General features: G+C 72.0%; 44 protein-coding genes and 1 riboswitch. Of the genes, 21 read left to right on the top strand and 23 right to left on the bottom strand.

Annotated features, from left to right (window positions below):
* Positions 1-118: 118 nt before the first annotated feature.
* The 3 genes from ABZ948_RS34310 to ABZ948_RS34300 all read left to right on the top strand — a co-directional run bounded on the left by ABZ948_RS34310 (position 119) and on the right by ABZ948_RS34300 (position 3,285).
* Positions 119-2,713 carry a helicase-associated domain-containing protein gene (locus ABZ948_RS34310; protein WP_359766261.1) on the top strand — a complete coding sequence of 865 codons (2,595 nt, stop codon included), beginning with the start codon at positions 119-121 and terminating at the stop codon, positions 2,711-2,713.
* A gap of 178 nt (positions 2,714-2,891) precedes the next feature.
* Positions 2,892-3,023, top strand: a complete 132-nt coding sequence (locus ABZ948_RS34305) for a hypothetical protein (RefSeq protein WP_279628436.1) — start codon at positions 2,892-2,894, stop codon at positions 3,021-3,023.
* Positions 3,024-3,096: 73 nt separating this feature from the next.
* Positions 3,097-3,285, top strand: a complete 189-nt coding sequence (locus ABZ948_RS34300; RefSeq protein ID WP_359766259.1) for a hypothetical protein — start codon at positions 3,097-3,099, stop codon at positions 3,283-3,285.
* On the opposite strand, the gene istB is transcribed toward ABZ948_RS34300, so the two are convergent.
* The gene (gene istB / locus ABZ948_RS34295) at positions 3,263-4,489 is read right to left on the bottom strand and encodes an IS21-like element helper ATPase IstB (RefSeq protein WP_359766257.1); all 1,227 of its coding nucleotides are present in this window, start codon (positions 4,487-4,489) and stop codon (positions 3,263-3,265) included. The two genes, ABZ948_RS34300 and istB, sit on opposite strands and share 23 nt — an antisense overlap.
* A gap of 175 nt (positions 4,490-4,664) precedes the next feature.
* Here istB and ABZ948_RS34290 point away from each other — a divergent pair, with 175 nt between their 5' ends.
* The gene (locus tag ABZ948_RS34290) at positions 4,665-6,308 is read left to right on the top strand and encodes a DNA repair helicase XPB (protein ID WP_359766255.1); all 1,644 of its coding nucleotides are present in this window, start codon (positions 4,665-4,667) and stop codon (positions 6,306-6,308) included.
* Positions 6,309-6,323: 15 nt separating this feature from the next.
* On the opposite strand, the gene ABZ948_RS34285 is transcribed toward ABZ948_RS34290, so the two are convergent.
* Complete coding sequence (locus tag ABZ948_RS34285) at positions 6,324-6,515, bottom strand: hypothetical protein (RefSeq protein ID WP_114253764.1); 192 nt, start codon at positions 6,513-6,515, stop codon at positions 6,324-6,326.
* 273 nt (positions 6,516-6,788) lie between these two features.
* Here ABZ948_RS34285 and ABZ948_RS34280 point away from each other — a divergent pair, with 273 nt between their 5' ends.
* A complete protein-coding gene (locus ABZ948_RS34280; protein ID WP_359766252.1) occupies positions 6,789-8,828 on the top strand; it encodes a HelD family protein in 2,040 nt (679 codons plus the stop codon).
* 13 nt (positions 8,829-8,841) lie between these two features.
* On the opposite strand, the gene ABZ948_RS34275 is transcribed toward ABZ948_RS34280, so the two are convergent.
* The gene (locus ABZ948_RS34275) at positions 8,842-9,534 is read right to left on the bottom strand and encodes a copper homeostasis protein CutC (RefSeq protein WP_359766250.1); all 693 of its coding nucleotides are present in this window, start codon (positions 9,532-9,534) and stop codon (positions 8,842-8,844) included.
* A 105-nt stretch (positions 9,535-9,639) separates the two neighbouring features.
* The gene (locus tag ABZ948_RS34270) at positions 9,640-10,320 is read right to left on the bottom strand and encodes a maleylpyruvate isomerase family mycothiol-dependent enzyme (RefSeq protein ID WP_359766249.1); all 681 of its coding nucleotides are present in this window, start codon (positions 10,318-10,320) and stop codon (positions 9,640-9,642) included.
* 47 nt (positions 10,321-10,367) lie between these two features.
* On the opposite strand from ABZ948_RS34270, the gene ABZ948_RS34265 reads away from it, so the two are divergent.
* Together ABZ948_RS34265 and ABZ948_RS34260 are read left to right on the top strand one after the other, a co-directional pair.
* Positions 10,368-11,012 carry an HD domain-containing protein gene (locus tag ABZ948_RS34265; RefSeq protein WP_359766247.1) on the top strand — a complete coding sequence of 215 codons (645 nt, stop codon included), beginning with the start codon at positions 10,368-10,370 and terminating at the stop codon, positions 11,010-11,012.
* A 103-nt stretch (positions 11,013-11,115) separates the two neighbouring features.
* A complete protein-coding gene (locus tag ABZ948_RS34260; protein ID WP_359766265.1) occupies positions 11,116-12,171 on the top strand; it encodes a GNAT family N-acetyltransferase in 1,056 nt (351 codons plus the stop codon).
* Between the two features lie 36 nt (positions 12,172-12,207).
* Here the strand turns inward: ABZ948_RS34260 and ABZ948_RS34255 are convergent, their stop codons facing one another.
* Both ABZ948_RS34255 and ABZ948_RS34250 read right to left on the bottom strand, forming a co-directional pair.
* Complete coding sequence (locus ABZ948_RS34255) at positions 12,208-12,495, bottom strand: DUF4031 domain-containing protein (protein WP_359766245.1); 288 nt, start codon at positions 12,493-12,495, stop codon at positions 12,208-12,210.
* A gap of 7 nt (positions 12,496-12,502) precedes the next feature.
* Positions 12,503-12,886 (bottom strand): DUF8819 family protein, encoded by a 384-nt coding sequence (locus ABZ948_RS34250; protein ID WP_359766243.1) that lies wholly within the window; start codon positions 12,884-12,886, stop codon positions 12,503-12,505.
* A 55-nt stretch (positions 12,887-12,941) separates the two neighbouring features.
* Between ABZ948_RS34250 and ABZ948_RS34245 the strand changes: the two genes are divergently transcribed.
* Entirely contained in the window at positions 12,942-13,877 is a 936-nt protein-coding gene (locus ABZ948_RS34245) for a MurR/RpiR family transcriptional regulator (protein WP_359766241.1), read from the top strand.
* A 46-nt stretch (positions 13,878-13,923) separates the two neighbouring features.
* A complete protein-coding gene (murQ, locus tag ABZ948_RS34240; protein ID WP_359766239.1) occupies positions 13,924-14,859 on the top strand; it encodes an N-acetylmuramic acid 6-phosphate etherase in 936 nt (311 codons plus the stop codon).
* Between the two features lie 9 nt (positions 14,860-14,868).
* Here the strand turns inward: murQ and ABZ948_RS34235 are convergent, their stop codons facing one another.
* From ABZ948_RS34235 to ABZ948_RS34205, 7 genes are all read right to left on the bottom strand, one after another.
* The gene (locus ABZ948_RS34235) at positions 14,869-15,378 is read right to left on the bottom strand and encodes a DUF6624 domain-containing protein (protein WP_359766237.1); all 510 of its coding nucleotides are present in this window, start codon (positions 15,376-15,378) and stop codon (positions 14,869-14,871) included.
* A gap of 24 nt (positions 15,379-15,402) precedes the next feature.
* Positions 15,403-16,161: a class I SAM-dependent methyltransferase gene (locus ABZ948_RS34230; RefSeq protein ID WP_359766235.1), complete on the bottom strand. Its 759-nt coding sequence runs from the start codon at positions 16,159-16,161 to the stop codon at positions 15,403-15,405.
* 3 nt (positions 16,162-16,164) lie between these two features.
* Positions 16,165-16,710 (bottom strand): hypothetical protein, encoded by a 546-nt coding sequence (locus ABZ948_RS34225; RefSeq protein WP_359766233.1) that lies wholly within the window; start codon positions 16,708-16,710, stop codon positions 16,165-16,167.
* Positions 16,707-17,714, bottom strand: a complete 1,008-nt coding sequence (locus ABZ948_RS34220) for an alpha/beta fold hydrolase (protein WP_359766231.1) — start codon at positions 17,712-17,714, stop codon at positions 16,707-16,709. The genes ABZ948_RS34225 and ABZ948_RS34220 overlap by 4 nt, the downstream gene beginning before the upstream one ends.
* Positions 17,711-18,574 carry an HTTM domain-containing protein gene (locus ABZ948_RS34215; protein ID WP_359766229.1) on the bottom strand — a complete coding sequence of 288 codons (864 nt, stop codon included), beginning with the start codon at positions 18,572-18,574 and terminating at the stop codon, positions 17,711-17,713. The genes ABZ948_RS34220 and ABZ948_RS34215 overlap by 4 nt, the downstream gene beginning before the upstream one ends.
* Positions 18,575-18,677: 103 nt before the next feature.
* Positions 18,678-18,842, bottom strand: coding sequence for a hypothetical protein (locus tag ABZ948_RS34210; protein WP_359766227.1), 165 nt, complete (start codon positions 18,840-18,842; stop codon positions 18,678-18,680).
* Between the two features lie 361 nt (positions 18,843-19,203).
* Positions 19,204-19,452, bottom strand: coding sequence for a hypothetical protein (locus tag ABZ948_RS34205; protein ID WP_359766225.1), 249 nt, complete (start codon positions 19,450-19,452; stop codon positions 19,204-19,206).
* A gap of 114 nt (positions 19,453-19,566) precedes the next feature.
* Here ABZ948_RS34205 and ABZ948_RS34200 point away from each other — a divergent pair, with 114 nt between their 5' ends.
* The 4 genes from ABZ948_RS34200 (at position 19,567) to ABZ948_RS34185 (ending at position 22,234) form a co-directional block, all read left to right on the top strand.
* Positions 19,567-20,406, top strand: a complete 840-nt coding sequence (locus ABZ948_RS34200; protein WP_359766223.1) for a helix-turn-helix domain-containing protein — start codon at positions 19,567-19,569, stop codon at positions 20,404-20,406.
* Positions 20,390-20,587, top strand: a complete 198-nt coding sequence (locus tag ABZ948_RS34195) for a DUF397 domain-containing protein (protein ID WP_359766222.1) — start codon at positions 20,390-20,392, stop codon at positions 20,585-20,587. Before ABZ948_RS34200 ends, ABZ948_RS34195 begins: the two co-directional genes overlap by 17 nt.
* 248 nt (positions 20,588-20,835) lie before the next feature.
* Complete coding sequence (locus ABZ948_RS34190; RefSeq protein ID WP_359766220.1) at positions 20,836-21,711, top strand: hypothetical protein; 876 nt, start codon at positions 20,836-20,838, stop codon at positions 21,709-21,711.
* The gene (locus ABZ948_RS34185; RefSeq protein WP_359766218.1) at positions 21,659-22,234 is read left to right on the top strand and encodes a hypothetical protein; all 576 of its coding nucleotides are present in this window, start codon (positions 21,659-21,661) and stop codon (positions 22,232-22,234) included. The genes ABZ948_RS34190 and ABZ948_RS34185 overlap by 53 nt, the downstream gene beginning before the upstream one ends.
* 4 nt (positions 22,235-22,238) lie before the next feature.
* Here ABZ948_RS34185 and ABZ948_RS34180 read toward each other — a convergent pair whose 3' ends face one another.
* The 6 genes from ABZ948_RS34180 to thrC all read right to left on the bottom strand — a co-directional run bounded on the left by ABZ948_RS34180 (position 22,239) and on the right by thrC (position 29,439).
* Positions 22,239-23,795, bottom strand: coding sequence for a carboxylesterase/lipase family protein (locus ABZ948_RS34180; RefSeq protein ID WP_359766217.1), 1,557 nt, complete (start codon positions 23,793-23,795; stop codon positions 22,239-22,241).
* A gap of 85 nt (positions 23,796-23,880) precedes the next feature.
* Positions 23,881-25,002: an NADH:flavin oxidoreductase gene (locus ABZ948_RS34175; protein ID WP_359766215.1), complete on the bottom strand. Its 1,122-nt coding sequence runs from the start codon at positions 25,000-25,002 to the stop codon at positions 23,881-23,883.
* Between the two features lie 180 nt (positions 25,003-25,182).
* Positions 25,183-26,805, bottom strand: coding sequence for a chaperonin GroEL (groL, locus tag ABZ948_RS34170; protein WP_033312255.1), 1,623 nt, complete (start codon positions 26,803-26,805; stop codon positions 25,183-25,185).
* Between the two features lie 329 nt (positions 26,806-27,134).
* Positions 27,135-27,338: a cold-shock protein gene (locus ABZ948_RS34165; RefSeq protein WP_003986833.1), complete on the bottom strand. Its 204-nt coding sequence runs from the start codon at positions 27,336-27,338 to the stop codon at positions 27,135-27,137.
* 447 nt (positions 27,339-27,785) lie between these two features.
* Positions 27,786-28,061 (bottom strand): ubiquitin-like small modifier protein 1, encoded by a 276-nt coding sequence (locus tag ABZ948_RS34160; protein ID WP_010035955.1) that lies wholly within the window; start codon positions 28,059-28,061, stop codon positions 27,786-27,788.
* 91 nt (positions 28,062-28,152) lie between these two features.
* A complete protein-coding gene (thrC, locus tag ABZ948_RS34155; RefSeq protein ID WP_359766212.1) occupies positions 28,153-29,439 on the bottom strand; it encodes a threonine synthase in 1,287 nt (428 codons plus the stop codon).
* 18 nt (positions 29,440-29,457) lie between these two features.
* A riboswitch (SAM riboswitch) is annotated at positions 29,458-29,613 on the bottom strand.
* Between the two features lie 155 nt (positions 29,614-29,768).
* Here thrC and ABZ948_RS34150 point away from each other — a divergent pair.
* The 3 genes from ABZ948_RS34150 to otsB all read left to right on the top strand — a co-directional run bounded on the left by ABZ948_RS34150 (position 29,769) and on the right by otsB (position 33,014).
* Positions 29,769-30,713, top strand: a complete 945-nt coding sequence (locus ABZ948_RS34150) for a glucosyl-3-phosphoglycerate synthase (protein ID WP_359766210.1) — start codon at positions 29,769-29,771, stop codon at positions 30,711-30,713.
* Positions 30,714-30,786: 73 nt separating this feature from the next.
* Complete coding sequence (locus ABZ948_RS34145) at positions 30,787-32,175, top strand: alpha,alpha-trehalose-phosphate synthase (UDP-forming) (protein ID WP_359766208.1); 1,389 nt, start codon at positions 30,787-30,789, stop codon at positions 32,173-32,175.
* A complete protein-coding gene (gene otsB / locus ABZ948_RS34140; protein ID WP_359766207.1) occupies positions 32,172-33,014 on the top strand; it encodes a trehalose-phosphatase in 843 nt (280 codons plus the stop codon). Before ABZ948_RS34145 ends, otsB begins: the two co-directional genes overlap by 4 nt.
* Positions 33,015-33,130: 116 nt before the next feature.
* On the opposite strand, the gene ABZ948_RS34135 is transcribed toward otsB, so the two are convergent.
* Both ABZ948_RS34135 and ABZ948_RS34130 read right to left on the bottom strand, forming a co-directional pair.
* On the bottom strand, positions 33,131-33,376 hold the full coding sequence (locus ABZ948_RS34135) for a DUF3263 domain-containing protein (RefSeq protein ID WP_359766205.1): 246 nt from the start codon (positions 33,374-33,376) through the stop codon (positions 33,131-33,133).
* A gap of 35 nt (positions 33,377-33,411) precedes the next feature.
* Positions 33,412-34,665, bottom strand: coding sequence for an ABC transporter substrate-binding protein (locus tag ABZ948_RS34130; RefSeq protein WP_359766203.1), 1,254 nt, complete (start codon positions 34,663-34,665; stop codon positions 33,412-33,414).
* Between the two features lie 133 nt (positions 34,666-34,798).
* Here ABZ948_RS34130 and ABZ948_RS34125 point away from each other — a divergent pair, with 133 nt between their 5' ends.
* The 3 genes from ABZ948_RS34125 to ABZ948_RS34115 all read left to right on the top strand — a co-directional run bounded on the left by ABZ948_RS34125 (position 34,799) and on the right by ABZ948_RS34115 (position 38,003).
* Positions 34,799-35,740, top strand: coding sequence for an ROK family protein (locus ABZ948_RS34125; RefSeq protein ID WP_359766201.1), 942 nt, complete (start codon positions 34,799-34,801; stop codon positions 35,738-35,740).
* Positions 35,740-36,951: an N-acetylglucosamine-6-phosphate deacetylase gene (gene nagA / locus ABZ948_RS34120; protein WP_359766199.1), complete on the top strand. Its 1,212-nt coding sequence runs from the start codon at positions 35,740-35,742 to the stop codon at positions 36,949-36,951. Before ABZ948_RS34125 ends, nagA begins: the two co-directional genes overlap by 1 nt.
* Before the next feature lie 122 nt (positions 36,952-37,073).
* Positions 37,074-38,003, top strand: a complete 930-nt coding sequence (locus ABZ948_RS34115; RefSeq protein ID WP_359766197.1) for a 1-phosphofructokinase family hexose kinase — start codon at positions 37,074-37,076, stop codon at positions 38,001-38,003.
* A gap of 25 nt (positions 38,004-38,028) precedes the next feature.
* On the opposite strand, the gene ABZ948_RS34110 is transcribed toward ABZ948_RS34115, so the two are convergent.
* Complete coding sequence (locus ABZ948_RS34110; RefSeq protein ID WP_359766195.1) at positions 38,029-38,979, bottom strand: carbohydrate-binding protein; 951 nt, start codon at positions 38,977-38,979, stop codon at positions 38,029-38,031.
* A gap of 119 nt (positions 38,980-39,098) precedes the next feature.
* Positions 39,099-40,754: a diguanylate cyclase CdgB gene (gene cdgB, locus ABZ948_RS34105; RefSeq protein WP_359766193.1), complete on the bottom strand. Its 1,656-nt coding sequence runs from the start codon at positions 40,752-40,754 to the stop codon at positions 39,099-39,101.
* A gap of 351 nt (positions 40,755-41,105) precedes the next feature.
* Between cdgB and ABZ948_RS34100 the strand changes: the two genes are divergently transcribed.
* Together ABZ948_RS34100 and ABZ948_RS34095 are read left to right on the top strand one after the other, a co-directional pair.
* Entirely contained in the window at positions 41,106-41,690 is a 585-nt protein-coding gene (locus tag ABZ948_RS34100; protein WP_435857717.1) for a flavin reductase family protein, read from the top strand.
* A 59-nt stretch (positions 41,691-41,749) separates the two neighbouring features.
* Complete coding sequence (locus ABZ948_RS34095; RefSeq protein ID WP_359766191.1) at positions 41,750-42,217, top strand: GNAT family N-acetyltransferase; 468 nt, start codon at positions 41,750-41,752, stop codon at positions 42,215-42,217.
* Positions 42,218-42,340: the final 123 nt, after the last annotated feature.

Genomic DNA, 42,340 nt, shown 5'->3' with positions numbered 1-42,340 from the left:
CCGCGTACTGGTTGTACTCGGGTGTTCGCCCGGTGCGGCGAGAGTGCGTGCCGGGCGTCGCGGGGCAGGCGGGACTTTGCGGACACCCCCTAGGGGGCGACCCGCTACCGTTGGCCGGATGAGCACCGAGGACACGCCTTCGGCCCCCCGCTCCCTCGCGGAAGCGCTCCGCGCGCGGGGCGACGCCGCGCTGGGCGCGCTGCTGCGCAGCCGACCGGATCTCATCACCCCCGTGCCCACCGACCTCACCCAGCTCGCGACCCGCGCCGGCACCCGCGCCTCGGTCGTGCGCGCCCTGGAGCGGCTGGACCGGTTCACGCTGCAGACGGCGGAGGCGCTGGCCGTGGCGGCGGACCCGGCGGCGTACGAGGAGTTGCTCGGGCTCATGGCCGGGGACGCGGGCGACCCGGCCGTCACCGCCGCCCTGCCGCACGCCCTGGACGTCCTGCGCGAGCAGGCCCTGGTCTGGGGCGGCGACGACCGGCTGCGGCTGGTCCGCACGGCCCGTGAGCTGCTGGCGCCCTCGCCGCAGCACCCGTCGCCGACGGGGCTCGGGCCCACTGTGCAGGAGGCCACGGCCGGGATGTCCCCGGGGCGCATCCAGGAGATCGTCACGGCCGCCGGGCTGCCCTCGACCCACGACTCGGTCTCCGCGGTGACCGCCCTGACCGGCCTGTTCACCGACCGGGAGCGGATGGCGGCGCTGCTCGCCGACGCCCCCGCCGATTCCCTCGACGTCCTGGAGCGCCTGGTGTGGGGGCCGCCGTACGGCCAGGTCACGCCGGATCCGGCGCCCCGGCTGCGCTGGCTGCTGGACCGCGGGCTGCTGCTGCCGACCGCGCCGGGAACGGTCGTGCTGCCGCGCGAGGTCGCCCTGCACCTGCGGCGGGGGCTCGCGCACCGGACGCCCGAGCCGGTGCCGCCGCCGGTCGAGGCGGCCGCCGCGCACCGTCCACAGGTTGTGGACAGCACCGCGGCCGGGCAGGCGTACACCGCGCTCGCCACCGTCGAGGAGCTGCTGAAGGACTGGGACGAGGGCGGTCCCGCGGTGCTGCGGGCCGGCGGGCTGAGCGTGCGGGACCTGAAGCGGACCGCCGTCGCCCTGGACGTGCCGGAGCCGGTCGCCGCGTTCTGGGTGGAGCTGGCGTACGCGGCGGGCCTGATCGCCTCCGACGGGGAGGCCGACGAGCGGTACGCGGCGACCCCGGCCTACGACGAGTGGCTGGAGCGGCCCCCCGCCGAGCGCTGGGCGCGGCTGGCCACGGCGTGGCTGGCGGCGACCCGCACGGCCGGGCTGGTCGGCGGCCGGGACGCCAAGGACCGCACGCTGTCGGCGCTCGGGCCGGGTCTGGACCGCTCGGCGGCGCCGGAGGTGCGGCACCGGGTGCTGGCGCTGCTGGCCGCGCTGCCGGAGGGGGCCGCGCCGGACCCCGAGTCGGTGCTGGCCCGGCTGCGCTGGGAGCGGCCGCTGCGCGGTGCCCAGCAGCAGGAGAACGACCTGCGCACACGGCTCGCCCGGTGGGCGCTGTCCGAGGCGGAGCTGCTGGGCGTCACGGGCCGGGGTGCGCTGTCGGCCCACGGCCGGGCGCTGCTGGGCGCGGCGGCGGCACCCGTGAAGGGCCCGGCAGCGGAGCCGTCCGGTGCGTCCGGGCCCTCCGGGGTATCAGGGGTGTCCGGGGCCTCCGGGCCCTCCGGTGCGGGGGACAAGCTGCCCGTCCACCACCACCGCCCCACCCCGCTCACTCCCCTCTCCTCCGCCGAGCAGGCCGTGGCCTCCGCCGCCGCGGCCCGGCTCCTCGCGCCGCTGCTGCCCGAGCCGCTGGACCACGTGCTGCTCCAGGCCGACCTGACGGCGGTGGCGCCGGGTCCCCTGCGGCGCCCGCTCGCCGACATGCTGGGCGTGCTCGCGGACGTCGAGTCCAAGGGCGGCGCCACCGTCTACCGGTTCACGCCCGGCTCGGTGCGGCGCGCCCTCGACGCCGGGCAGGCCGCCTCCGACCTGCACGCCTTCCTCGCCACGCACTCCCGTACGCCGGTGCCGCAGCCGCTCGCGTACCTCATCGACGACGTCGCCCGCCGCCACGGCCACCTGCGCGTCGGCGCGGCCTCGGCCTACGTCCGCTGCGACGACGAGGCGGTGCTGGGCGAGATCCTCGCCGACAAGCGGGCCGCCGCCCTGGGCCTGCGCCGGCTCGCCCCGACCGTGCTGGCCGCGCAGGCCGACCCGGCGGGGCTGCTGGAGGGGCTGCGGGCGATGGGGTTCGCGCCGGCGGCCGAGTCCGCCGAGGGCGACGTACTGATCACCCGCGCTCTCGCGCACCGCACGCCGCCCCGCTCGGCGCCCGAGCCGGTGCCGGACGGTCCGCCGGTCCCCGACGACACCCTGCTCGCCGCGGCGCTGCGCGCCATCCGGGCCGGTGACCTCGCCTCCACGGCCCCGCGCAAGCCCGGCACGGTCCCGGCGGCCGACGGCGAGCTGCCCCGCACCGGTTCCGCCGAGACCCTCGCGACCATGCAGGCCGCCGTCCTGACCGGCGAGGCCCTGTGGATCGGCTACGTCAACGCCGAGGGCGCCGCCAGCCAGCGGGTCATCGCCCCCATCCGCGTCGAGGGCGGTTTCGTCACGGCGTACGACCACACCGCGGACGAGGTCCGCACGTATCCGCTGCACCGGATCACCGGGGTCGCGGAGCTCGCCGACGACGCGGGCTGAGCACCGGGGCCCGGGCCAGGGCGGCTTCTCACCCGTTCGGGTGCACAGCGGCGTTCATGCACGCCACGCCGGGGATTTCCCACGCTCGGGCGACCTTGCCGGGCGTGTCGCATCACGCCGGGTGCCCGGGGGCAGCCACCGGGTGTCCCTGTGAGCGCTGTCGAAAGGAACTTCCCGCATGCGCGCTGTTCGTCGAGTCGCCGCCGTCCTGGCCACCGCCGCCCTGATGACGTTCGGGGGGCTGGCCACGCCCGCCGCGGCGATCAGCATCGACGTCGCCGGCCTGGTCGTCGAGACGCCGCAGGTCTGATCCGCCCGCCGCGCCACCGGCCGGTCCGTGGCGCGGCGCTCCCTCTCTCAGTACGGGAAGGCCCTTCGTCCCCATGCGTGAAAAGCTGCCCGCCGTCGCCCTGTCCGCCGTCGCCCTCGTGGGCGTGCTCGCGCCCTCCGCCGCCGCGGCGCCCGCACTGCCGCTGCCCCTGCCGACCGCCGGCACCGAGCCCCTGGTCTCCGAGGCGATCGGCATCGAGGGCCCGCTGGTCCAGAACGTCAGTCTGCCCACGCTGAAGTAGCGCGCCGCGTCCGGTAGCTCTCCCCGTCCAGCCGCACGACCTCGGCGTGGTGGGCCAGGCGGTCGGCCAGCGCCGGGGCGGACGCGCCGAAGACCTCGTCCCAGCGGCCGAGCGGACGGTCGCTGGTCACGATCAGCGAGGCACGCTCGTAGCGGTGCGCGACCAGCCGGAAGAACAGGCCGGCGGTGGCCGCGTCGAACGGCGTGTAACCGACCTCGTCGACGATCAGCAGGGCGTGCTCGTCGAGACCGGCCAGCTCCGCCTCGAGCCGGCCGGCGCCCCGGGCGTCGGACAGCCGGGCGGCCCACTCGGCGGCGGTCGCGAACAGCACCCGGTGCCCGGCCTGGCAGGCCCGGACGCCGAGGGCGATGGCCAGATGGGTCTTGCCGGTGCCGGGCGGACCGACGAAGACGACGTTGTGCCGGGCGGCGACGAAGTCCGCCTTGCCGAGCCGGGCCACGGCCTCCCGGTCGAAGCCCCGGGGGTGCCGCTCGTCGAAGTCCTCCAGCAGCTTGCGGGCGGGGAAGCCAGCCGCCCGGATCCGTTCCTCGGCGTCCGCGTCGGGCTCCGGCCGCCGGGGGGCGGGGGGTGCGGCCGCCGGGGTCTCCCGCTCCTGCTGTCCGTGCCGCCGGTCGCCGGGCTCCGGCTCCGCGCGCGGGTGCCGGAGGGGCGCACGGTCGGCGTGCCCGCGGTCCGTGTGCGCGGTCATCGGCCCCGACATGTAGGCGAGGATCGCCGCCGACGCGATGAACGCCATGTGGATGACCGTCCCCCACAGCAGGGCGTGGCGGGAGGTGTGGTGGACGTCCACGAACATCTGCAGCAGGTGGACGGAGGAGATGCCGACGATCGCCGTGGCGAGCTTGACCTTCAGCACGTTGGAGTTGACGTGCGAGAGCCATTCGGGCTGGTCGCGGTGGCCCTGGAGGCCGATGCGCGAGACGAACGTCTCGTAGCCGCCGACGATCACCATGATCAGCAGGTTGGCGATCATGACGACGTCGACCAGCTTCAGCACGGCGAGCATCACATAGGTCTCGGTGGCGTGCCCGCTCACGCACATGAGGATTAACGTCCACAGCTCCTTGAAGAACTTGTAGACGTAGACGCCCTGCGCGGCCACGAGCCCGAAGTACAGCGGGGCCTGGAGCCAGCGGGTGGCGAACAGGGCGTATCCGAGCGTGGTGGTGGTGGGGTTCCGCACGGTTGGCCATTCTTCGGGGCCGCGGTGGAAAAACTGAATTCACACCACACGTTGGAATGAAAAGGCATTAAGTACGACCGGCTGCGCAGATCACACCACCGGACGCCGTCGATCAGGCACACTGGACGTTTGGCCGAGCCGTCCGAGCAGTCCGGCCGCAGAAAGGGTGCCGCGCGTGAATGGTCCGCTGATCGTCCAGTCCGACAAGACCCTGCTCCTGGAAGTCGACCACGAGCAGGCCGACGACTGCCGTCGGGCCATCGCCCCGTTCGCCGAGCTGGAGCGGGCACCGGAGCACATCCACACCTACCGGGTGACCCCGCTGGGCCTGTGGAACGCGCGCGCGGCGGGCCATGACGCCGAGCAGGTCGTGGACGCGCTGGTGCAGTACAGCCGCTATCCGGTGCCGCACGCGCTGCTCGTCGACATCGCCGAGACGATGGACCGCTACGGACGGCTGTCCCTGGTCAAGCACCCGGCGCACGGACTGGTCCTGACGTCGACGGACCGTCCGGTGCTGGAGGAGGTGCTCCGCTCGAAGCGGATCGCGCCGCTGGTCGGCGCCCGGATCGACCCGGACACGGTCGCCGTGCACCCCTCCGAGCGCGGGCAGATCAAGCAGACCTTGCTGAAGCTGGGCTGGCCGGCCGAGGACCTCGCCGGGTACGTCGACGGCGAGGCGCACCCGATCGAGCTGGCCGAGGACGGCTGGGCGCTCCGGCCGTACCAGAAGCAGGCGGTGGAGAACTTCTGGCACGGCGGGTCGGGCGTCGTCGTCCTGCCCTGCGGCGCCGGGAAGACGCTGGTGGGCGCCGGGGCGATGGCCCAGGCGAAGTCCACCACCCTGATCCTCGTCACGAACACCGTCTCGGCCCGGCAGTGGAAGCACGAGCTGGTGAAGCGGACCTCGCTCACCGAGGAGGAGATCGGCGAGTACAGCGGGACGCGCAAGGAGATCCGGCCCGTCACGATCGCCACGTACCAGGTGCTGACCACCCGGCGGAAGGGTGTCTACCCGCACCTGGAGCTGTTCGACTCGCGCGACTGGGGGCTGATCGTCTACGACGAGGTGCACCTGCTGCCCGCGCCGGTCTTCAAGTTCACGGCGGATCTGCAGGCGCGCCGCCGGATCGGTCTCACCGCCACCCTGGTCCGCGAGGACGGCCGCGAGTCGGACGTGTTCTCCCTGATCGGGCCCAAGCGGTTCGACGCGCCGTGGAAGGAGATCGAGGCGCAGGGGTACATCGCGCCCGCCGACTGCGTCGAGGTCCGGGTCAACCTCACCGACTCCGAGCGGCTCGCGTACGCCACGGCCGAGACGGAGGAGAAGTACCGCTTCTGCGCGACGACGGACACCAAGCGGAAGGTCACGGAGGCGATCGTCCGCCGCTTCGCCGGGCAGCAGATCCTGGTGATCGGCCAGTACATCGACCAGCTCGACGAACTGGGCGAGCACCTGGGCGCGCCCGTGATCAAGGGCGAGACGTCGAACGCGCAGCGGGAGAAGCTCTTCGACGCCTTCCGGGAGGGCGAGATCAGCGTGCTGGTGGTGTCGAAGGTCGCGAACTTCTCGATCGACCTGCCGGAGGCGACGGTCGCCATCCAGGTCTCGGGCACCTTCGGCTCCCGGCAGGAGGAGGCCCAGCGCCTCGGCCGGGTGCTGCGGCCCAAGTCGGACGGCCACCAGGCCCACTTCTACTCCGTGGTCGCCCGGGACACCATCGACCAGGACTTCGCCGCCCACCGGCAGCGCTTCCTGGCGGAGCAGGGGTACGCGTACCGGATCGTGGACGCGGACGAGCTGCTGGCGGAGAGCTGACACCGGCAGGACCGGTCACCGGTGGCGCCGGACCACGCCCACTTCCTCTTCGTACTGGCCGAGGATGATCACGTCGAAGGCGGCGCCCGCGAAGACCTTGACGGCGCGCAGGGCATCGCCGAGGCGATGGCGGTGACTGCCGGACACGGCGGTGGCGCCGGGCGGGCGGCCCGGTGCCGGGGCAGGGTGGATGGTTGCTGCGCTCATGTCTCCATGGTGCGATTCGCCCCGTAAGACCCGCGTCGGTCTCGGGGCCGAACCTCACGGGGGGCCGCGTACGTCCCCGGGCTGACCCGCGCCCCTCAGGGAGGAGGGCGGCGTCCCCTAGGGGACGCCGAAAACCGTTCGCGTTCGCCGCCCCCGCTCCTCTAAGATCTCCGCTCTTGCCCGCCTCCCACCACGGAGTGCCGCCGACCGGACGGAAACCGGCCGGCATCTCACCGTCCTCTCCTCAGCAGGTTTCCTTCCGGAGGCACCCCCGTGTCCACGCCCGTCGGCGATCCCCTGTCCCGTGAGCGCTCCCACCTCGCCGCGTCCCGCTCCGCCCTGCGGGCGATGCGCGAGGACGTCGAGGCCCTCGACATCAGCGACGTCACCGCGAACTGGGTCAACGCCGAAGTCCTCGCCCATCAGATCGACGAGCGCATCAAGGCCCTGGCCGACCTCAGCGACACCCCGCTGTTCTTCGGCCGGCTCGACTACCTGCACGCCCCGGGTGCCGAGGAGGCGGAAGGGGCCGAAGGGGAGCGCTTCTACATCGGGCGGCGGCATGTGCACGACGCCGACGGCGACCCGATGGTCATCGACTGGCGCGCCCCGGTCTCCCAGCCGTTCTACCGGGCGTCCAAGAAGGACCCGATGGACGTCGCGCTGCGCCGCCGCTTCGGCTACACCCGCGGCGACATCACGGCGTACGAGGACGAGCACCTCTCCGACCCCGCCGAGGCGGCCCGCACCAGCAAGCTGCTCCAGCAGGAGATCGAGCGTCCGCGCGTCGGCCCGATGCGGGACATCGTCGCGACGATCCAGCCGGAGCAGGACGAGATCGTGCGGTCCGGTCTCTCCGGCACGGTGTGTGTGCAGGGCGGCCCGGGCACCGGGAAGACCGCCGTCGGCCTGCACCGGGTCGCCTATCTCCTCTACGCCCACCGCGAGCGCCTCGCCCGCACCGGCACGCTGGTCATCGGCCCGAACCGGTCCTTCCTGCACTACATCGAGCAAGTGCTGCCCGCGCTCGGCGAGTTGACCGTGCGGCAGGCCACGGTCGAGGACCTCGTGGCGCACGTCGAGATCAAGGGCACGGACGAGGCGGCGGCCGCGGTCGTCAAGGGCGACGCCCGCATGGCCCGGGTGCTGCGCGGGGCCCTCTACTCCCACGTCACGATGCCCACCGAGCCGGTCGTCGTGGTGCGCGGCTCCCGCCGCTGGCGGGTCCCGGCGTACGAACTGGAGGACATCGTCCGCGAGTTGCTCGACCGCGACATCCGCTACGGCGCCGCCCGCGAGGCCCTGCCGCAGCGCATCGCGCACGCGGTGCTGGTGCAGATGGAGCGCTCGGGCGAGGCGCCGGACGACCGGGTGCAGGACGCCGTGGCCCGCAACAGCGCGGTGAAGGCGGCGGTCAAGCAGATCTGGCCGGCCGTCGACCCGGCGAAGCTGGTGCTGCTCCTGCTGTCGGACGCGGACTTCCTCGCCGCGCACGCGGAGGGCGTCCTCGACGAGGACGAGCAGAAGGCGATCCTCTGGGCGAAGCCGGCGCGCAGCGTGAAGTCGGCGAAGTGGTCGGCCGCCGACGCCGTCCTGGTCGACGAGGCCACCGACCTGATCCAGCGCACGCACTCCCTCGGGCACGTCGTCCTCGACGAGGCGCAGGACCTCTCCCCCATGCAGTACCGGGCGGTGGGCCGCCGCTGCACCACCGGCAGCGCGACGGTCCTCGGCGACCTGGCGCAGGGCACGGCGCCGTGGGCGACGCGCAGTTGGCAGGAGGCGCTCGCCCACCTCGGCAAGCGGGAGGCGGTGGTGGAGGAGCTGACGGCCGGTTTCCGCGTGCCGACGGACGTCATCACGTACGCCTCCCGGCTGCTGCCGCACATCGCCCCGGGCCTCACGCCCGTCGTGTCGATCCGCGAGAACCCGGGCCGCTTCGAGGTCCGTGAGGTCTCCGGGACCACCGACGTGGTCGCCGCCTGCCGCGAGTCGCTGCGCCACGAGGGCTCGACGGGCCTGATCGCGGCGGACGCGCGCGTGCCGGAACTGGCCCGGGCGCTGGCGGAGTCCGGCATCCCCTACCTCGGCCCCGGCGAGGAGACCACCGAGGACACGCGCCTGACCCTGGTCCCCGCGTCGCTGGCGAAGGGCCTGGAGTACGACTACGTGGTCCTGGACGAGCCCAGCGCGGTGGTCGACGGCGAACCGGACGAGCGGACGGGGCTGCGCCGCCTGTACGTGGCGCTGACCCGAGCGGTGTCGGGCTTGACGGTGACACACTCGGCCCCCTTGCCGGACCAACTCACCTAGCGGCCAGGTCCGCCTAGGCCCCGTCCACCGCGGCCCGCCACACCGCAACGGCCTCCGCCGACACCGGCTCGCCCCATCCCCCCGGCCGAGCCGCCCCACCGATGTGAAACCCGTCGACCCCGGCCTTCGCCAGCACCGGCACGTGATCGAGCCGCAGCCCACCCCCGACCAGCAGCTGCTGCCCGTACCCCGGCTCCCCGGCCCGCCCGGCCTCCGCGAGCAGGACGGGCAGCCCGCCGTCGACCCCGTCCGCCGACCCGGCCGTCAGGTATGTGTCGAGCCCCGGCATCCCGTCGAGCTGCTTGCGCAGGGCGTCCCGGTCGGCGGCCCGGTCGATGGCCCGGTGGAAGGTCCAGGGGCAGCCGTCCAGCACCGCGACGACCCGCTCCACGGCGGCCAGATCCAGCGCGCCCCCTTCGTCGAGGAACCCGAGCACGAACTCCTCGGCCCCGGCCTCCCGCAGCTCACCGGCCACCCGCACCAGCCGCTCGACGTCCCCCGCGGCGAATCCGGCGGCCGGCCGGATCATCACCCGCAGCGCGATGTCCACGGCGCGGCGGATCCCGGCGACGGTGGCGGCCGACGGCGAGAGCCCGTCGGCCGCCATGTCGGTGACCAGTTCGAGGCGATCCGCGCCTCCCGCCTGGGCGGCGACCGCGTCCTCGACCCCGAGGGCGATCACCTCCAGGACTGCACGCTTGCTCATGGGGCCCCTTCGTCGGCATGGCGTCGGCGTTCGGCGACAGGTCTAGTCCAATCACAGACTACGCTGCCCACTCCCGCCGGCTCCCAAGCCCCCGGGGCCACGCCCTCACCCGAAGATGTTCAGCTCCCCGGCCTCCACCCCGGCCAGCTCGAACGCGGGTGCCCCGTCGACCGACCGCCCCGTGTACAGCCGGATCAGGGTCGGCCCGTCCCCGATGAAGCGCCCCGGGGGCCGCTCCCCGCCGCTCTCGCCCAGCCGCAGCGGCTCGTCCCGGTCGTCGAGGTCGGCGTGCAGCGGCACGCGCCCCCGCTCGCGGGTGATCCGGGCGAGCAGGTCGAGCGCGTCCGGCAGCCCGGCCCCGCCGTACGCCCCCGGCTCGCCGAAGGCCTCGCGCACGTCCCCGGCGTGCACCCACTCCCCCAGGGCGAGCCCGTCCAGCTTCCCGTCGGCCCGGGCGATCACGGCCCCGGCCTCGGTCATCCCGCGCTCCAGCTCGTCGACGACCTGCGCGTTGCTCCAGCCGTCCCGTTCGGCGATGTCCCGGTCGTTCGACTCGGGCGAGAACACGCCCGGCTCGAAGCGGTTCTCCACCACGCGGGTGAGCGCGGCCGAGCAGTGCGCCAGCACCGCCCGCACCGTCCAGCCCGGACACGCGGCGACCGGCAGCGCGAAGTCGTCGTCGGCCCTGCCCCGCAGCAGCGGGATCAGCGCGTCACGCTCGATCGTGAGCAGCCGCCCGGGCTGCTCGGGGTCCCGTACGTCGTGCACATCAGCAGGAGTCGTCATACACCCCACGCTAGGTGCGACGCACCCGTCGGCGGGAGAATGACCCCATGGCCGATCTCGACTCGCTGCGCGCCCGCTTCGTCCGTGCCCTGGAGGCGGCCCGGGGGCCGGCGGGCGGTCCAAACCCGGCGCCGTACGCGGACAACCTGCTCACCCGCTGGCAGGAGCCGCAGCGCCGCTACCACACGGTCACCCACCTCGCGGCGGTCCTGGACCGGGTCGACGTGCTGGAGAAGTACGCGAGGGACCCGGACGTGGTCCGCCTGGCCGCCTGGTTCCACGACGCGGTCTACCTGCCCGACCGCTCCGAGAACGAGGAACGCTCGGCCCGCCTCGCCGAACGGGCCCTTCCGGAAGCCGGCGTCCCGGCCGCGAAGACCGCCGAAGTGGCCCGCCTGGTCCGTCTCACCGTCGGCCACGACCCCGCCGACGACGACCCCGACGGCCAGGTGCTGTGCGACGCCGACCTCGCGATCCTGGCCTCGCCGCCCTCGGCGTACGCCGCCTACACCGCCGCCGTCCGCGAGGAGTACCACTTCGTCCCGAACGACGCCTTCCGCACCGGCCGGGCCGCGGTCCTGCGCCAACTCCTCGCCCTGCCACGCCTGTTCAGGACCCCGCACGGAGCGGCGGAGTGGGAGCCGACGGCCCGCTACAACCTGCGCTCGGAACTGGAGCTGCTGGAGGCCTAGGGGTAGTGCCGCGTACCGCGTCAGCCCCGCGCCGGAAAACCCGTCGCCCTGACCCCGCCCCGCCCGTAGCCTGCCCACCATGTGGACAACGGGTGCGGAGCAGGTGGAGCAGGCCGTCGACGAGTGTGTCGGGCTGCTGGGGACGGTCACCGGGCGGGACTGGGAGGGGGCCCGGGCCGGGCGGCTGGAGTGGAGTTGCCGGGAGGCCGCCGTGCACATCGCCGAGGATCTGATCGCGTACGCGGGGCAGCTCGCGGGCCGGGAGCCCGAGGAGTACTCGCCGTTCGAACTGTCCCTGGAGGAGGGCGCCGACAACGCGGGCGCGCTGCGCGTGATCCGCGCGATGGGGGTGCTGTTGGCCGCCGCGGTCCGGACCACCCCGCGCGAGGTCCGGGCCTTCCACCCGTACCCGTTCCGCAGCGCCAACCGCGAGGGCTTCGCCGCGATGGGCGTGGCCGAGGTGCTGCTGCACACCCACGACATCGCCGAGGGGCTCGGCATCGGGTACGAGCCGGACCCCGCGCTGTGCGACTTCGTGCTCACCCGGCTCTTCCCGCACGTCCAGCCGGGGCCCACGCCGTGGCGGACCCTGCTGTGGGCCACCGGCCGCGGCGAGCTGCCCGGCCGCGCGCCCGTCACCGCGTGGCGCTGGAGCAACAACCTGGTGCTCGACACCGAGCGGCTCACCCTCGAGGGCGTCACCCCGGCGGCGGCGACCGACCTGTCCACGGTCGGCGACGGCGGCTTCGCGTGGCTGGAGGGCGGCCCGATCGAGGGCACGCGGGTGGGTGCCGGGCTGGTGTACAAGCAGTACGAGGACGGCGTGCACCGGCCGGAGTGGGGCATGTACGTGCTGGTCCGCCGCGAGGACGACCGCGCGCTCGGCGCCATGGGCTTCCACGGCGTCCCGGACGGGGCGGGCCGGGTCGAGATCGGGTACGACCTCGTCGAGGCGGCCCGCGGCCACGGCTACGCCACGGAGGCGCTGCGCGCGTTGTCGGCCTGGGCGCTGGACCGGGACGAGGTCCGGACCGTCGTGGCGAACGTCGAGCGGGACAACCTGCCCTCGCAGAACGTCCTGGCGCGGGCCGGGTTCACCCGGGTCGCCGAGGACCCCGAGCACCTGACCTACGAACTGCGCTCATCCGGCGCCCGGTAACACCCCCGGCCCACGCGGAGAACCCGGGCACCTGCCCTACGAGCCGCGCGAATCCCGCGCCTGATGACGCCCCTTCGGCCGCCGCAGCCCCGCCGCGTGCAGCAGTCGTACCACCTCGCGGCTGCTGACCTGCACGGCCCCGGCCGCCACCAGCTCCGCATAGCGCTGCGCCGGGATGTCGTAGTGGTCGCGTTCGAAGGCGCGGCGGGGCACGCCCAGGCGGGCGGCGAAGGTGTGGAGTTCGTCGTAGGAGACGTCGCTGATCAGGTGGGACCACATGCGGCCGTGGCCGGGCCAGGTCGGCGGGTCGATGTAGATCGTCACCGGGGCCTCACGAGGACGCGGCCCCGCCGAGCGCCTCGCCCAGCGATCCCACCGCCGCCACCTTCACGCCCGCCTCGCCGCACACCCAGTGCGGGTCGGGTCCCAACTCCGGTTCCACGTCCAGCGCGTGCGGGTCGCCCGCGCCGCACACCGGGCACAGCGGCCAGCGGCCGTACCGCTCCAGCAGGGCGTCCTGGACGTCCTGGGCGACCAGCCCGGCCACGTACGGCGCGCCCTCCGGCCACTGCTCGACCCACCACCGCCGCTGCGTGACGGACTCCTCGACCAGCGAGACGACGTCCGCCTCGGCGACGCGTCCCGCGACGAGGTCGGCCAGCACGAGGGCGCGCGCGGCGTGCAGGGCCTGCTCCTGGGGGCTGATGGGGTCCATGCCCCCATTGTGCGCACTCTTGACCACAACGCCGAGCCGAAAATATCTTTCAGTGGTGACCCGCAGAGTGAAGGAAATTTTCGCCAGCGAGCGGGGCGGCCCGGCCGGCTCGGCCGGCACCCCGCCCGCCCCCGCCGCCCTCGCGGCCAAGGTCCGCACGCTGGCGCCGTCGATGACGCGTTCCATGCAGCGCGTCGCCGAGGCCGTCGCGGGCGACCCGGCCGGCTGCGCGGCCCTCACGGTCACCGGCCTCGCCGAGCTCACCGGCACCAGCGAGGCGACCGTCGTACGCACCGCCCGCCTGCTCGGCTATCCGGGTTACCGGGACCTGCGCCTCGCCCTGGCCGGCCTCGCCGCCCAGCAGCAGTCCGGCCGGGCCCCGGCCATAACGACGGACATCGCGGTGGACGACCCGATCGCCGACGTGGTCGCCAAGCTCGCCTACGACGAGCAGCAGACCCTCGCCGACACGGCCGCCGGCCTCGACACGGTCCAACTGGGCGCGGCCGTCACGGCACTGGCCACGGCCCGCCGCACCGACGTGTACGGCGTGGGGGCGTCCGGGCTGGTCGCCCAGGACCTCACGCAGAAGCTGCTGCGCATAGGGCTGATAGCGCACGCCCACAGCGATCCGCACCTGGCCGTCACGAACGCGGTGCAGCTGCGGGCGGGCGACGTGGCGATCGCCATCACGCACTCGGGGTCGACGGGCGATGTCATCGAGCCGCTGCGCGTCGCCTTCGAGCGCGGGGCGACGACGGTGGCGATCACCGGCCGCCCGGACGGCCCCGTCACCCAGTACGCCGACCACGTCCTCACCACGTCCACCGCGCGCGAGAGCGAGCTGCGCCCTGCGGCCATGTCGTCCCGGACCGGCCAGCTCCTTGTGGTGGACTGCCTGTTCGTGGGGGTGGCGCAGCGGACGTACGAGTCGGCGGCGCCGGCGCTCTCGGCGTCGTACGAGGCGCTGGCCCACCGGCACCGTTCCTGAGGCAGCCGCCCCGCCCAGCACCGGAAAGACACGGAAAGAGCCGTCCATGACCTCCACCTCCGACCCCCGTGATCTGAGAGCCGAGTTGGAGTCCTTGACCACCGAGGCCTTCCGGCCGGAACTCGCGGACATCGACCGGCTGCCCACCCTCGACATCGCGCGGCTGATGAACGGGGAGGACGCGACCGTGGCCGGGGCCGTCGCGGCGCGGCTGCCGCGGATCGCCGCCGCGATCGACGCCGTGGCGGAGCGGATGGCCCGGGGCGGCCGCCTGGTCTACGCGGGCGCGGGCACGGCGGGCCGGCTGGGCGTCCTGGACGCCTCGGAGTGCCCGCCGACGTTCAACACCGACCCGTCCAGGGTGGTCGGCCTGATCGCGGGCGGCCCGCAGGCCGTGGTCACCTCGGTGGAGGGCGCGGAGGACTCCCCGGAGCTGGCCCGGTCCGACCTGGAGCCCCTCGGCCTGACCCGCGACGACACGGTGGTCGGCATCTCCGCCTCCGGCCGCACGCCCTACGCCATCGGCGCCGTCGAGTACGCCCGCGCCCGCGGCTCCCTCACCGTCGGCCTCGCCTGCAACCCGGGCAGTCCGCTCGCGGCCGCCGCCGACCACGGCATCGAGATCGTCGTCGGGCCCGAACTGCTCACCGGCTCCACCCGTCTGAAGGCCGGTACGGCGCAGAAGCTCGTCCTCAACATGATCTCGACGATCACGATGATCCGCCTGGGCAAGACCTACGGAAATCTGATGGTCGACGTCCGCGCCTCCAACGACAAGCTCCGCGCCCGCTCCCACCGCATCGTCGCCCTCGCCACCGGCGCCGACGACCAGGAGATCGAGCGGGCCCTGTCCGCCACGGACGGCGAGGTGAAGAACGCGATCCTGACGATCCTCGCCGCCGTGGACGGCCCGACGGCGGCCCGCCTGCTGGAACAGTCCGACGGCCATCTGCGAACGGCCCTGTCGGCGGCGACGGACTGACCCCGCGGGTCAGCGGTACCGGGCGACGTACTCGTCGAACGGCTCGATCCCGACGCTCGCGCGCAGCTGGTCCACGCGCTCGGGCTCCGCGCAGGGCCAGGGGATCGGCGAACCGTCCCCCCGCACTCCGGCGATCTGTGTGCCGTAGATCTGCTTCCGCCCCTCGTTGACGAGCGTGCGGTCGCGCAGGAAAGCGAGATCGCGGGCCTCGGCGGCACCCGCCGCCACGGCCTGTTCCAGCAGCCGCAGGGCCCGCCGCTGCACGTCCAGTTGCCGGTCGGCGTGCTGGGCGACCAGCCAGGCGGCCCGGGCGGCATCCTCTCCGACGAGGGCGGCGGTGGGCCAGCCGACCTCGTCCATGATCTCGTTCAGCCGGTCTCCGTGCCGGGCGGTGAGCCGCCGCCACGCCAACTGTTCGGCCGGGTCGTCGCTGTTCGCCGCCCCGCTCGTCGCGGCGCGGTGATCGGCGGCGGCCATGTCCGTGAGCTCCTCGGCGAGGGCCGCGAGGTCCTGGTTCATCGTGAGCTCCCCCTGGAAGACGGGCTAATGGGGCTTGGTGAAGGTCGCCACGTACGTCGGTGAGCCCTCGTTGTAGGGGGTGCCGTGCCAGTCGGAGGCCAGCCGGTCCGGGCGCAGGCCGGCCTTGGTCGCGTAGGACTCGATTTCTTCGGGGGTCGTCAGGCGGCTGAGTTCGGAGGCCATTCTGAGGCTGCCGTTGTTGATCCACAGGTGGGAGGCGCGCCAGAGGGAGGTGGCCTCGTTGATGTTCCACGTGGTGACCAGGCCGCTGCCGGGGGTCGGGTACGGGACGAGCGTCGTGAAGTTCGGAAGGCCCCCGGTCATGGCGAGGATGCCCGGGGGGTTGTGTGTCTCGACGACGAGGTGGCCGCCGGGGGCGACGCGGTCGGCCGCGTGACGCACCGCCTCCCGCTGCGCGTCCGCGTCGACCAGCATCGACAGGGTGCCGCAGACGGCGTACACCAGCGGGTACCGCTGCTCGTCGGCGTAGGTGCGCAGGTCCGCTTCGACGGCGGTCACCCGGGCACCGGTGCGGCTGACGTCGCTCCTGAGCAGGTCGAGCATCTCGGGGGAGACGTCGACGCCGGTGACGTGGGCGATGCGCTGGGCGAGCGGGATCGCGATGCGGCCGGTTCCGACGCCGAGTTCCAGGGCCGTTCCGTCGCTGCCGACGAGCCGGCTCAGCGCGTCCGCCACCTGGTCGGCCGCGGCGTCCTTCGGGAAGAGCTCGTCGTAGAACTCGGCGAACTGCTCGCCGTAGTCCCGGGGCGTGGGGTACGTCATGGCTTACTCACTCGCGTCTTTCGCGTCGATGAACGGAGAGGCAAAGATGTACTCGGGGGGTTCCGAGTCGTCGTAGCCGCTGTACTGGACGAGCAGGAACTGGAATCCGGAGAGCCGGTCCCGCACGGGGTCCTCCTCCCTGATCCGGCGGGCCACGAAGTCGCGCAGCAGGCAGTAGGCCGGTGACTGCTCCGGCTCGTCCAGGCGTTCGGCACTGTCCAGGCTCACGCAGAGATCGAAGATCCCTTTCTCTTCGCGCCGTTTGGGGAACCAGGCGGCATGGCTCCAGGTGCGCGGCGTGATGGACGACGCCTGCTTCCACTCGGACTGCTCACCCGATACGGAGAGCGTGCGATAGAGGACGTGATAGTCGTGGCGGGCCGGAAAGGGAGCGAAGAAGCGCCAGTTCGGGATCAGCAAGCCGATCGGATCCAGAGCCCGGAGACGATCGAACGCGCGGTTCGGGTGCTGACTGAGCAGAGTGACCACCAGCCAGCCGGCGACGGCCACTTCGATCAGGCCCGCCACCGGGTCGGCCTTCTTCCTCACGACGCTCCCTCCGCCGAACGGTGCCCCTCATCGAGACCGCGCATGAACTCCCGTATCTCGTCGGCCACTTGAGAGGCCAGTGACGCGCGCAGCAGCAGTTCGTCGTGCGTGGCCCGCTCGATGACCCGCATGTCTCCCACCGGCGCGGCCGCGACGATCTCGCGGTGGAGTTCGGACGCGGTCTTGTCCGTCACATGGGTCCGATCAGCGGCCACGAGACGGACGGGCACACCGATCTTGGGCAGGCTTCCCGGGTAATCCAGGAATTCCTTCTGGGTCGCCCGCCATTCCCGTTGGGCCGCCGTCCACATCTTTCGATCGCGGTACTGATCGAGGCAGAGACCCTGGAGATCTCCGGGGAGCAGGTCCACCCAGGGCGGTGTGGCCAGCAGTTCTCCGAGACCCAGGCGGGTCGACTGCGGCATCGACGTCAGGTTGAAGGTGATCTGTTTCGCGCCCTTCGCCTGCGCGGGCGAGCGCAGGAGCTCACCGGGATGGCTGGGGTCGACGAGCACCAGACCGCGTACGAGGTCACGCATCGACTCGGCGGAGAGCATCGCCAGATAGCCACCCAGTGAGTGCCCGACGAGAACGACGGGGCGCTGACCGCACACGTGGCGGACGAGGTCCTCCAGGTCGAGTGCCGCGGACCGGAGCGTGAACGGCTCGTCGCCGCGGAACTCACTGCGTCCGTAGCCGGCCCGGCTGTACGTGAGAGTCGGATGGTCCCGGCCGAGGGACCGCTGCACCCAGCACCAGTGTTCCGCCGTCGAGACCATCCCGGTCTCGAACACCAGGACCGGGGCACCGGCCGGTACGGAAGTGGCGGCCTCGGTGAACCGGTAGGCGAGGACGTTGTGCCTCCCGGTCTCGAACAGAACCTCGTCCCCCTGGCCGCGCACGACCCGTCGGTGGCGCATCGCCTGTCGGGCGAGCCCGGTCAGGGCCGCGCCGGCGAGCAGCCCTGCCGCCAGCCGCGGCACCGTGTCGTGGCGCCCGGTCATGAGGCACTCCGGCCCACGACAGCGGACGGCGAGTCGCTACGGGACTGAACCGCGTACAGGACTGCGGGATAGGTGGCCGTGAACGCCCACACGAACCGGCCGAGCCCCATGACGCGAGCGTTGACCAGGTGGAAAGCCCCCATGGAGGCGAGCACGAGCGGGGCCGGCCTGCCCTTGGCCAGAAAGACGACCGGAAAAGCGCACTCCAGGGCCAGGACCGCGTGAGCAGAAAACTTGGCCATCACCGGATGCCGCTGCGCCAATTCGAAGGCGGCGCGGTCACCGTACGATTCGGTGCGCAGCACTCCGGGCAATGCCTCGCCCGAGCGCCATATATGACTGGGCAGTTTGGCATAGCCCGCCATGGCATAAGACATGGTCGACTGGAGAGCCACGTACCACAGGCAAGCGTCCACCAGCCGGGGTTTGTCCGTGATTCTCGCGACTGCGGAGGCGGCCTGGACCTGAAAGCTCAGCTGGTCGGTTCCGTCGGTGCCGTACGGCTGCGTGAGGTAGTTCGCCACGGACGTCAGCGCGAGATAGCCGTTCGCCGCCGCCCGGTAGCGCCGGGGTGTGCCCGGGACCAGCAAGGACGCCGCCGCGATCGCGCGCGTCGCGTGGATGCCGCGGAGGCGGCGCGGGTCGCCGATGGCGTCGAGTGCCCTTCGGACCAGTGCGGGCCGCTTGCTGTGGCTCCGGCGCACTTCCTTCCAGTGGTTCACACCGCCGGCTTCCCGGTCCCGCTCCGAGGTGAGGTTCTCCAGGCTGCTGATGAGGTGGGTCACGGCGCTGACCCGCTCCATGACGGTGAGCGCGCGATCGCGCCCGATGGTGGGCGGGGCCACCACTTTGCCGATCACGGCAGGAACTCTGAACTTCACCTTCTGTACTTCCCCGTCGTCATGAGGCCGCCTTCACAGGACGGGCCGTGCCTGTGGACAGGCACGGCCCGCTTGCCGCCTGCTACCAGATGCCGGCCGCCTTGGTCGCGACGATGGCGCCGGTCAGGGCCACCGGGGTGGCCAGCATCGGAGTCGCGGTGCTGCTCGGCATCTCAGGCCGGTCGGCGTCGAGCCGGATCTCCTCGAGCCGCTCGTCCTCATTCACGATCGATGTGAGAAGGTGCATTTTGATCCTCCCTGAGGTCAGGATCCCAGGAATTGGGCGAGCGAAACCCCCAGAGGAAATTCAATACCGCCGAAATCCCCGTAAAAAGAAGCAGGAGGAAGCTCGGCCGACTTCCTATTCTGGATCCCCGTTTGGTCACGAGGACATTAACTCAGATCACACTGGTATCTCTGTGATCCATTTCACAGGCCGGATCGGAGGCGCCCATTCCGGATCGGTGGATTTCCCTGATCCGCCCTTCCGGCAGGCCAGAAGCGCCATACGGACTTCGCTGGACGTCCGGACCTTGCCCGGGATGGCCAAAATCGTCCGAGCAGGCTGAAAAAATTCGCTTGAAATCGCGACTCGCTCGTGCGGAAGCTCACGACATACACCGCCCCTCCCGATTCAACTGCCGCACCCGGGCCCGCAGCGCCTCCCCCACCGGCAGCGAGCGGAGCACGTCGGTCAGATGCTCGGCCGTCCGCACGTTGCAGCGCCCGAGGTCGACCAGCGCGAACGGCTCCTCACTCGCGGCCGTGACCGGATCGACGCACAGGGACGGCAGCACGACTCCGACTCCCGCGAGGGCTTCCCGCAGCGACTCCACGATCTCTTCGGTCGAGCGCACCTTGTCCTACCTCCACGCTGAGTTTGTGATTCACCACACAGCGTGGTCGCCGTGCGCCTAACCTGGCCATACACGGCGTCCCAACAACCCCAGGTGTACGACAGGGAGTTGCCCATGCCCGGATCCAGGGATCTCGACCCGTCCTCCTCCCCTCGGGCCCTCCTCGGCGCGGAACTCCGCCACGCCCGCGAGAAGGCCGGCCTCAGCCAGGAGGAACTCGGCCAGCGCCTGTTCGTGAGCGGCTCGTTCATCGGCCAACTGGAGGCGGGCACGCGGCGGATGCAGCGGGAGTACGCGCGGCTGCTGGACGAGGCGCTGGGGACGGAGGACTTCTTCCAGCGGAACTGTGCGGCAGCAGCGAAGTCCAAGTACCCGGACCATTTCGCGGAGGCGGTGGAGGCGGAGGCGCAGGCCACGGAGATCCGGCAGTACGCGCCGCTCCTGATCTCCGGGCTGCTGCAGACGCCCGCGTACGCACGGGCCGTATTCCGTGCGTACCGGCCCACGGCACCGGCGGAGGTGATCGAGGAGCTGGTGGCGGCCCGGATGGACCGGACAGCCCTCCTCGACGATCCAACAGGCCCCTTGTTGTGGTCGGTGCTCGACGAAGCCGCCCTGCGGCGACAGACCGGCGGCCGGGAAGTGATGGCGGAGGCGCTGCACCATGTCGCCGGGCTGGTGCGCCGCAACCGGGTCATCGTGCAGGTGCTGCCGTTCGGCGCGGGCGCTCACGCGTCGATGGAGGGCTCCATGAAGCTCATGGACTTCGAGGACGCGCCTCCGCTGCTGTACTTCGAGGGTGTCGGCACGGGACGACTGGAGGACGACCCGGCCACCGTCCGGTACCAGCGGCGCACCTTCCAACTCCTCACCGCATACGCCCTCTCCCCGGCCGACTCCCTGGCCCTCATCGAGGACATCGCGCAGGATTACGGCCATGAGGAGCATCACTGAGGGCACCTGGCGCAAGTCCAGCTACAGCGGCGGCAGCGGCGGCGACTGCCTGGAGATGGCCGACGGCCATGCCGTACTCGTCCCCGTCCGCGACTCCAAGAACCCCCACGGCCCGAAGCTCGTGTTCCGGGCCACCGCCTGGGCCGCGTTCGTCGCGAACCTCAAGGACGAGACGGCCTGAGCTTCGGGACCCGGGCTTCGAGCCCTCTTTTCAAGGAATGGGTGGAGGGCCTCAACCCACCCTCCCACCCCGTGAGTTGACGTGACGCATCCGGCTTGCCACGCACAGTCACATACCTCTAACGTGCCTGCATAAGCAACGGCCCCCGCTCGGTGCGCCAACACCTGCGGGGGCCTACCTACGAGATCGAATGCCGCGATCCCATGGCTAACGCCCACTTTAGTCCTGCCCTCCCGTCCGCGCACCCAATGGCCAACCCCGGCTACGGCAAGCGCTCCACCCCCGGCCAACTCCCGGGCGCACCAGACGACTTCGCGCACCTCCCACCCCGCGAAGCCGCGATCGCCGCCTACCTCGACCGCCTCCCCGACGGCGCCGACATCTCCGTGAAGACACTGGCCAAACAGCTCCCGTACGGCCAGTGCGCCCTGAGCACCGCCCTCAACCGCATCCAGCGGGCAGGGCACCTGCGCCGGGGCCGGGAGTGCGTCACGGCGGACGACGGCAGCTCACGCTGGATCACCCGATCGTGGTGGTCCCGCACGGCCCGGGACGATGACTGGTGGGCGGCCTTCACCCGCGGCGACGTACCGAAGCCACCGCAGCGCCCCACCCGCTCCCGCGCCCACATCCTCCTGGCCGCCCTCGGCCGCACGGCACCCGTGCTGTCGCTCTCCCAGGGCGACTGCGCGGCGCTCGCCCCGCTGGTGACGCAGTGGTTCGAGCGGGGCGCCTCGGAGGACGACGTACTGCGCGCCCTCACGACCGGCCTGCCGACCCCCGTCCACCACCCCGCCGCCCTGGTCCGCAACCGCCTGACCAGCAAGCTCCCGCCCCCACCGGCCCCGCGCCCGCCCCTACGGGTCCTGGAGTGCGCGAACTGCGGCGCGCCGGGACGCCCGGAGTCCCTACCCGGGGGGCGTTGCAGCGCCTGCCGGGGCGAAAGCGCCCCCGCACAACCCCCCGCACCCCTGCCCGCCCCCTCCGTACACGACCACGCGGCCAGGATCCGCGCCGCGATGTCCCTACGCCGCCGGGAGAAGAATCCGCCGACTGAGGACAATGGACAGCATGAACCACGCCCAGCTGACCGCCCTCGGCCGTGCCCTCCGGCTTCTCGGTGAACACGGGGAAGCCCTCACCGCCGACACCCCGGACGCCAAGCTGCACGAGGTGAAGGCCGATCTGCGGCGCGCTCTCGACCTGCTGGAGGAGAGCGTCTCGAACGCCGCGCCCAGCACCCGCTGCCCCGAGCATCCGAACGGCCCGGTCGACGAGGGCGCCCCGGATCTGTGCCTGCTGTGCGAGACCCGGCGCCGGGCCGCCCGCCGAGACGAGTACAACGGCGGCCCCGCCCCGCTCCAGCCGCAGCCCACCGAACCCGTCCAGTCCCGCTACGGCGTGCGCGGCGACCGCCCCCAGCCCCAGCAGCGCTGGCTGCCGGAGCTGTGGAACGGCCAGACGTGGCAGCTGTGCGGCACCCCGCGCCGGGACCGCCGGGAGGCCGAGCTGTACATCGCCGCCCAGCGCCGGGCGCCCCGGGCCGCCATGGCGTACCGGCTGGTGCACGAGTTCACCGACTACGAGGTGCTGCGGGTGTGGGGGACGCCGGTGCGGGTCGACATCGAGCCGATGGGCAACCTCTAGCCCGTCACAGCAGGGGCAGCGGAGCGAAGTCGTACCCCTCCCACAGGCGCCGCGACGCCTCCTCCGGGTACGCCCTGACCTCCGGCTCCGCGTCCAGCACCTGTACGAGCCGCCGCTCGTCGTCGTACGCGGGCCAGCCCGGGTCGCCCGTCCGCGCGAACGACGTCCAGGACAACCGGAAACGGGACGACAGCGCCTCGGCCTCCGCGGGCGGCTCCGCACCCGCGAACAGCAGAGCCCCCAGGTCCGCCCCGAACGTGCCGAACAGCAGCGGGATGTCCAGCCCGTGGCAGGCGCCGAGCGCGCCGCCGTTGCCGGGGGCCGGCCAGGTCAGCTCGTACAGGTACGCGCTGCCGCCGCCCGCGCGCTGCGCCTCGGCCAGGTGCAGCGAGGGCATGTTGAACAGCCAGTCCGTCTGGACGCGTTCGTACAGTTCGCTCGGAGAGGCGTCGGGGAACGCCGCGCGGTAGGCCGCTTCCCCGTCGGGGCCGGGGGCGAACAGGCGCAGGGCCGCGCTCGCCCGCTCGTCGGTGATCTTGCCCAGTTGCCCGGCCATGGCGATGAACAGGCGGTACTCGTCGCGGTTGTGGCCGACGAGCAGGTCGACGTCCTTCGCCGCACCGGCCGCCAGGGCCCGCCACGGGGTGGTCGGCAGGACCTCGCCGTCGACCACCGGGGAGAAGGGCGTGACGGTGGGGGCCGCCTGTCCCCAACGGTCGAGGTACTGCGGCATCTTCGGGCCCAGCGCCTCGCCCGCGGCGGTCAGCCGGCGCGGGTCCACCGACGACAGGTCGGCGACCGTGGGGCGCAGGCCCATCTCGGCGGCGAGCGCCGTACCGATGTCCCGGGCCAGCTCGGCGGAGAAGAACGTCCCCGGCACGCTCTGCGCGATCGCCCGCCGGAACAGTCCGGACGTGCCCGCCATCGCCAGCAGCGAGGCCACGGACCCCGCGCCCGCGGACTCGCCGAAGACGGTGACCTGCTCCGGGTCGCCGCCGAACGCCTCGATGTTGTCCCGCACCCACTCCAGCGCGGCCACCTGGTCGAGCAGGCCGCGGTTGGCGGGCGCCCCCTCGATGTGGGCGAACCCCTCCATGCCGACCCGGTAGTTCAGGGACACGACGACGAGATCGCCGTCGGTGGCGATGTGCCGGGCGTCGTAGCCGGGACTGCCGGCGTGGCCGAGCTTGTAGGCACCGCCGTAGATCCACACCATCACGGGGCGGCGGGCCGCCGGGTCGGGGTCGGGGGTCCAGACGTTGACCGTGAGCCAGTCGTCGCCCTGGGGCACGTCGAACAGGCCCGGGCCGCCCATCAGGCCGAGGTCCTGCGGGGGCGGCGGGCCGAACGCGTGGGTGTCCCGTATGCCGTCCCAGGTGGGGGCGGGGCGCGGGGCCATGAAGCGGGCCTCGCCCACGGGGGGTGCGGCGAAGGGGATGCCGCGGAAGACGGCGAGCCCCTCCTCCCTGCGGCCCCGTACCGCCCCGGCGGTGGTGCGCACCACCGGGGCGGACCGCTCGGCCGGACCGTCCGCCGGCGGGCGGGACTCGGTCGTCGTCATCTGGATCTCCTCACGTGCCGGTGAACAGGCGCTCGGTCAGTGTCCTTGACTGACGCAAGCAGATCCAGAGCCTCGGGTGACGGGGTCAGGTGAGCGACTTCAGCGCGGCCGGGTCGTACGGCGCCAGGTCCGTGAAACGGCCGTCCAGGATCTTCCGGGCCCACTCGGGGTCCTGGAGCAGGGCGCGGCCGACGGCGACCATGTCGAACTCGTCGCGCTCGAAGCGGTCCAGGAGGTTGTCGAGGTCGCCGACCTCGGCGCCGTGGCCCTGGAAGGACTTGAGGAAGTCGCCTCCGTTCAGGCCGACCGAGCCGACGGTGATGGCGGGCTTGCCGGTGAGCTTCTTGGTCCAGCCGGCGAGGTTCAGGTCGGAGTCGTCGAACTCAGGCACCCAGTAGCGGCGCGTGGAGGCGTGGAAGGCGTCGACGCCGGCGGCGGCGAGCGGGGTCAGGATGGACTCCAGCTCCTCCGGGGTCTCGGCGAGGCGGGCGTCGTAGGCGTCCTGCTTCCACTGCGAGTAGCGGAAGATGACGGGGAAGTCGGCCGAGACGCTCTCGCGGACCGCCGCGACGATCTCCGCCGAGAACCTGGCGCGGGCGACCCGGTCGCCGCCGTAGGCGTCGGTGCGGCGGTTGGTGCCCTCCCAGAGGAACTGGTCGAGCAGGTAGCCGTGGGCGCCGTGGAGCTCCACGCCGTCGAAGCCGATGCGCTCGGCGGCGGCAGCGGCCTCGGCGAACGCGCCGATGACGGCGTCGATGTCGGCCTGCGTCATGACCTTGCCGGTGCCCTCGGTGCCGTCCGTGCGCACGCCGGAGGGGCCGACGGCCGGGGCGTCGGCGAAGGGCGGCTCGCCCTGCTTGCGGACCATGCCGATGTGCCACAGCTGCGGCACGATCGTGCCGCCCGCGGCGTGCACCGCCTCGGCGACCTTCGCCCAGCCCGCGAGCTGCTCCTCGCCGTGGAACCGCGGCACCCGGTCGCTCTGCCCGGCCGACTCGTGGCCGACGTAGGTGCCCTCGGTGACGATCAGACCGACTCCGGCGGCGGCGCGGCGCCCGTAGTAGGAGACGACGTCCTCACCGGGCACGCCGCCCGGGGAGAACATGCGCGTCATGGGCGCCATGGCGATCCGGTTGGGGACGGTCAGACCGCCCAGGGTGACGGGCCGGGACAGGATTTCGGCGGCGCGGGAGGCGGCGACGGTCACGTGGGGACTCCTCGGGAGGTACCGGACGGTATGTGCATACGCATAGGGCGCTCATTCCAACAGCCCGGCCCCGCCCATGGCATCCCGCCCCCACTGTGATCCCGGACACGCCCGAGGGCGGCACTCCCTGTCGGAACAGGGAGTGCCGCCCTCGGAAAGGACGTTGACCGACCGGGTCGATCAGAAGTCCATGTCACCGCCCGGCATGCCGCCGCCGGCGGGCGCGGCGGCCTTCTCCGGCTTGTCGGCGATGACGGCCTCGGTGGTGAGGAACAGCGCGGCGATGGAGGCGGCGTTCTGCAGCGCGGAACGGGTCACCTTCGCCGGGTCGATGATGCCCTCGGCGATCATGTCGACGTACTCGCCGGTCGCGGCGTTCAGGCCGTGGCCGACCTGGAGGTTGCGCACCTTCTCCACGACGACGCCGCCCTCGAGACCACCGTTGACGGCGATCTGCTTCAGCGGGGCCTCCAGCGCGAGCTTCACGGCGTTGGCGCCGGTCGCCTCGTCACCGTCGAGCTCCAGCTTCTCGAAGACCTGGGAGGCCTGCAGCAGGGCCACGCCACCACCGGCGACGATGCCCTCCTCGACGGCCGCCTTGGCGTTGCGCACGGCGTCCTCGATGCGGTGCTTGCGCTCCTTGAGCTCCACCTCGGTGGCGGCACCGGCCTTGATGACCGCGACACCGCCGGCGAGCTTCGCCAGGCGCTCCTGCAGCTTCTCGCGGTCGTAGTCCGAGTCGCTGTTCTCGATCTCGGCGCGGATCTGGTTCACGCGACCCTGGACCTGGTCGGCGGAGCCGGCACCGTCGACGATGGTGGTCTCGTCCTTGGTGATGACGACCTTGCGGGCCTTGCCCAGCAGGTCGAGCGTGGCGTTCTCCAGCTTGAGGCCGACCTCCTCGGAGATCACCTCGCCGCCGGTGAGGATGCCGATGTCCTGCAGCATCGCCTTGCGGCGGTCGCCGAAGCCCGGGGCCTTGACGGCGACGGACTTGAAGGTGCCGCGGATCTTGTTGACGACCAGGGTCGACAGGGCCTCGCCCTCGACGTCCTCGGCGATGATCAGCAGCGGCTTGCCCGACTGCATGACCTTCTCCAGGAGCGGGAGCAGGTCCTTGACGTTCGAGATCTTGGAGTTCGCGATCAGGATGTACGGGTCGTCGAGGACGGCCTCCATACGCTCCATGTCGGTCGCGAAGTACGCCGAGATGTAGCCCTTGTCGAAGCGCATGCCCTCGGTGAGCTCCAGCTCCAGACCGAAGGTCTGGGACTCCTCGACGGTGATGACGCCTTCCTTGCCGACCTTGTCCATGGCCTCGGCGATGAGCTCGCCGATCTGGGTGTCGGCGGCGGAGATGGAGGCCGTGGAAGCGATCTGCTCCTTGGTCTCGACGTCCTTCGCCTGCTCCAGCAGGGCGGCGGAGACGGCCTCGACGGCCTTCTCGATACCGCGCTTGAGGGCCATCGGGTTGGCGCCGGCGGCTACGTTGCGCAGGCCTTCCTTGACCAGGGCCTGGGCGAGAACGGTCGCGGTGGTCGTACCGTCACCGGCGACGTCGTCCGTCTTCTTGGCGACTTCCTTGACCAGCTCGGCGCCGATCTTCTCGTACGGGTCCTCGAGCTCGATCTCCTTGGCGATGGAGACACCATCGTTGGTGATCGTGGGCGCGCCCCACTTCTTCTCGAGGACGACGTTGCGGCCCTTGGGGCCGAGCGTCACCTTCACGGCGTCCGCGAGCTGGTTCATGCCGCGCTCGAGGCCGCGCCGCGCCTCCTCGTCGAACGCGATGATCTTGGCCATGTGAAGTGGTCCCTCCAGGACTGGGGGTGATTACTTCGGACCGCGCCCGCGCCCGCGACGGACGGCCCCGACCGGTGGTTCCTTGCCCCACCCGGTCCGTGGCCTCACCGACCCGGTCCTTACGTTGTCACTCTCACCTTCAGAGTGCTAACGCAATGATTAGCACTCGACCCCTGCGAGTGCAAGCGCCTCTCGGGGTTCGGGCGGGGCGCTCAGCCACCCGCGAACACCGTCCGGCAGGGCCTTCGAACAGGCCGAAGGGCCCGCACCCCGGGGGGTACGGGCCCTTCAGAGAAGACCGGTCGCTTGCGGTTGGTCGTGGAACGCGTTCAGCCGGCGACGCGAACCATGTCGGCCTGCGGACCCTTCTGGCCCTGCGAGATCTCGAACTCAACCCGCTGGCCCTCTTCCAGGGTGCGGTAACCGTCCATCTGGATCGCGCTGTAGTGGACGAAAACATCCGCACCACCGTCGACCGCGATGAAGCCGTACCCCTTCTCCGCGTTGAACCACTTGACGGTGCCCTGAGCCATGCCTAACTCCCCTATTACTGGCCCTTGCACAGATCCACACTTCGCGGATCCGGGTCAGACCTCACCCCCCACGGTTGGGGGCGTGCGCCGGAACGCGTCGACCGCGGCTGAATGTATCTGTCCAACTGCCGTCTGCAACAGGTCAATCGGACGAGAATTCTGGACGCACGGCATCCGGAATGTGGGGAGAATTCGTCTGAATTCAGGGCAAGTCGGGCCACACAAAGGGAACAAAAGCCGCGAAAGACACACACACTTTGGCTACATCTTGTCGGGCGTGCGGCAGGAATTCAGGGTTTCCGATCAGGGGATCGGCATCGCGTTCCCCAACTGTACCCCGCTCAACCACACTGAATTGCCCCCTCCGCTTCTCTCACGGAGGGGGCAATTCGATGAACTCTCGGTGACGACCGTTACCGCAAGTAACAATCGGGCCGGTCGACCGGTTCAGCCACCGGCGACGGCGGGGATGATCGACACGCCGGCACCGTCCGGCGTCGCCGTCTCCAGCCCCTGCTCGAACCGCACGTCGTCGTCGTTCACGTACACGTTGACGAACCGGCGCAGCTTGCCCTGGTCGTCCAGCACGCGGGCGGCGATCCCGGTGTGGTTCTTCTCCAGATCGGCGATGACCTCCCCGAGGGTCGCCCCCTCGGCGGCGACCTCGGCCTGCCCACCGGTGTAGGTACGCAGGATGGTGGGGATGCGAACGGTGACGCTCATGACTTCAAAACCTCCGGTTGGGTGACGCACCTGCTTTTAGGGGCGCGGGGAACTGCGCGACCAGCCCCCACCGGCCCGCAGGGAACAACGGTCAGACGAGCCCAGCGTCCCGGAACGACTCCAGGCTCGGGCGAATGGTCGCGGTCAGCCCCGTGCCCGCCACCGCGTCCAGCGTCTTGAGACCGTCCCCGGTGTTCAGCACCACGGTCGTCTTCGACGGGTCGAGCACCCCGTTGTCGATCAGCTTCTTCGTCACGCCCACCGTCACCCCACCGGCGGTCTCCGCGAAGACACCCTCCGTCCGGGCGAGGATCTTGATCGCCTCGACGACCTGCTCGTCGTTCACGTCCTCCACCGCGCCGCCCGTCCGCCGCGCGATATCCAGCACGTACGGCCCGTCCGCCGGGTTGCCGATCGCCAGCGACTTGGCGATCGTGTCCGGCTTCTGCGGCCGCACCACGTCGTGCCCGGCCTTGAACGCCGTCGACACCGGCGAGCAGCCCTCGGCCTGCGCACCGAAGATCTTGTACGGCTTGTCCTCGACGAGCCCGAGCTTGATCAGCTCCTGCAGACCCTTGTCGATCTTCGTGAGCTGGGAGCCGGAGGCGATCGGCACCACGATCTGGTCGGGCAGCCGCCAGCCGAGCTGCTCGCAGATCTCGTACGCCAGCGTCTTGGAGCCCTCGGCGTAGTACGGCCGCAGGTTGACGTTGACGAAGCCCCAGCCCTCGCCGGCCGGGTCGCCGATCAGCTCGGAGCAGAAGCGGTTCACGTCGTCGTAGTTGCCCTCGATGCCGACGAGCTCGCCGCCGTAGACCGCGGCCATGACGACCTTGCCCTGCTCCAGGTCGTGCGGGATGAACACGCAGGAGCGGAAGCCGGCGCGGGCCGCGGCGGCGCCCACGGCGCCGGCGAGGTTGCCGGTGGAGGAGCAGGAGAGCGTGGTGAAGCCGAAGGCGCGGGCGGCCTCCAGGGCCTGCGCGACGACGCGGTCCTTGAAGGAGTGCGTCGGGTTGCCCGAGTCGTCCTTCACGAACAGCTTTCCGGCCTCGACACCCAGCTCACGGGCGAGGTTGTCGGCCTTGATCAGCTTGGTCCAGCCCGGGTTGAGGTTCGGCTTGTCCGCCACGTCGGCCGGGACGGGCAGCAGCGGCGCGTAACGCCAGATGTTCGCGGGACCCGCTTCGATCTTCTTGCGCAGCTCCTCGGCGTCGTACGCGGAGAAGTCGTAGGCGATCTCCAGCGGGCCGAAACACTCCTCGCAGGCGAAGACCGGGCCGAGGGGTACCCGGTGACCGCACTCGCGGCAGCTCAGAGCAGCGGCCGGGCCGAGGTCGACGGTGGAGTTGGTGGTGCTTGCAACAGTCTGCACAGCCATGTGAGGCGAGGCCCTTTCTCCTCATCTTCCTCACGACGCATCTCGCCGTGAGACGGATTTGGCACCTTCCCTAGCCGGGAGCCTCGCGCTGTGGTCGCCAGTGACCTACGAGTACCGACTGGAGGGTTGCCGGGGCTTCATCGGGCCGTATCCCTCTGCCCCTCTGGATGAGCTGTATGTGGTTGTAAACGACGGTTGACCCCGGACATGCGATGGTCATCCGCGTTGTTCAAGACTGTAACCGACGACCAGGACCCTTGAGATAGTCGTCCGAACCGCGAGATGGCTCACAGTCCGTCCCGCCGAGAGAACGCTAAGGAGCCGCCACGGTGCTGGAAGAAGTCGAACGCTGGCTGAGCACCCGTTCCTGGTCCGCGACCGAGCGTCCGCTCCACCGGATCCTGGCCGCCAAGCAGCGCACGGGCCAGACGGTCAGCGTCGTGCTGCCCGCGCTCAACGAGGAGGAGACGGTCGGTGACATCGCCTCCGTCATCCGCCACGACCTGATGCGGCAGGTCCCGCTCGTCGACGAGCTGGTGGTCGTCGACTCGGGGTCGACCGACCGCACCTCGGAGGTGGCCGCCGCCGCGGGCGCGACGGTGGTGCACCGGGACACCATCCTGCCGCGGCTGCCCGCCGTGCCCGGCAAGGGCGAGGTGCTGTGGCGCTCGCTGCTCGTCACGCGCGGGGACATCGTCTGCTTCATCGACGCCGACCTGAGGGACTTCTCGTCCGACTTCGTCTCCGGGATCGTGGGCCCGCTGCTCACCGAGCCGGACGTGGATCTGGTGAAGGGCATGTACGACCGCCCGCTGGGCGGCGCTGCCGGGCAGGGCGGCCGGGTCACGGAACTGATGGCGCGCCCGCTGCTGAACATGCACTGGCCGCAGCTGGCCGGCTTCGTGCAGCCGCTCGGCGGGGAGTACGCCGCCCGCCGCTCGCTGCTGGAGCAGCTGCCGTTCCCCGTCGGGTACGGCGTCGAGCTGGGCATGCTGGTCGACGCGCTGCACCTGGTGGGCCTGGACGCCCTCGCCCAGGTGGACGTCGGGGTGCGCAAGCACCGGCACCAGGACGGGCAGGCGCTGGGCCGGATGGCCGCCGCGATCTACCGCACGGCCCAGCTGCGGCTGGCCCGGGGGCATCTGATCCGGCCGTCCCTGACGCAGTTCGAGCGGGGCGGGGACGGCTTCGAGCCGCGCACGTACTCCGTCGACACCGAGGAACGTCCGCCGATGGTGGAGATCGCCGAGTACCAGGAGCGGAAGGCGGCCTGACCGGTGTCGTTTTCGGCCGTGTGGGTCAGGTACGTACGTTTGAGCGTTTACAGGCCGGGCTAGGTTGAGGCGTATGGCTTCGACGTACGGTGCTGCACGTGTGCTGGTGGCCTCCAACCGCGGTCCGGTCTCCTACGCGGTGGACGAGGACGGTTCGCTGAACGCCAAGCGGGGCGGTGGCGGGCTGGTCTCGGGGCTGTCCGCGATCGGGTCCGACGCGGACGCGCTGTGGGTGTGCTCGGCGCTGTCCGACGGCGACCGGGAGGCGGTCCGGCGCGGGGTCGGCGAGGACGGCGTGCGGATGCTGGACATTCCGGCCGACGTGCACGCCGACGCCTACAACGGCATCGCCAACTCGGTCCTGTGGTTCGTGCACCACATGCTGTACCAGACGCCGCTGGAGCCGGTCTTCGACGCGGAGTTCCGGCGCCAGTGGGCGTCCTACGAGCAATACAACCGGGCGTTCGCCGAGGCGCTGGCCGAGGAGGCGGCGCGGGGCGCGGCGGTCGTCGTGCAGGACTACCACCTGACGCTGGTGCCGGGCATGCTCCGCGAGCTGCGCCCGGACCTGAGGATCGGCCACTTCTCGCACACGCCGTGGGCGCCGCCCGAGTACTTCCGGATGCTGCCGGACGACGTGGCCGGGCAGGTGCTGCGCGGCATGCTCGGCGCGGACCGGCTGGGCTTCCTCACGCAGCGCTGGGCGGACGCCTTCGTCGCGTGCGCGGAGCGGTTCGCGGGCGGGCTCGGCGGCACGCGCGTCGGCGTGCACGGGCTGGGCGCCGACGCGGACTTCCTGCGCAAGCGGTCCCACGAGCAGGACGTCGAGGAGCGGATGGCCGCGCTCCGGGAGGAGATCGGCGAGGGCCGCCGCACGATCGTCCGGGTGGACCGCACGGAGCTGTCGAAGAACATCGTGCGCGGACTGCTGGCGTACCGCCGGCTGCTCCAGGCCCACGCCGAGTGGCGCGAGCGCGTGGTGCACGTCGCCTTCGCCTACCCCTCGCGGCAGGACCTCGCGGTGTACCGCGACTACACGGCCGAGGTGCAGCGGCTGGCGGACGAGATCAACGCCGAGTACGGCACACCGGGCTGGACGCCGGTCGTGCTGCACGTGAAGGACGACTTCGCCCGCTCCCTGGCCGCCTACCGCCTGGCCGACGTGGCCCTGGTCAACCCCATCCGGGACGGCATGAACCTGGTCGCCAAGGAGGTCCCGGTCGTCTCCGACGCGGGCTGCGCGCTGGTGCTGTCGCGGGAGGCCGGGGCGTACGAGGAGCTGGGCGAGGACGCGATCACGGTCAACCCCTACGACATCACGGGCACGGCGGCGGCCCTGCACGAGGCCCTGTCGATGAGCCCGGAGGAACGCGCCGAGCGGAGCAAGCGACTGGCGGCGGCGGCCACGGCACTGCCACCGGCACAGTGGTTCGTGGACCAGCTGGAGGCGTTGCGCGGATGAGCGGCACGACACCGGCGGCGCGGCCGCTGCCCACCCCCGTCACCCGGGCCGGACAGGAGGGCCTCGACGCGCTCCTCGCCGGCCCCGGCAAGGCCCTGATCGGCCTCGACTTCGACGGGACGCTCGCGCCGATCGTGGCCGACCCGGAGCGGGCCCGGGCCCATCCGGAGGCGGTGCCGGCGCTGGCCGCGCTCGCGCCGAAGGTGGCCGCCGTGGCGGTGGTCACGGGCCGGCCCGCCGAGGTCGCGGTACGCAACGGCGGCTTCGCGGACGTGCCGGGCCTCGAGCACCTCGTCGTCCTCGGGCACTACGGCGCCGAGCGGTGGGACGCCCGCAGCGGCAAGGTCATCGCGCCGGAACCGCACCCCGGCGTCGAAGCCGTCCGCGCCGAGCTGCCCGGGCTGCTCGACGGGAGCGGGACCTGGGTGGAGGAGAAGGGCCGGGCCGTGGCCGTGCACACCCGGCGGGCCGCCGACCCGCAGGCCGCCTTCGAGGCCCTGCGCGCGCCGCTCACCGACCTCGCGACCCGGCACGGCCTGATCGTCGAGCCCGGCCGCATGGTCCTCGAACTCCGCCCGCCCGGCATGGACAAGGGCGTCGCCCTGAGCGGGTTCGCCCGGGAGATCGGCGCCGGGTCCGTCCTCTACGCCGGCGACGACCTGGGCGACCTGCCCGCCTACGCGGCGGTGGACGCCCTCCGCTCCGACGGCATCCCGGGCGTGCTGGTGTGCAGCGGCAGCGACGAGGTGACCGAGCTGCGGGAACGCGCGGACGTGGTGGTGGACGGGCCGGAGGGGGTCGTAAAGCTCCTGGCCTCGCTGGCGCATCGGATCGGCTGAGGATCGCGCCCGCGCCCCATAGGGGCGCGGGGCCGTCTCGATATGCGGCTCCGCCGCGTGGGCGCGATCAACCACGATGCGCCCGCACCCCGCAAACAACCGGACGCCCCCGTTCCTCAGCGCTCCGACCGACGCCTCTCCCGGACACGCCGCAGCCGGTTCACCGTCACCGGATCATGCGCCAGGGCCCGGGGGTCGTCCAGCAGGGCGTTGAGGAGCTGGTAGTAGCGCACAGGTGCGAGCCCCAGCTCCTCACGTATGGCCCGTTCCTTCGCACCGGGCCCGGGAAAACCCCGGCGTTCGAGCGCGAGGATGTCCCGCTCCCGGCGCCCGAGCCCCTGCTCACCCGTGTCCTCGTCCATGCCCGGCACCGTAACGCCTGCCACCGACAGCGGGACTACTCGGCGCTCTCCGCCCGGGCCGCCACCGCCTGGAGGTGGCCCAGGACGCCCGAGGGGCTGCCGCCGGGGGCGACCGCCTTGCCGATCTGCTGCTTGACCTGCGCGCTGACCTCGGCCCAGGAGGTCTTGCCGACCGGGTAGAGCTCGGAGGTGAGCAGCTCCTCCAGGAACGGCCGGAGGTGCCGGTCCCGGCCGGAGGTCGTCATGGTCCCGGACGCGGAGGCGGTGACCGGCAGCAGGTCGTACTCGCGGGAGAAGGCCAGCACGTTCTTCTCGCTGTAGACGAAGTCGAGGAAGTCGCCGACCTGGTCGCGGTGGCCGTTCTTCCGGAAGGCCGTCATCCAGTCGGCGACGCCGAGCGTGGACTTGCTCGTGCCCTCCTTGCCCGGCATCGGCACCATGCCGTAGTCGATGCCCTTCTTGGCGGCGATCTTCATCAGGGAGGGGTGGCCGTTGAGCATGCCGACCTCGCCCTTGGCGAAGGCGGCGAACGCCTCGGCCCGGTTGAGCTCGCCGGGCGCGACCGGCCCGGTCAGGTCCTTGGCGACCAGTTCGTCCTTCAGCCAGGAGAAGGTGGCGATGTTCTCCGGGGAGTCGATGCCGTAGCTGTCGACGCTGTCGGTGTAGCCGCCACCGCCGCTGAGCATCCACTGCATCGTCTCGGCCTGCGCCTCCTCCGGGCCGAGGGGCAGCGCGTAGGGGTACTTCACGCCCTCGTCCTTGAGCGCCTCGGCGTCGTCGGCCAGGTCGTCCCAGGTCTTGGGCGGGGTGATGCCGGCCTTGGAGAACAGGGCCTTGTTGTAGAAGAGCACGCGCGTGGAGGAGGCGAACGGCATGCCGTACTGCACGCCCTTGACCTGGCCGGCGGAGGCCAGCTGCCCGACGAAGTCGGCCTGCACGGGTATGGAGAGCAGGTCGTCGGCCTTGTAGAGCTGGTCCTGCGCCGCGTAGTCGGCGTACGCGCCGATCTGCGCCATGTCCGGCGGGTCACCGGCGGCGACCATCTCCCTGACCTTGCGGTCGACGTCGTTCCAGGAGTACACGCTGACGTCGATGGTGACGCCGGGGTTGTCCGCCTCGTACTCCTCGACGAGCTTGTCCCAGTACTTCTTGGAACTGTTGGCCGCACTGTCGCCGTAATCGGCGGCGACCAGCTTCAGGGTCACGTCGGCGGAACCGCCCGTGACTCCGCAGCCGCCGAGGACCGCCGTCATGCCCAGTGCGGACACCACCGCGATCGTTCCTGCCATCCGCCGCCGCTGCACCGCTGTTCTTCCCCAACCCTGGCGTCGCCGCCACTGAAACTTTTCGATATTCGGAATAAGGTCTACACCACGTAAGTGGACTAGACCTCTTGCGGGTCCCCGGGTCACACTGTTCCCCGTGAGACATGTCATCGCCCTCGACGTGGGCGGCACCGGAATGAAGGCCGCCCTGGCCGGGCCGGAGGGCGAGGTCCTGTACCGGGCCCGCCGGGCCACCGGACGCGAGCAGGGGCCGGACGCCGTGGTCGCGGGCATCCTCGACTTCGCCGCCGAGCTGCACGCGTACGGCGCCGAGCACCTCGGCACCCCCGCGTCCGCCGCCGGCCTGGCCGTCCCCGGCATCGTCGACGAGGTGCGCGGCGTCGCCGCCTACGCGGCGAACCTCGGCTGGCGCGACGTCCCGCTGCGCACACTGCTGGCGGAGCGGCTGGGCGTGCCGGTCGCCCTCGGCCACGACGTGCGCACCGGCGGGCTCGCCGAGGGCCGGGTGGGTGCGGGCCGGGGCACCGACCGCTTCCTGTTCGTGGCGCTGGGCACCGGCATCGCGGGCGCCATCGGCGTCGACGGCCGGGTCGAGGCGGGCGCGCACGGCTTCGCGGGCGAGATCGGCCACATCGTCGTACGCCCCGGCGGGACCGCCTGCCCCTGCGGCCAGCGCGGCTGCCTGGAGCGCTTCGCCTCGGCGGCGGCCGTCAGCGAGGCCTGGGCCGCGGCCTCGGGCACCCCGGGCGCGGACGCGGCGGACTGCGCGAAGGCGGTGGACGCCGGCGACGCCCGGGCCCTCGCGGTCTGGCGGCAGGCCGTGGACGCCCTGGCCGACGGCCTGGTCACCGCCCTGACCCTGCTGGACCCCCGCACCCTGATCATCGGCGGCGGACTGGCGGAGGCGGGCGAAACCCTGTTCAGGCCGCTGCGGGAGGCCATCCGACAGCGGATCACCTTCCAGAAGCAGCCCTCACTCGTCCCGGCGGCCCTGGGCGACGCCGCTGGATGCCTGGGCGCCGGGCTACTGGCCTGGGATCTCCTCGACCACACCGACCGCACGGAGGTAACGCCCTGATGACCGATGCCCCAGGGGCGCGGGGAACTGCGCGACCAGCCACACCCCATCCGCACCCCGCGACGGCCGGACACCCCACGGTCCTCACCGGCGCGACGGTGGTCCTTCCCTCGGGAACCGTCGAAAACGGTCGGGTAGCCATCGAGGGCACCCGCATCGCGCGAGTGGAGCCCGAAAACGCCCAGGTCATCGACGTAACAGACCACTACGTGATCCCCGGCTTCGTCGACATCCACAACCACGGCGGCGGCGGAGCCTCCTTCACGTCCGGGTCGGCCGAAGACGTACTGCGCGGCATCCACACCCACCGTCTGCACGGCACGACCACCCTCGTCGCCTCCACCGTCACCGGCGACATGGACACCCTCGCCCGGCGCGCGGGCCTCCTCAGCGAACTGGCCGAGCAGGGCGAGATCGCCGGCATCCACTTCGAGGGCCCGTTCATCTCCCCCTGCCGCAAGGGCGCCCACTCCGAGGAACTGCTGCGCGACCCCGACCCGGCGGAGGTCCGCAAGCTGATCGACGCCGCCCGGGGCCGGGCCGCGATGGTCACCCTGGCCACCGAACTGCCCGGCGGCCTGGACTCCGTACGCCTGCTGTCCGAGCACGGCGTGATCGCGGCCGTCGGCCACACGGACGCGACGTACGAGCAGACGGTCCAGGCCATCGACGCGGGCGCCACGGTCGCCACCCACCTCTTCAACGCGATGCCGCCGCTCGGCCACCGCTCCCCCGGCCCGATCGCGGCGCTCCTGGAGGACGACCGGATCACGGTCGAGCTGATCAACGACGGCACGCACCTGCACCCCGCCGCGCTCCAGCTGGCGTTCCACCGCGCGGGCGCACACCGGGTGGCGTTCATCACGGACGCGATGGACGCGGCCGGCTTCGGCGACGGACGCTACTGGCTCGGCCCGCTGGAGGTGGAGGTCGCCGACGGCGTGGCCCGGCTGGCCGCGGACGGCACGATCGCCGGCTCGACCCTCACCCTGGACCGCGCGTTCCAGCGGGCGGTCGCGGTCGACGGCCTCTCCGTCGAGGACGCGGTGCGGGCACTCTCGGCGACCCCCGCCCGCCTGCTCGGCATGTCCGACCGCATCGGCTCCCTGGAGCCCGGCAAGGACGCGGATCTGGTCCTGCTGGACGCCGCTTTCGAGCTGAAGGGCGTGATGCGCCGGGGCGAATGGGTGGTCGGTCCCCAACTGGGCTGATCCATCCACCAGTCGAGGGACGGTGGCCGACTCCAGGACTGGGCCGACCGCCGTCTCTTTGGCATGATCGGGCTTGAGGAAGTCCACGGCGACAAGCGCATTCTCGGGGGAGGTCGGCCCAGGTGATCCTCACGGTCACGCTGAACACCGCTCTCGACATCACCTACCGCGTGCGGTCCCTCACGCCGCACGCGTCCCACCGCGTCTCCGAGGTGACGGAACGCCCCGGCGGCAAGGGCCTCAACGTGGCCCGGGTCCTCGCGGCGCTCGGCCACGAGGTGACGGTGACGGGCTTCACGGGCGGGGCGACGGGCCGGGTCGTCCAGGAGAAGCTCGCGGCGGTCCCCGGCGTGGCGGACGCCCTGGTCCCGGTCACGGGCGCGACCCGGCGGACCATCGCGGTGGTGGACGACCAGACCGGCGACACGACACAGCTGAACGAACCGGGCCCGACGATCACGCCGCTGGAATGGTCGGCGTTCCAGGAGGCCTACGAGGACCTGCTCCACGGGGCCGCTGCCGTGGCCCTGTGCGGCAGCCTGCCGCCGGGCGTGCCGGTGGGCGCGTACGCGGGCCTGGTCCGCACGGCGCGAGCCGCGGGCGTCCCGGTGCTGCTGGACACCAGCGGCGAACCGCTGCGCCGGGGTGTCGCGGCCCGCCCGGACATCATCAAGCCGAACGCGGACGAACTGGCGGAGCTGACCGGCTCCCACGAACCCCTGCGCGCGACGCAGGACGCCCGCCGCCGGGGCGCCGGCGCGGTGGTCGCGTCCCTGGGCTCCGAGGGCCTCCTCGCCGCCACCCGAGAGGGCCGCTGGCGAGCCACCCCACCGGCCGCCGTCCCAGGCAACCCGACCGGCGCCGGCGACTCCGCGGTCGCGGGCCTGCTGTCGGGCCTGGTCGAACACCTCCCCTGGCCGGACCGCCTGACCCGCGCGACGGCCCTGTCCACGGCGACGGTGAGGGCACCGGTGGCCGGGGAGTTCGACCGGGAGGTCTATGAGGAGCTGCTGGAGAGGGTCACGGTCTCCGGGGAGGCCAGCGCCGCCTGAGCGGCCCGTATCCCGGCCGGCCGCTCTACGCGCCCTGCTCCGGGGTGAGCCACAGCTGGTCGAGCACCGCGTCGCACTGGTTGCCCTGGTTGCAGGCGAGCTCGATGGTGTTGGTGCCCTTGGTCAGGTTGACGTTGGACCAGGTCTCCTGCCAGCCCTTTTCCCAGTCGCCCTTCGGCGTGCCGCCGAAGTTCTTCATGTTCACGGGGCGGGACTGGGCCTCGCCGTTGACCAGCAGCGTCGCGTTGGCGTCCACGCCCGGGATGCCGTAGCGCACGTAGAGCCGGTAGGTGTCGGCCTTGTCGATGCCGTCCACCGTCCAGGTGACCTTGGCGCCGACCTGGTTGAAGCCCGTCACGTAGACGCCGCCGTCGGCCTTCGCGCCCTTGAACTGCGACGCCGTCGTGACTCCGGGGCTGAGCCGCAGGGCCTTCGCGTCGATCTTGGGGAGCTCGGCCTGGGCCGCCCCGCTCTTGCTGCTCGAAGGGCTCGGCTTCGACTCCTGGGACTGGGTCGGGGTCGTGCCCGACGCGTTGTCCGCGTCGCCCTTGTCCTTGTCGCCGCCCAGCATGGCCACGCCGATGCCGATGACGACCGCGGCGACCACCGCGATCGCGCCGATCAGCAGGCCCTTGGTGTTGGGCCCGCGACCGCCCCGGCCGCCACCGCCGCCGGACGGCATCGCCGTCTGGGTGGTGGGGGCGCCGCCCGGCAGCGTCTCCGGCGCCGCGTAGTGCGCGTTCGGGTGGCCGTAGGCGCCCTGCTGCTGCGGGACCTGCCCGTACGGCGCCGGCTGCGCGTTCTGCGGCTGCTGGCCGTACTGGCGCGTGCCGACCGCTCGCACCCGGTTGACCGAGTTCGGGTAGCCGTAACCCCCGGACGGCGGCTGGGCTCCGTTGGCCTGCCCGTCGGCGTAGAGATAGCCGAACGGGTCGTCGTCCTCGGGCGTGCTCGCGCCGTTGTTGCCGGGCGTCATCCCTTGGTCTCCTCAGTCAGGTGCGGTGCAATGCGGTACGGGTGGTGAGAGGGCGAGCCTACCCGCTCCCAGTGACCCAAACGGGTGACTCAGACCGCATCAACTCGCTGACCTGGGGTTCACCCCGCACGTCTGTGTTGTTTGGGACGAGATCGTTTCTCGACGTACATCCGCTCGTCAGCGGATTTCAACACTTCGTCCGCCGTCATTCCACAGTGTGCCCATCCGATGCCGAAGCTGGCGCCGACCCGGACGGCCCGCCCCTCGGCGCGGATGGGCTGGATGATCTCGTTGCGGAGGCGGACCGCGAGGTCCTGCGCGTCGGCCCGGCCGAGCCCGTCGGCCAGAATGACGAATTCGTCACCCCCGAGCCGGGCGACCGTGTCGCCGTCGCGCACGCCGTTGCTCAGCCGGCGGGCGACCTCGATGAGCACCGCGTCGCCCGCGTTGTGTCCGAACCGGTCGTTGATCGACTTGAAGCCGTCGAGGTCGCAGAAGAGCACGGCGAGGCCCTTGGTGCCGTCGTCGTGGTCGCCGTCCGGGGCGACGGTGTGCACGTGGTGGTCGTAGGCGTCGTACGGCTCGGCGCTCTGCCGGTAGTCGAAGCCGGGCCCGACCACGTCGAAGGCCGGGTGGCCGTAGGCGGTGTCGTGGGACTCCGCGGCGGCGTGCGGGGTGGCGCGCTGGCACAGGCGCGCGGACAGCCGGGAGCGCAGCTCCGCGGAGTTCGGCAGGCCGGTGAGCGAGTCGTGGGAGGCGCGGTGGGCGAGCTGGAGCTCGCGGCGCTTGCGCTCCTCGATGTCCTCGACGTGGGTGAGCAGGAAGCGCGGCCCGTCGGCGGCGTCCGCGACGACGCTGTTGCGCAGCGAGACCCAGACGTACGTGCCGTCGCGGCGGCCGAGGCGCAGCTCGGCGCGGCCGCCCTCGGCCGAGGTGCGCAGGAGCGTGCCTATGTCCTCGGGGTGGACCAGGTCGGAGAACGAGTAGCGGCGCATGGCGGAGGCGGGGCGGCCGAGCAGCCGGCACAGGGCGTCGTTCGTGCGCAGGATCCGGCCGTGCTGGTCGCCACCCATCTCGGCGATGGCCATGCCGGACGGGGCGTACTCGAAGGCCTGCCTGAAGCTTTCCTCGCTCGCCCGCAGGGCCTGCTGCTCGCGCTCAAGGCGGACCAGGGCGCGCTGCATGTTGGCCCGCAGCCGGGCGTTGCTGATCGCGATGGCGGCCTGGAAGGCGTACATCTGGAGCGCCTCGCGGCCCCAGGCGCCGGGCCGGCGGCCGTTGCGCGGCCGGTCCACGGAGAGCACGCCGATCAGCTCGCCGCACGTCCCGCTGCCCTTCGGGGCGGGCGCGTACATGGGCGCGAAGAGCCGGTCGGCCGGGTGCCACTCGTCCTCGAAGCGGGGGGCGGGGCCGTCGGTGTACCACTGCGGGACGTCGTCGTCGTCGAGGACCCAGCCCTCGGTGTGCGGTATGAACACCAGGTCGCCCCAGTGCTCGCCCATGTTCAGGCGGCGGTCCCAGGACTCGCGCGAGCCGACGCGGCCGGTGATGAGGGCCTCGGCCGCCGGGTTCCCGGCGAAGGCGGCGACGACGAGGTCGCCGTCCGGCCGTACGAGGTTCACGCACGCCAGCTCGTACCCGAGGGCGGCGACCACGCCCTCCGCGACGGTCTGCAGTGTGTCCGCCAGGCTGCGGGCCGTGTTCATGTCGGCCATGACCTGGTGCAGTTGTCGCAGGGACGCAAGACGGACGTAGGGCTCCGACTCGGTCTCCATGCTCGCCCTCCCCCCGAGTACCTCGCAGCGAATCAAGGGTTCTCATCGGCGTATCGTCCTGGCAGCTTCCCCGCCACTGAATCACAGCGCGCTGCCCACTCGGTACACAGGGTCAACAATTCCTGCCCCTTGTGACTCAAGTCACAGGCAAACCTGAACAATTGAGTGGAGTTTCTGCGTTCTTCACGTGCGGCTACCGAACGCAAAGTTTGTCAGGTTGCGCACATTATTTCCGGCGCCGCCCGTCACGGGTTCACCGGGAGTCCGTCGGGGATCCGTCGGGGGTCCTAGGACCGTGATCGGGCCGGAGCCCGATGCGGGGCGTGCCGGACGGAGATTAGCGTTTCCGGTGTGCCGAACACTCCCCCTGCCACGTCGCCGATCATTCCGAGGCCCGCCTCCGGGCATGCTGAGGGGGTGAGCAACGACGAGTTCCGCGCCGCCATGTCCCGGCTGGCCTCGGGCGTGGTCCTGGTGACCGCCCAGGAGCCGCCGCTCGACCCGGACGACCCCGGCGCGCCGGCCGGCGAGGACGTGGGCATGACAGCCACGGCCTTCATGTCGGTCTCCCTCGACCCGCCCCTGGTGCTGGTGAGCCTGCGCTCGGGCTCCCGCATGGACGAGCTGCTGGAGGAGCAGGAGCTGTGGGCCGTCTCGGTCCTCGCCGAGAGCCAGCGGCACATCGCGGGCCGTTTCGCCATGAAGGGCCGCGTCAGCGACCGGCTGCTGTTCGCCGACATCCCGTACACCCGCGGCAAGTACACCGGCGCGCCCCTGGTGGGCGGTGCCCTGGCCGTGCTGGAGTGCCGCACCGAGCAGCGGGTGGAGGCCGGCGACCACACCCTGGTGATCGGCCGCGTCCTGACCGCCCGCGTGCCCAGCGCGGAGGGTGGCCCGCTGACGTACTTCCGGGGCCGCTACCGGCAGTTGGGCTGAAAATCCTGGCTTGAAGAAACCATTGGCCGGACGGTGAGCCGCCCGCCTAGGGTGCGCGCATGACCAGTACCGGCCCGCGCCTCGAAGAGATCACCCCGGCGAACCTCGACGCCGCCCTCGGCATCCGCGTCCGCCCCGACCAGGAGCACGCGGTCGCCCCGGTCGTGAAGTCGCTCGCGGAGGCATACGTCCAACCCGGTGTCGCCTGGCCCCGCCTGATCGTCGACGGGGACCGCCCGGTGGGCTTCCTGATGGCCTTCCTGGACATCGACTGGTACGAGGACGGCAGCGTCCGCCGCTCGGGCCTGTGGCGGCTGAACATCGCGGCCGGGGAGCAGGGCAGGGGCTACGGCCGCTTCGCCGTCGAGTCGGTCGCGGAGGAACTCCGCCGACGGGGCACCAAGGAGTTCTACGTCTCCTGGCACCCGGGCCCCGACGGCCCGGAGGGCTTCTACCTGGGGCTCGGCTTCCGGCCGAACGGGGAGACGACCGAAGGCGAGACGGTCGGGGTGCTTGAGCTGGTCTGACTCCGGACCGGTCCGACTCCGGTCTGGGGCTAGGGGGTGTCCGCAAAGTCCCGCCTGCCCCGCGACGCCCGGCACGCTCCCCCAAGCTCTTCGAGCAGGGGGTACCCCCACTCGCCGCACCGG

The organism is Streptomyces olindensis (genome assembly GCF_040645895.1).
GTDB classification, from domain to species: Bacteria; Actinomycetota; Actinomycetes; order Streptomycetales; family Streptomycetaceae; genus Streptomyces; species Streptomyces olindensis.
Note: the sequence above shows the minus strand (reverse complement) of the source record. Positions and strands in the feature narration are given on the sequence as shown.

Bases quoted from the DNA above. Each gene is read 5' to 3' on its own strand.
- thrC (WP_359766212.1), bottom strand. From the start codon at position 29,439: ATGGCTGTGCAGACTGTTGCAAGCACCACCAACTCCACCGTCGACCTC.
- ABZ948_RS34250 (WP_359766243.1), bottom strand. From the start codon at position 12,886: ATGGACCCCATCAGCCCCCAGGAGCAGGCCCTGCACGCCGCGCGCGCC.
- ABZ948_RS34265 (WP_359766247.1), top strand. From the start codon at position 10,368: ATGGCCGATCTCGACTCGCTGCGCGCCCGCTTCGTCCGTGCCCTGGAG.
- ABZ948_RS34210 (WP_359766227.1), bottom strand. From the start codon at position 18,842: ATGCACCTTCTCACATCGATCGTGAATGAGGACGAGCGGCTCGAGGAG.
- ABZ948_RS34160 (WP_010035955.1), bottom strand. From the start codon at position 28,061: ATGAGCGTCACCGTTCGCATCCCCACCATCCTGCGTACCTACACCGGT.
- ABZ948_RS34190 (WP_359766220.1), top strand. From the start codon at position 20,836: ATGGCCAACCCCGGCTACGGCAAGCGCTCCACCCCCGGCCAACTCCCG.
- ABZ948_RS34185 (WP_359766218.1), top strand. From the start codon at position 21,659: ATGAACCACGCCCAGCTGACCGCCCTCGGCCGTGCCCTCCGGCTTCTC.
- nagA (WP_359766199.1), top strand. From the start codon at position 35,740: ATGACCGATGCCCCAGGGGCGCGGGGAACTGCGCGACCAGCCACACCC.
- ABZ948_RS34165 (WP_003986833.1), bottom strand. From the start codon at position 27,338: ATGGCTCAGGGCACCGTCAAGTGGTTCAACGCGGAGAAGGGGTACGGC.
- ABZ948_RS34285 (WP_114253764.1), bottom strand. From the start codon at position 6,515: ATGAGCGCAGCAACCATCCACCCTGCCCCGGCACCGGGCCGCCCGCCC.
- ABZ948_RS34310 (WP_359766261.1), top strand. From the start codon at position 119: ATGAGCACCGAGGACACGCCTTCGGCCCCCCGCTCCCTCGCGGAAGCG.
- ABZ948_RS34095 (WP_359766191.1), top strand. From the start codon at position 41,750: ATGACCAGTACCGGCCCGCGCCTCGAAGAGATCACCCCGGCGAACCTC.
- ABZ948_RS34275 (WP_359766250.1), bottom strand. From the start codon at position 9,534: ATGAGCAAGCGTGCAGTCCTGGAGGTGATCGCCCTCGGGGTCGAGGAC.
- ABZ948_RS34235 (WP_359766237.1), bottom strand. From the start codon at position 15,378: ATGAACCAGGACCTCGCGGCCCTCGCCGAGGAGCTCACGGACATGGCC.
- ABZ948_RS34300 (WP_359766259.1), top strand. From the start codon at position 3,097: ATGCGTGAAAAGCTGCCCGCCGTCGCCCTGTCCGCCGTCGCCCTCGTG.
- ABZ948_RS34180 (WP_359766217.1), bottom strand. From the start codon at position 23,795: ATGACGACGACCGAGTCCCGCCCGCCGGCGGACGGTCCGGCCGAGCGG.
- ABZ948_RS34305 (WP_279628436.1), top strand. From the start codon at position 2,892: ATGCGCGCTGTTCGTCGAGTCGCCGCCGTCCTGGCCACCGCCGCCCTG.
- ABZ948_RS34220 (WP_359766231.1), bottom strand. From the start codon at position 17,714: ATGACCGGGCGCCACGACACGGTGCCGCGGCTGGCGGCAGGGCTGCTC.
- ABZ948_RS34145 (WP_359766208.1), top strand. From the start codon at position 30,787: ATGGCTTCGACGTACGGTGCTGCACGTGTGCTGGTGGCCTCCAACCGC.
- groL (WP_033312255.1), bottom strand. From the start codon at position 26,805: ATGGCCAAGATCATCGCGTTCGACGAGGAGGCGCGGCGCGGCCTCGAG.
- cdgB (WP_359766193.1), bottom strand. From the start codon at position 40,754: ATGGAGACCGAGTCGGAGCCCTACGTCCGTCTTGCGTCCCTGCGACAA.
- ABZ948_RS34200 (WP_359766223.1), top strand. From the start codon at position 19,567: ATGCCCGGATCCAGGGATCTCGACCCGTCCTCCTCCCCTCGGGCCCTC.
- ABZ948_RS34130 (WP_359766203.1), bottom strand. From the start codon at position 34,665: ATGGCAGGAACGATCGCGGTGGTGTCCGCACTGGGCATGACGGCGGTC.
- ABZ948_RS34270 (WP_359766249.1), bottom strand. From the start codon at position 10,320: ATGACGACTCCTGCTGATGTGCACGACGTACGGGACCCCGAGCAGCCC.
- otsB (WP_359766207.1), top strand. From the start codon at position 32,172: ATGAGCGGCACGACACCGGCGGCGCGGCCGCTGCCCACCCCCGTCACC.
- ABZ948_RS34110 (WP_359766195.1), bottom strand. From the start codon at position 38,979: ATGACGCCCGGCAACAACGGCGCGAGCACGCCCGAGGACGACGACCCG.
- ABZ948_RS34135 (WP_359766205.1), bottom strand. From the start codon at position 33,376: ATGGACGAGGACACGGGTGAGCAGGGGCTCGGGCGCCGGGAGCGGGAC.
- murQ (WP_359766239.1), top strand. From the start codon at position 13,924: ATGACCTCCACCTCCGACCCCCGTGATCTGAGAGCCGAGTTGGAGTCC.
- ABZ948_RS34195 (WP_359766222.1), top strand. From the start codon at position 20,390: ATGAGGAGCATCACTGAGGGCACCTGGCGCAAGTCCAGCTACAGCGGC.
- ABZ948_RS34230 (WP_359766235.1), bottom strand. From the start codon at position 16,161: ATGACGTACCCCACGCCCCGGGACTACGGCGAGCAGTTCGCCGAGTTC.